Source organism: Ructibacterium gallinarum, assembly GCF_014982785.1.
Classification (GTDB): Bacteria; Bacillota; Clostridia; order Monoglobales; family Monoglobaceae; genus Ructibacterium; species Ructibacterium gallinarum.
Genome location: NZ_JADCKB010000008.1, coordinates 1 through 57,671, shown reverse-complemented (window position 1 = coordinate 57,671; position 57,671 = coordinate 1). Strand labels below are relative to the sequence as shown.

The 57,671-nt window shown below is 49.3% G+C and carries 62 protein-coding genes (1 of these 62 running past the window's edge); 60 read left to right on the top strand and 2 right to left on the bottom strand.

Annotation, left to right across the window (positions count from 1 at the left end):
* The 57 genes from INF28_RS05175 to INF28_RS04895 form a co-directional block, all read left to right on the top strand.
* Positions 1-4,974 carry the 3' portion of an S-layer homology domain-containing protein gene (locus INF28_RS05175; RefSeq protein ID WP_226392405.1) on the top strand. 1,836 nt of this gene lie to the left of the window's left edge, so only the last 4,974 of its 6,810 coding nucleotides appear in the window; its start codon lies beyond the left edge, outside the window; it ends in the stop codon at positions 4,972-4,974.
* A gap of 118 nt (positions 4,975-5,092) precedes the next feature.
* Positions 5,093-6,538 (top strand): hypothetical protein, encoded by a 1,446-nt coding sequence (locus INF28_RS05170; RefSeq protein WP_226392404.1) that lies wholly within the window; start codon positions 5,093-5,095, stop codon positions 6,536-6,538.
* A 31-nt stretch (positions 6,539-6,569) separates the two neighbouring features.
* A complete protein-coding gene (locus tag INF28_RS05165) occupies positions 6,570-7,637 on the top strand; it encodes an S-layer homology domain-containing protein (protein ID WP_226392403.1) in 1,068 nt (355 codons plus the stop codon).
* 58 nt (positions 7,638-7,695) lie between these two features.
* Positions 7,696-10,173, top strand: coding sequence for a leucine-rich repeat protein (locus INF28_RS05160; RefSeq protein WP_226392402.1), 2,478 nt, complete (start codon positions 7,696-7,698; stop codon positions 10,171-10,173).
* 113 nt (positions 10,174-10,286) lie between these two features.
* Positions 10,287-12,824 carry a leucine-rich repeat protein gene (locus tag INF28_RS05155; RefSeq protein ID WP_226392401.1) on the top strand — a complete coding sequence of 846 codons (2,538 nt, stop codon included), beginning with the start codon at positions 10,287-10,289 and terminating at the stop codon, positions 12,822-12,824.
* 313 nt (positions 12,825-13,137) lie between these two features.
* On the top strand, positions 13,138-13,524 hold the full coding sequence (locus INF28_RS05150; RefSeq protein ID WP_226392400.1) for a sigma-70 region 4 domain-containing protein: 387 nt from the start codon (positions 13,138-13,140) through the stop codon (positions 13,522-13,524).
* A 78-nt stretch (positions 13,525-13,602) separates the two neighbouring features.
* Positions 13,603-13,803 (top strand): hypothetical protein, encoded by a 201-nt coding sequence (locus INF28_RS05145; RefSeq protein ID WP_226392399.1) that lies wholly within the window; start codon positions 13,603-13,605, stop codon positions 13,801-13,803.
* Entirely contained in the window at positions 13,796-14,122 is a 327-nt protein-coding gene (locus INF28_RS05140) for an rRNA biogenesis protein rrp5 (protein ID WP_226392398.1), read from the top strand. Before INF28_RS05145 ends, INF28_RS05140 begins: the two co-directional genes overlap by 8 nt.
* Positions 14,109-15,251, top strand: a complete 1,143-nt coding sequence (locus INF28_RS05135; protein WP_226392397.1) for a DUF2800 domain-containing protein — start codon at positions 14,109-14,111, stop codon at positions 15,249-15,251. The genes INF28_RS05140 and INF28_RS05135 overlap by 14 nt, the downstream gene beginning before the upstream one ends.
* A gap of 5 nt (positions 15,252-15,256) precedes the next feature.
* Positions 15,257-15,802, top strand: coding sequence for a DUF2815 family protein (locus tag INF28_RS05130; protein ID WP_226392396.1), 546 nt, complete (start codon positions 15,257-15,259; stop codon positions 15,800-15,802).
* Positions 15,799-17,739, top strand: a complete 1,941-nt coding sequence (locus INF28_RS05125; protein WP_226392395.1) for a DNA polymerase — start codon at positions 15,799-15,801, stop codon at positions 17,737-17,739. Before INF28_RS05130 ends, INF28_RS05125 begins: the two co-directional genes overlap by 4 nt.
* A gap of 8 nt (positions 17,740-17,747) precedes the next feature.
* Positions 17,748-18,170, top strand: a complete 423-nt coding sequence (locus INF28_RS05120) for a DUF4406 domain-containing protein (RefSeq protein WP_226392394.1) — start codon at positions 17,748-17,750, stop codon at positions 18,168-18,170.
* On the top strand, positions 18,167-20,530 hold the full coding sequence (locus tag INF28_RS05115; RefSeq protein WP_226392393.1) for a virulence-associated E family protein: 2,364 nt from the start codon (positions 18,167-18,169) through the stop codon (positions 20,528-20,530). Before INF28_RS05120 ends, INF28_RS05115 begins: the two co-directional genes overlap by 4 nt.
* Before the next feature lie 227 nt (positions 20,531-20,757).
* Positions 20,758-21,039 (top strand): VRR-NUC domain-containing protein, encoded by a 282-nt coding sequence (locus tag INF28_RS05110; protein ID WP_226392392.1) that lies wholly within the window; start codon positions 20,758-20,760, stop codon positions 21,037-21,039.
* Positions 21,020-22,375, top strand: a complete 1,356-nt coding sequence (locus INF28_RS05105; protein ID WP_226392391.1) for an SNF2-related protein — start codon at positions 21,020-21,022, stop codon at positions 22,373-22,375. The genes INF28_RS05110 and INF28_RS05105 overlap by 20 nt, the downstream gene beginning before the upstream one ends.
* Positions 22,372-22,590: a hypothetical protein gene (locus INF28_RS05100; RefSeq protein WP_226392390.1), complete on the top strand. Its 219-nt coding sequence runs from the start codon at positions 22,372-22,374 to the stop codon at positions 22,588-22,590. Before INF28_RS05105 ends, INF28_RS05100 begins: the two co-directional genes overlap by 4 nt.
* Positions 22,587-22,991, top strand: a complete 405-nt coding sequence (locus tag INF28_RS05095; protein ID WP_226392389.1) for a hypothetical protein — start codon at positions 22,587-22,589, stop codon at positions 22,989-22,991. Before INF28_RS05100 ends, INF28_RS05095 begins: the two co-directional genes overlap by 4 nt.
* Positions 22,992-23,119: 128 nt before the next feature.
* Complete coding sequence (locus INF28_RS05090; RefSeq protein ID WP_226392457.1) at positions 23,120-23,500, top strand: HNH endonuclease; 381 nt, start codon at positions 23,120-23,122, stop codon at positions 23,498-23,500.
* 102 nt (positions 23,501-23,602) lie between these two features.
* Positions 23,603-24,142, top strand: a complete 540-nt coding sequence (locus INF28_RS05085) for a P27 family phage terminase small subunit (RefSeq protein ID WP_226392388.1) — start codon at positions 23,603-23,605, stop codon at positions 24,140-24,142.
* Between the two features lie 107 nt (positions 24,143-24,249).
* Entirely contained in the window at positions 24,250-25,035 is a 786-nt protein-coding gene (locus INF28_RS05080) for an S-adenosylmethionine synthetase N-terminal domain-containing protein (RefSeq protein WP_226392387.1), read from the top strand.
* The gene (locus tag INF28_RS05075; protein WP_226392386.1) at positions 25,032-26,300 is read left to right on the top strand and encodes a site-specific DNA-methyltransferase; all 1,269 of its coding nucleotides are present in this window, start codon (positions 25,032-25,034) and stop codon (positions 26,298-26,300) included. The genes INF28_RS05080 and INF28_RS05075 overlap by 4 nt, the downstream gene beginning before the upstream one ends.
* Positions 26,293-26,931, top strand: a complete 639-nt coding sequence (locus INF28_RS05070) for an HNH endonuclease (protein ID WP_226392385.1) — start codon at positions 26,293-26,295, stop codon at positions 26,929-26,931. Before INF28_RS05075 ends, INF28_RS05070 begins: the two co-directional genes overlap by 8 nt.
* Complete coding sequence (gene dcm / locus INF28_RS05065; RefSeq protein WP_226392384.1) at positions 26,915-28,741, top strand: DNA cytosine methyltransferase; 1,827 nt, start codon at positions 26,915-26,917, stop codon at positions 28,739-28,741. Before INF28_RS05070 ends, dcm begins: the two co-directional genes overlap by 17 nt.
* Before the next feature lie 97 nt (positions 28,742-28,838).
* Positions 28,839-29,111, top strand: a complete 273-nt coding sequence (locus INF28_RS05060) for a hypothetical protein (RefSeq protein ID WP_226392383.1) — start codon at positions 28,839-28,841, stop codon at positions 29,109-29,111.
* Positions 29,102-29,785 (top strand): virulence protein, encoded by a 684-nt coding sequence (locus INF28_RS05055; protein ID WP_226392382.1) that lies wholly within the window; start codon positions 29,102-29,104, stop codon positions 29,783-29,785. Before INF28_RS05060 ends, INF28_RS05055 begins: the two co-directional genes overlap by 10 nt.
* Positions 29,778-30,161 carry a DUF6809 family protein gene (locus INF28_RS05050; RefSeq protein WP_226392381.1) on the top strand — a complete coding sequence of 128 codons (384 nt, stop codon included), beginning with the start codon at positions 29,778-29,780 and terminating at the stop codon, positions 30,159-30,161. The genes INF28_RS05055 and INF28_RS05050 overlap by 8 nt, the downstream gene beginning before the upstream one ends.
* A gap of 3 nt (positions 30,162-30,164) precedes the next feature.
* Positions 30,165-30,368 carry a hypothetical protein gene (locus INF28_RS05045; RefSeq protein ID WP_226392380.1) on the top strand — a complete coding sequence of 68 codons (204 nt, stop codon included), beginning with the start codon at positions 30,165-30,167 and terminating at the stop codon, positions 30,366-30,368.
* A gap of 81 nt (positions 30,369-30,449) precedes the next feature.
* Entirely contained in the window at positions 30,450-32,051 is a 1,602-nt protein-coding gene (locus INF28_RS05040; protein WP_318961727.1) for a terminase large subunit, read from the top strand.
* 11 nt (positions 32,052-32,062) lie between these two features.
* Entirely contained in the window at positions 32,063-33,439 is a 1,377-nt protein-coding gene (locus tag INF28_RS05035; protein WP_226392378.1) for a phage portal protein, read from the top strand.
* Positions 33,324-34,139 carry a head maturation protease, ClpP-related gene (locus tag INF28_RS05030; protein WP_404815144.1) on the top strand — a complete coding sequence of 272 codons (816 nt, stop codon included), beginning with the start codon at positions 33,324-33,326 and terminating at the stop codon, positions 34,137-34,139. The genes INF28_RS05035 and INF28_RS05030 overlap by 116 nt, the downstream gene beginning before the upstream one ends.
* A gap of 17 nt (positions 34,140-34,156) precedes the next feature.
* A complete protein-coding gene (locus tag INF28_RS05025; protein WP_226392376.1) occupies positions 34,157-35,356 on the top strand; it encodes a phage major capsid protein in 1,200 nt (399 codons plus the stop codon).
* 11 nt (positions 35,357-35,367) lie between these two features.
* The gene (locus INF28_RS05020; RefSeq protein ID WP_226392375.1) at positions 35,368-35,544 is read left to right on the top strand and encodes a hypothetical protein; all 177 of its coding nucleotides are present in this window, start codon (positions 35,368-35,370) and stop codon (positions 35,542-35,544) included.
* Positions 35,531-35,788, top strand: coding sequence for a head-tail connector protein (locus tag INF28_RS05015; protein ID WP_226392374.1), 258 nt, complete (start codon positions 35,531-35,533; stop codon positions 35,786-35,788). Before INF28_RS05020 ends, INF28_RS05015 begins: the two co-directional genes overlap by 14 nt.
* Positions 35,788-36,264: a phage head closure protein gene (locus INF28_RS05010; protein ID WP_226392373.1), complete on the top strand. Its 477-nt coding sequence runs from the start codon at positions 35,788-35,790 to the stop codon at positions 36,262-36,264. Before INF28_RS05015 ends, INF28_RS05010 begins: the two co-directional genes overlap by 1 nt.
* Positions 36,257-36,718 carry an HK97 gp10 family phage protein gene (locus INF28_RS05005; protein WP_226392372.1) on the top strand — a complete coding sequence of 154 codons (462 nt, stop codon included), beginning with the start codon at positions 36,257-36,259 and terminating at the stop codon, positions 36,716-36,718. Before INF28_RS05010 ends, INF28_RS05005 begins: the two co-directional genes overlap by 8 nt.
* The gene (locus INF28_RS05000) at positions 36,715-37,170 is read left to right on the top strand and encodes a phage tail terminator family protein (RefSeq protein WP_226392371.1); all 456 of its coding nucleotides are present in this window, start codon (positions 36,715-36,717) and stop codon (positions 37,168-37,170) included. Before INF28_RS05005 ends, INF28_RS05000 begins: the two co-directional genes overlap by 4 nt.
* Positions 37,145-38,200: a phage tail sheath C-terminal domain-containing protein gene (locus INF28_RS04995; protein ID WP_226392370.1), complete on the top strand. Its 1,056-nt coding sequence runs from the start codon at positions 37,145-37,147 to the stop codon at positions 38,198-38,200. The genes INF28_RS05000 and INF28_RS04995 overlap by 26 nt, the downstream gene beginning before the upstream one ends.
* A gap of 13 nt (positions 38,201-38,213) precedes the next feature.
* On the top strand, positions 38,214-38,654 hold the full coding sequence (locus INF28_RS04990; RefSeq protein ID WP_226392369.1) for a phage tail tube protein: 441 nt from the start codon (positions 38,214-38,216) through the stop codon (positions 38,652-38,654).
* A 6-nt stretch (positions 38,655-38,660) separates the two neighbouring features.
* A complete protein-coding gene (locus INF28_RS04985; protein WP_226392368.1) occupies positions 38,661-39,038 on the top strand; it encodes a phage tail assembly chaperone in 378 nt (125 codons plus the stop codon).
* Positions 39,039-39,061: 23 nt separating this feature from the next.
* Positions 39,062-39,217, top strand: coding sequence for a hypothetical protein (locus INF28_RS04980; protein WP_226392367.1), 156 nt, complete (start codon positions 39,062-39,064; stop codon positions 39,215-39,217).
* Positions 39,210-41,237, top strand: coding sequence for a hypothetical protein (locus INF28_RS04975; RefSeq protein WP_226392366.1), 2,028 nt, complete (start codon positions 39,210-39,212; stop codon positions 41,235-41,237). Before INF28_RS04980 ends, INF28_RS04975 begins: the two co-directional genes overlap by 8 nt.
* 15 nt (positions 41,238-41,252) lie before the next feature.
* The gene (locus INF28_RS04970) at positions 41,253-41,648 is read left to right on the top strand and encodes a hypothetical protein (RefSeq protein ID WP_226392365.1); all 396 of its coding nucleotides are present in this window, start codon (positions 41,253-41,255) and stop codon (positions 41,646-41,648) included.
* Positions 41,649-41,661: 13 nt separating this feature from the next.
* On the top strand, positions 41,662-43,149 hold the full coding sequence (locus tag INF28_RS04965; RefSeq protein ID WP_226392364.1) for a CHAP domain-containing protein: 1,488 nt from the start codon (positions 41,662-41,664) through the stop codon (positions 43,147-43,149).
* Positions 43,150-43,151: 2 nt separating this feature from the next.
* Positions 43,152-43,418 carry a DUF2577 family protein gene (locus INF28_RS04960; RefSeq protein WP_177657906.1) on the top strand — a complete coding sequence of 89 codons (267 nt, stop codon included), beginning with the start codon at positions 43,152-43,154 and terminating at the stop codon, positions 43,416-43,418.
* The gene (locus tag INF28_RS04955; RefSeq protein ID WP_226392363.1) at positions 43,418-43,846 is read left to right on the top strand and encodes a DUF2634 domain-containing protein; all 429 of its coding nucleotides are present in this window, start codon (positions 43,418-43,420) and stop codon (positions 43,844-43,846) included. Before INF28_RS04960 ends, INF28_RS04955 begins: the two co-directional genes overlap by 1 nt.
* On the top strand, positions 43,809-44,846 hold the full coding sequence (locus INF28_RS04950) for a baseplate J/gp47 family protein (RefSeq protein ID WP_177657908.1): 1,038 nt from the start codon (positions 43,809-43,811) through the stop codon (positions 44,844-44,846). Before INF28_RS04955 ends, INF28_RS04950 begins: the two co-directional genes overlap by 38 nt.
* Positions 44,836-45,477, top strand: coding sequence for a putative phage tail protein (locus INF28_RS04945; RefSeq protein ID WP_177657909.1), 642 nt, complete (start codon positions 44,836-44,838; stop codon positions 45,475-45,477). The genes INF28_RS04950 and INF28_RS04945 overlap by 11 nt, the downstream gene beginning before the upstream one ends.
* Complete coding sequence (locus INF28_RS04940; protein ID WP_226392362.1) at positions 45,477-47,414, top strand: peptidase G2 autoproteolytic cleavage domain-containing protein; 1,938 nt, start codon at positions 45,477-45,479, stop codon at positions 47,412-47,414. The genes INF28_RS04945 and INF28_RS04940 overlap by 1 nt, the downstream gene beginning before the upstream one ends.
* Before the next feature lie 11 nt (positions 47,415-47,425).
* Positions 47,426-48,046, top strand: coding sequence for a hypothetical protein (locus INF28_RS04935; RefSeq protein WP_177657911.1), 621 nt, complete (start codon positions 47,426-47,428; stop codon positions 48,044-48,046).
* A gap of 8 nt (positions 48,047-48,054) precedes the next feature.
* Positions 48,055-48,912 carry a hypothetical protein gene (locus INF28_RS04930; protein ID WP_177657912.1) on the top strand — a complete coding sequence of 286 codons (858 nt, stop codon included), beginning with the start codon at positions 48,055-48,057 and terminating at the stop codon, positions 48,910-48,912.
* A gap of 5 nt (positions 48,913-48,917) precedes the next feature.
* Positions 48,918-49,346 (top strand): phage holin family protein, encoded by a 429-nt coding sequence (locus INF28_RS04925; protein ID WP_177657917.1) that lies wholly within the window; start codon positions 48,918-48,920, stop codon positions 49,344-49,346.
* The gene (locus tag INF28_RS04920) at positions 49,333-50,061 is read left to right on the top strand and encodes a peptidoglycan recognition protein family protein (RefSeq protein ID WP_177657913.1); all 729 of its coding nucleotides are present in this window, start codon (positions 49,333-49,335) and stop codon (positions 50,059-50,061) included. Before INF28_RS04925 ends, INF28_RS04920 begins: the two co-directional genes overlap by 14 nt.
* Before the next feature lie 116 nt (positions 50,062-50,177).
* Positions 50,178-50,567 carry a sigma factor-like helix-turn-helix DNA-binding protein gene (locus INF28_RS04915; protein ID WP_226392361.1) on the top strand — a complete coding sequence of 130 codons (390 nt, stop codon included), beginning with the start codon at positions 50,178-50,180 and terminating at the stop codon, positions 50,565-50,567.
* The gene (locus tag INF28_RS04910; protein ID WP_177657914.1) at positions 50,560-50,730 is read left to right on the top strand and encodes an SHOCT domain-containing protein; all 171 of its coding nucleotides are present in this window, start codon (positions 50,560-50,562) and stop codon (positions 50,728-50,730) included. The genes INF28_RS04915 and INF28_RS04910 overlap by 8 nt, the downstream gene beginning before the upstream one ends.
* Before the next feature lie 50 nt (positions 50,731-50,780).
* A complete protein-coding gene (locus INF28_RS04905) occupies positions 50,781-52,100 on the top strand; it encodes a recombinase family protein (protein WP_177657915.1) in 1,320 nt (439 codons plus the stop codon).
* Positions 52,085-53,662 (top strand): recombinase family protein, encoded by a 1,578-nt coding sequence (locus INF28_RS04900; RefSeq protein ID WP_177657916.1) that lies wholly within the window; start codon positions 52,085-52,087, stop codon positions 53,660-53,662. Before INF28_RS04905 ends, INF28_RS04900 begins: the two co-directional genes overlap by 16 nt.
* A 243-nt stretch (positions 53,663-53,905) precedes the next feature.
* Positions 53,906-54,403: a hypothetical protein gene (locus INF28_RS04895; protein ID WP_226392360.1), complete on the top strand. Its 498-nt coding sequence runs from the start codon at positions 53,906-53,908 to the stop codon at positions 54,401-54,403.
* Positions 54,404-54,416: 13 nt separating this feature from the next.
* Here INF28_RS04895 and INF28_RS04890 read toward each other — a convergent pair whose 3' ends face one another.
* Positions 54,417-55,064, bottom strand: a complete 648-nt coding sequence (locus INF28_RS04890; protein ID WP_226392359.1) for a hypothetical protein — start codon at positions 55,062-55,064, stop codon at positions 54,417-54,419.
* Between the two features lie 147 nt (positions 55,065-55,211).
* Here INF28_RS04890 and INF28_RS04885 point away from each other — a divergent pair, with 147 nt between their 5' ends.
* Positions 55,212-55,529, top strand: coding sequence for a helix-turn-helix domain-containing protein (locus INF28_RS04885; RefSeq protein WP_226392358.1), 318 nt, complete (start codon positions 55,212-55,214; stop codon positions 55,527-55,529).
* 119 nt (positions 55,530-55,648) lie between these two features.
* On the opposite strand, the gene INF28_RS04880 is transcribed toward INF28_RS04885, so the two are convergent.
* Positions 55,649-56,296, bottom strand: coding sequence for a hypothetical protein (locus INF28_RS04880; protein ID WP_226392357.1), 648 nt, complete (start codon positions 56,294-56,296; stop codon positions 55,649-55,651).
* A 213-nt stretch (positions 56,297-56,509) separates the two neighbouring features.
* Between INF28_RS04880 and INF28_RS04875 the strand changes: the two genes are divergently transcribed.
* Positions 56,510-56,842, top strand: a complete 333-nt coding sequence (locus INF28_RS04875) for a helix-turn-helix domain-containing protein (RefSeq protein ID WP_226392356.1) — start codon at positions 56,510-56,512, stop codon at positions 56,840-56,842.
* Positions 56,843-56,989: 147 nt separating this feature from the next.
* Positions 56,990-57,310 carry a helix-turn-helix transcriptional regulator gene (locus tag INF28_RS04870; RefSeq protein WP_226392355.1) on the top strand — a complete coding sequence of 107 codons (321 nt, stop codon included), beginning with the start codon at positions 56,990-56,992 and terminating at the stop codon, positions 57,308-57,310.
* The last annotated feature ends 361 nt before the right edge of the window (positions 57,311-57,671 follow it).

The following is a 57,671-nucleotide window of genomic DNA, read 5'->3' as shown; positions in this document are numbered from 1 at the left end:
ACGCTGGAAATGACAGACATGCCGGTACGCGATGTTTCCGGTACAGTCCATGTGGGCGGCAAGGCGCAGGCAAACGCTCTTGTGAGCATTACCGCCCATGTCAACGGCATCGCCAAAACCTATACCGATTACACCGATAAAGATGGTATCTACACGATTCAAGGTGTGCCAAGCGGCGGCACGGCGAATATCTCTGCTTCCTATATCATGGCAGAAACAAAAACCGAACCCCTTAACACTGCGGATACAAGCAAGGATTTCACCCTGACAGCCCGCACGGGAGTTGTGTTCCTGCCACAAAACAGCGGAAGCCTCGTTTCCGCTTCTGCGAAGCAGGGCGAAACAAATATTCCCGCCGCAGTGGAAGACAGCGATTTGATTACCTTAACAGGCGCCGCTCCAAATACAAACATAACACTGACCGTTCGATCGAAAATCGGGAGAGCAGCTATTGAGAACCTGGAACTGGATGAGAATTCCAGCGCCGTATATACCGACTCGATAACATGGGAATATTATAGCTATCCCCAATTTACACTGACCAATGTACTGGATCGTAATTTTTATGTTCTGGTATATGGACATGGCCAAAATGACAAAAAACTAATCTACACCGACTTGTATCAAGGCGATTCTTATTATCAGGGGATTCCCCTGCCTGAGGGAACATATACCTATCTGTTCCTATTGGACGACGCCTATCGGGTAATTGACCATGACGAGTTGGATACCTTGGATAAGGCGGAGAATAGCATTAACGCTTTGAAAACCAACGGCAAGGTGAGCGCGGAAGCAACGGTCGAGCTAAAAGACAGTCAATCTCCTCAGCAGACGGTGGGACAGGAACTGACCCTGCCCACAGGCAATATAAACGAGCAGATGCTGATACTGAACGCCGAAGCCAGCGGCCTGACCCTGGACGCAACGGCGACAACCGTTTCCGCCCGGGTGACCGTTGCGCCCAATAAGCCTAATACAGTAGGGAATACATTGACCGTCTATTTGGACACCAATCAGACCTCTGAGAGCGATGGAATTAGCCCGAATATTTTGGATGGCAGTGTTTACATCAATGGCAAACGCGCACAGGAGGATGTAAAGCTTTCTCCTAATCATGACATGAATGATTCCGGTTTTGGAGGAAGATATTCCGTTGAAATCCCCGACATCCGTGTATACGGCGGTTATCCGGCGGTGATTCAGTGGCAGAGCGGCCGCACGAATCTCAGTAATGTTACGGCACAGGCGGCGGTTTCTTTTGACGGCGGCACGAAGCAGTATATTGGGGAAAGCAAGATCGCTTCGCCGAGCATCTCCCTGTATGCGCCGTCGGCAACGGGCAGTGATGTTTTCTCGGTCTATGGCCAAGCGCCGAAAAATGCCGACGTCACGATTATGCTGGATGGTGAAACGGCAGCGGTGATGACAGCGAACAAAGATGGCTTTTACACTGCAAGATTGCGCTTAAACAATCCCATTGGCACGGAAGAACATTCTGTGATTGCCAAATATAAGAGCGGCGACCGGGAAGTTGTTTCGGCAACGCAAACCGTAACCTACAGCTCGACAGCCCCCTATTTGAAAACGATAGAAATTACCGATTACGTGGGTAGGAATGAGGTGTTGTGGGATAATGGCGAGGCAATGACCGGTTTTTACTGGTATATGCCGGATACGCCGGTTGTCTATACCATGACCTTTGGCAATGCGGATAAATTGAACAGCGAAAGCGTTATCGTCCATTTGCCCCGTGCCAACGGCGTGGAGCTTTTGAAAGCAAAAAAAACCCGGGACAACACATGGCAGACAGAGCCGAAACTGTGCGGAAATAATCCACCCACCGGCGCATGGGTCTCCTACGAAAAGATAATCGACCCCAACGATGGCGACCTTGCGACCATGACGGCAACGGACTTTGCACGGCTACGGGAAAAGGAAGCGGATTATGCGATTCCGGAAGATCTGGATCTGGCCGGAATCAGCCAACATGGCGTTACCTTTACCAAGGCCGAGGGCGACAAAGGCTTGACAATGGAGGTTGGAGGGTTCACCCTTACCGATACTGCTGAGACAGAAGCCGATATCGCTGATTTGCTGACGGAATTGAAAGCCTGCGAGGCGGAACAAAGTGCAGCAGGGAACGGGCACGTCGGCAATCAGGTCTATGTAGCGGTAGAGAAGGTCAATGACGTTTGGCAGTACCGCGTCATCCAGAAAGCCACCGATGGCGGCAGCAACGCCCTCTGGCTGGATACGGTGATAACTCCAAATTCCTACACCGAGCGCGTAATCAACGAGCAGACCGGTTATCTTGAGCAAACGATCTGTACATCCAATACACCGGTTACGATAACGGCGGAGGATAAGGAAGATATTGAGATTGAGCTGCTGGAAGGCTGGTATAATAACTTCGAGGAGTTTGGCGAAAAATATGAACAGGCGGTTTTGGAACATCCGCAGGCCAAGGCGGAAAATCCCAGCATGTTCCGCTTGTCTGCCGCTCCGGCAAATGAAGGAGGCGCCCCCGACCCGCAGGCGCCGGTCATTGATTATGTGACGATGTGCGGCAACGATCCAACCCTACTTTCGCTGGTGCTGATGGTTCAATGTCTTGAGCAGAACGATGTGGAATATCTTCCCAGAATTGAAACGGGCGGTAAAAAGGTGTATGGCCAGCCTGGCGATCTGTATAAACAGCTAAAGAGTGAGATCTTTTGGACATTGGGTGGTACAGAACTGAATGTAGAAATCGGTAAAGTTCTGGGGAATGCGGCGATCATGGATGTGGAAAGCAAACAGGAGCTTATCGCCAACATGAGCGATTGGGCGCGGGAGGAGATGAAAAACCAATCGGGCGATATAGGTGATATGATAAGGTTGGGGCCGACCAAGGAAGAGTACATTTATGAGCTGAAGCAGCTCTGCTATGAAGCACTGATGGATATCGATGAGCATGGTGTGGTAGACTGGGGCTGGTTCCCCTTTGACGATCGTTTCCCCGATCCCCGCAACGCCCAGAAATACGAGGAAGACTATCTATTTGAACCAGAGGATTATAAAGATTATTTTTTTGAAAACGGGAAAAAATGGGCTGATATGACGGAGGCGGAACAGCGCGAGCTGATTGAAAAGGCCAAAGGGGATCTGGGCTTGAAACCGAAAACGGCCAATACTACCACAAAGGGCGAAGCTGTTCCCGATACCAGAAAGCCCATCATTGACCCCTCCGGTTATGTCTATGCCGGCGTGGAAAGCAACCGGATTGAGGGCGTAAGCGCGACTATCTATACAGTAGACGATGCGGGCAACCGTACAATGTGGAACGCAGGTGAATTCGACCAAGTCAACCCCTATCTGACCAATGAAAACGGTCAATATGAGTGGATGGTACCCGAAGGATATTGGTCCGTTGATTTTGTGGCCAACGGCTATGAACCTTATACCACGGGTGAAAACGATGGCTCCGGCGCTGAGAAAAAAGGCGATATTTATGCAATGCCGGTTCCGCCGGTTCAGCTGGATGTCAACATCAATCTCTATGCCAGCGCCAATCCCACGGTAGATGAAGCAAACACTGTTGCCACATCAGAGGGTGTATATGTCGTATTTGACCAGTATATGGATGTTTCCACATTGACCGCAGATAAATTCAATCTGTCGGTAAATGGTAAAAAGATGGATCTTAATACGGCAGGGATGATTTCCTATCCAGATAAAGAAGCAAACGGAGACAAAAACTTTGCCCGTACCGTTGTACTGAATACGGCAATCGAAGAAGATTCGGTTGTCCTGCTGGAAGTCAAGAGCGATGTTACAAGCTACACCGGCAAACAAATGCTGCAAAATCATTTCAAGGAACAGCTTGATTTCAAAGCTTTGGAACAGGCAGCCGCGCCTACTGCAAATCCGGATAGCGGCAGTAAACTGGATGTAAATACGCCGATTGTACTGACGGCAGAAGATGGTGTAACAATATACTACACCACAGACGGCACGGAACCAACCCGCACAAGCAAATTATATACGAAATCCATCCTCATCACCTCGGATATGACCATCAAAGCCATTGCTGTGGCGGCAGGCAAAAAGGATAGCAAAGTAGCGACATTCACCTATACTTTGAAAAAAACGGAAACCTCTGACACGCCCGATACCAGACCCGGCGGCGGAGGCGGTGGCGGAACCACGCGCTACACGGTAACCTTCGATACCCAGGGCGGCAGCGGGATTGACAGCATCCGCGTAAATAGGAACGGCACGGTCACAAAACCGGCGGATCCGACCCGCGAAGGCTATACCTTTGGGGGCTGGTTTACGGATAAGGAATGCACAGAGGCATTTGACTTTGATACGAAAGTAACTAAAAACCTGACGCTGTACGCAAAATGGACGGAGGACGGCGCGCAGCCTACCCCGCCTCCTTCCGAGTGGAAAAACCCGTTTGCCGACGTAGCGGAGAGCGACTGGTTCTACGACGCGGTGCGGTACGCAAATGAAAACGGCCTGTTTGCAGGCGTGTCGGATACGGAATTTGCACCGGATACCGCCATGACCCGCGGCATGCTGGTAACGGTGCTGTGGCGCGCGGAAGGCGAACCGTCCGCAGGCGCGAGCGCCTTTGCGGACGTCCCGGCGGACGCATACTACGCCAAGGCGGTGGCGTGGGCGAACGCCAACGGCATTGTACAGGGGTATGACGCTTCTGCCTTTGGCCCGGACGACTTCATTACCCGCGAGCAGATAGCCGCCATTTTCCAGCGATATGCAGGCTTTAAGGGGATGGAAACAAGTGAATCCGGCGACCTGTCGCAGTTTGGGGATGCAGGCAAAGTTTCCGCCTGGGCGCAGGGCAATGTCTCCTGGGCAGTTGGCGTGGGGCTCATCTCCGGCAAGGGGGACGGCGTCCTTGACCCGCTGGGCAGCGCGACCCGCGCGGAAGTTGCCGCTATCCTACAACGGTTTTTGGAAAAGTAAACTGAAATGATTTTGTTCCGGCCGGAGGGCCAACCGGCCCTCCCTGCCGGGAATCCTGATACGGAAAACAAGGATATGGTTTTTAGCAAATACGATTTTATAACAAGGAGATGAGTTTATGAAAACAACAGCAAAAACACTATCCCGGCGTGTATTGGGCGCGATCCTCGCCCTGTGCATGCTGGCAGGGCTGCTGCCCATGACGGTGTTTGCCGCCGCACCGGCGCCGCTGTATGCGGACTGGGACGGTACTAAGGCGGAGTGGGTACAGCCGGCGGGGGATTATCAAAGGATTCGGTATCACATCTTTTTAGTGTCACGGACAGGAGCAAATGCAGGTCGTGTGGTTTTTGAAGACACAACCGAAAGGACCTCCTATGACCTGGGCAGCGCGATCAGCAGGAACGGCGCCGGTGACTATTTCTTCATTGTACAGTCGGAAACGGGTTCGTTATCGATCACGGCGGATCCGGACGACCCTAATGCACAGTTTACATGGAACGGCGACCTGAGCACGGAAGTGCAGAGCCGGACTCTATATAGCACCAGCGTCTCTCTTGAGGCTCCGTCAAATCTTCAATGGGACGGCAATGTGGTCGTGTGGGAATCTGTGGCAGGCGTAGAATTATATGACTTTCGCCTGTACCGAAATAAGGAGGAGCTTCTGCAGTATAGAGCAACGCTTTCCCCCCCAGACACATCAGGAGGTAAAGATCTCGCTTGGAATGGCGCTACAAATCCGTTTGGCGGAATCATGCAAAATTACGGAGGAGATTATTATTTTAAGGTGCGGTCGCTCCAGGAATCCGGATACACAGGCGACTGGGTGCAAAGCCCGGTCAGAAGTATAACGCTTACAAAAGTTAACGGGATCAATATCGAAAACGCATCGCTGGACGTAACCGTGGGCCAAGCGCCGCAGTTTAATGCAAAAGTGGCGGAGAGTGATTTATCTTATTATCATATCATCGAGGGCTGGGAAGGCAACGACGGCAAGATGATTACCAGCGATAATGCGATGAACGATAGAATCGCCAATAAAATCTTGCTATTTGAAGATGGAGTTACCTACGAATATTTTATTATCGTAACCGCGTATACCGGATATATGGTATCCGATGCTTCGCCTGTAAAATTAAACGGGAAAACGCTGGATTACAGTATCCCGGATAAGGCGGCCGACGGGGATGAAATAGCGGGGCTCCCCATCGGCGGCGGGTTCCATCAGGCCCAGCTGTTTGACCTTTACAGCGCGACCGCAGGGGCGGACGGCCCGGCGTTTGTTGAAATTCAAAATGCCGCGAAAAGCGCATCTTCCGTATCGGTAACGGCAAAGTGGGATGCGGGTGAAGCTACCCCGATTGTGTGCGCCGCGGTATATGATGCATCCGGCAGGATGGTTTCCATGGAAAAAATAGAAAACGCGCAAAGTACAGGTACGCAAGCCATTACGCTTCCTTTAAGCGGCAGCCTGAGCGGGGAACAGCTTACGGTCAAAGTGTTCCTGTGGAAGGACTTTTCTTCCCTGCAGCCGCTTGCCCCCTTTGATGAACAAACGGTTTAAACTTAGAAGCGAGTTAAAAGGAGATGAGCTCATGAAAAAGACAAGAAAAACATGGTCCCGGCGTATATGCGGCGCCTTGCTTGCCCTGTGCATGATAATGGAGCTTGCGCCAATGGCAGCGTTTGCTTCCAACATACCGTCGCCGCCGACCAATCTGCGGTTTGAAACCGTAGAAAGCGACCCGAAACAGGAAATGTATATCAAATGGGATAAGGTCGCCCCGCCGGAGGGGTATCAGTATGTGGAATATGAGATAGAACGGTATCACAATGGGCAGCCTGCTTATGAACCCGGTGTTGACCCGTTCCTGACCACCTATACCGTCATGCCCTTTAAAAAAGCGGTGAACCCGGCGGATGGCTACAGCTTCCGCGTGCGCGCAAGGGGGATCAACGTACTTGGGGATATTGACGCGTTCCCCGGCCCCACTACATATTATTTAGGGGAACCCGGCCCGTGGAGCGACTGGGCGGTATCCGACGGCAGCATCCAGGCTTCGGACGACCGGGGCTCCAACCAGCCGGATGAAAACCAGATGGTTCCGGGTGATTTTTTGGACGTCAATGAAAACGACTGGTATTACAACAGCGTAAACTACGTATTTGACAATGGGATTTTGTCCGGCGTGAGCGACAACGAGTTTGCGCCCAATGCGGACATGGACCGCGGCATGATTGTTACGGCGCTGTGGCGCATGGACGGCAGGAAGCAGGCGGAGGCGGTCATTTTCGCGGACGTAGCGGCGGACGCCTACTACGCGGGCGCTGTGGCGTGGGCGGCAGCCAACGATATTGTATCCGGCGTGAGCGACAACACCTTTGCGCCGGGCGCGGGCGTAACCCGCGAACAGATGGCGACCATTATGTACCGCTACGCCTACTCCAAGAATTTGGTTGCGAACGAGCCGTATAACTTAAACCAGTTTGGGGATAACAGCCAGATTTCCTCCTGGGCGCGCGACAGCGTAGCCTGGGCGGTCGGCGCGGGGCTCATTGCCGGCAAAGACGGGGGGATCCTCGACCCGCAGGGCGGCGCGACACGCGCGGAGGTTGCCACCGTCCTGATGCGGCTTGACGAATACCTGAAAAATGCGAACTAAAACCGGTTTTGGACTGCAATCCGGAACCCACCTGATTTAGAAAAGAGATGAAGTTATTATGCAAACAACAAAAACCATTACCAAACGCATATGGGGCGTGCTGCTTGCCCTGTGTATGCTGCTGAGCCTTATGCCCATGGCGGCGTTTGCGGCGGAGGATCCGGGCGCTGTCTTTGACTATCGCTTTGTCACCGAGGACACCATTGAAATCATGGGTTATAACGGCACGGAAACCGACCTGGTGATCCCCTCGCAAATCAACGGCTACACCGTGGTGGGGATAGGAAACCTTGATCTTCTGGGTGACGGCACCAATACGGTGGAATCCGTTGTTGTACCAGGCACCGTGAAATATATCAAAAGATTTGCCTATTACCCAAATACGGCTTATTCTGTAGGCAATCTGGAGAAGGTTACACTGCCGGAAGGTCTGGAAACTATTGGCGATGATGCGTTTGCAAGCGCCCCGGGCTTGTCGGAAATCAACCTGCCCTCCACGTTGAAATCCATCGGTGAGCGCGCTTTCAAGGACTGCAAGGTAGACAATTTTACCATCCCTGCCGGTGTAGAATATATCGGCGCCAATGCGTTCCTCGGCACCGAAATGGTATATAATCTGATGGAACGTGTGTGGGACGGCGGCGACCCCTTTATTGTCATCGGCGGAGAACTGGTATGCTATTTTGGGGACGATCCTGTGGTTACCGTACCGGATGGCGTCAGGGGCATTGCCACCGATGCCTTCTCCATTGCCCGCACTGAAAATTCTAAGGTTACCTCTGTCACGTTACCGGACAGCGTGGAATACATTGCGGAAAGCGCTTTTGGCGCGCAGTCGGAACTAACTACGGTAAACTTTGGCAGCGGCTTAAAAGAGATTGGGTTCGGAGCCTTTGGTGGCTGTACCAGCCTGAACAATGTCGTGCTGCCGGAGGGGTTGAAAAAAATCGGTGATAACGCATTTGCCGGCTGCAGCTCGCTTGACAGCATCAGCTTCCCCGGCACACTGGAAGTCCTTTATCCGGGAAGTCTTGAGAGAACACCGTATTGGGAGAACCTTCCAGGTGGTGAAAACTATCTTGGCGGCGTATTCTGCTTTAAGGAAACCGAACTGGATCCCTGGACGCCGCTCCATGTCGATGTCCGTCCCGGTACGCTGGGGATAATGGAATGGCAATCCAGCCACTATGACACTACCATGTCCCTCCCGGACGGGCTGCGCTATATCGGACCGAACGCGTTTCCCGATGGGATGTACGAATTAGATGATTTCACCCTGCCGGAAAGCGTCACCTATATTGATGATGTTCCAAACGGACACCGGGGCGTCCCCAAAAGCGCCCTGCGCGATTTGCCTGACGCCCTGACCTATATCGGCATGAATGCGTTTGAAAGCGATTATCAAATCGACATCGGCTATCTGGAAATCCCCAACGGCGTGAAGTATATCGGGCAAAAGGCTTTTGCCCATATCAATACCGGCTCATCCCAAAAAATGGACGTCCGTCTGCCGGACAGCCTGGAATATATGGACTGGGCGGCGTTTACGAATAACAACATCGGCCAGATCACCAACTGGTCCGCTGCCATCACCACATGGGAGGACTTTTTGTATGACTGCCAGATGGACGCCCTGACCCTGCCGGACACCATCCTCAATGTCCATAGACTGACGTCGAGTGCTATTCCCATCATAAACCTGAACCGGGCAAAGGTGATAGAAGGCTTTTACGGCTATGGGGGCGTTGATATATTATCTTATGGCGCCATCCAGCCGGGCAGCGGGACCATCCTGATGCCCAATGTGGAACGGGTGTTCCCCAATACCCATATCGGCGGCGCTGGCGCAGGCGTGGTGGTCATACCCAATATGGATGTTTACGTCCCCTTCAACGGCGTTGATGAAGGCTTTGATGAGCATTTGAAGGTTGTCATCTTTGATGAATCCATGCTGGAAGGGCTGCCCTCTGCGCCGTCAAGCGTCGCGCCAATGGTCGGCTCCTTTACCGATGTGCGGACGAACAACTGGTTTGCAGGCGCGGTGGAGTACGTGGTGAATAACGGCCTCTTTTCCGGCGTGTCGGACACCTCGTTCGCGCCCAATGAACCTGTTACCCGCGGTATGCTGGTGACGGTGCTGTGGCGGGCAGAGGGCGAGCCGGTCGCGGGCGCAAGCACCTTTGCAGACGTACCGGCGGATGCGTGGTACGCCAAGGCGGTGGCATGGGCGAACGTCAACGGCATTGTACAGGGCTATGACGCTTCCACCTTTGCCCCGGACGACCGGATCACCCGCGAGCAGCTTGCCGCCATTTTCCAGCGGTACGCGGGCTTTAAGGGTATGGAAACTTCCGGGCGCGGCGACCTGTCGCAGTTCGGCGACACGGGCGCGCTGTCAAACTGGGCGCAGGAGGGCGTGTCCTGGGCGGTCGGCGCAGGGCTCATCTCCGGCAAGGGGGACGGCGTCCTTGACCCGCAGGGCGCCACCACCCGCGCAGAAGCCGCGGCGATCTTGCAGCGGTTTTTGGAAAAATAAACAGGAACGATGTGTTCCGGCTGGAGGGGTATCCGCTCCTCCGGCCGGAATCCTTCAGACGGAAAACACGGGGACAGTTTTTGAAATAACAATGTATATAAGGAGATGTTCTTATGCAAACAACAAAAACCATTACCAAACGCATATGGGGCGTGCTGCTTGCCCTGTGTATGCTGCTGAGCCTTATGCCCATGGCGGCGTTTGCGGCGGAGGATCCGGGCGTTGTCTACGACTACCAATTTGTCACCGAGGACACCATTGAAATCATGGGTTATAACGGCACGGAAACCGACCTGGTGATCCCCTCGCAAATCAACGGCTACACCGTAGTGGGAATTGGGGATCTTGATCTTCTGGGTGACGACACCGATACGGTGGAAAGTGTCGTTGTACCAGACACCGTGAAGTACATTGAAACATTTGCCTATTACCCAAATACAGCTTACTATGTGAGTAGTCTGACGAAGGTTACACTGCCGGAAGGCTTGGAAACCATTGGCGATAATGCGTTTGCAAGCGCCCCGGGTTTGTCGGAAATCAACTTGCCCTCCACGTTGAAATCCATCGGTGAACGTGCTTTTATGAACTGCAACATAGACAATTTCACCATCCCAGCCGGTGTAGAATATATCGGCGCCAACGCATTCAACGAGACCTATATGGCGGTTCGTAAAGCAAACGAGGTAAGGGCTCGTGGCGGAGACCCCTTTATTGTCATTGGCGGAGAGCTGGTGAAGTATGCAGGAGATGATACTGTGGTCACCGTGCCGGACGGCGTCAGGGGCATTGCTACTGACGCTTTCTCCCCCTATGGCGGCGACGTCACCTCCATCACGCTGCCGGACAGCGTGGAATATATTGCAGACGGCGCTTTTGGCACACAGTCGGAACTAACTACGGTAAACTTTGGCAGCGGCTTAAAAGAGATTGGCTTTAGCGCCTTTTGGGGCTGCGAGAGCCTGAATAATGTTGTCCTGCCGGAAGGGCTGAAAAGGATAGAACAACTTGCATTCGCCAACTGCTCCTCACTGACCAATGTTACCTTCCCCAACACACTGGAAGTGCTCTATGCGGCCGATGAAAGTTCACGCACGGGAAGTTTTCAGAATACCCCGTATTGGGAGAACCTGCCAGGGGGCGAAAACTATCTTGGCAGCGTATTCTGCTTTAAGGAAACCGAACTGGATCCCTGGTCATCGCTCCATGTCGATGTCCGTCCCGGTACGCTGGGATTGGCGGCGTGGCAATCCAGCCGGCATTCCACTACCGTGTCCCTTCCGGACGGGCTGCGCTATATCGGACCCAACGCATTTCCTTATGGGATGCACGACCCCAAAATAACTGATTTCAGACTTCCGGAGAGCGTCACCTATATCGACCACGAGGCCGGCGTTCCCACAAGCGCAATGCTTGACTTACCGGATGCCCTGACCTATATCGGCGACTCTGCGTTTGTCGGAAGTGGCCAGGTTGATCTTACCTATCTGGAAATCCCCAACGGAGTGAAGTATATCGGACAGCATGCTTTCTCGGGCGTCCATATGACCTACGAGGTAGAGGTGGTCGATGGGGATGATGTATGGCGGCAAGATCGCTATTGGACATCAAAAATGGATGTCCGCCTGCCGGACAGCTTGGAATATATGGGCTGGGAGGCGTTTGCGGGTAACAACATTGGCCAGATCACCAACTGGCCTGCCGCCATCACCACATGGGATAACTTTTTGTCACACTGCCCGATGGATGCGCTAACCCTGCCGGATACAATTCTTAACATTCATGGTCTGACATCAGATTCCATTCCCGTCATAAACCTGAACCAGGCAAAGGTGATAGAAGGCTTTGACGGCTACAGAACTGTTGAAATATACACCTCTGACGCCATCCAGCCGGGCAGCGGAACCATCCTGATGCCCAACATGGAACGGGTGTACCCGAATACCCGTGTCGGCGGCGATGGCGCAGGTGTGGTGGCCATACCCAATATGGAGGTTTACGTCCCCTTCAACGGTGTTGATGAAGGCTTTGACGAGCATTTGAATGTTGTCATCTTTGAGCCGTCCATGCTGGAAGGGCTGCCCTCTGCGCCGTCGAGCGCCGCGCCAATGGTCGGCTCCTTTACCGATGTGCGGACAAACAACTGGTTTGCAGGCGCGGTGGAATATGTGGTGAATAACGGCCTGTTTTCCGGCGTGTCGGACACCTCGTTCGCGCCCAATGACCCGGTAACCCGCGGTATGCTGGTGACGGTGCTGTGGCGGGCCGCGGGCGAGCCTTCGTCAAGTGCAAGCGCCTTTGCAGACGTACCGGCGGATGCGTGGTACGCCAAGGCGGTGGCATGGGCGAACGCCAACGGCATTGTACAGGGCTATGACGCCTCCACCTTTGCCCCGGACGACCGTATCACCCGCGAGCAGCTTGCCGCCATTTTCCAGCGGTATGCGGGCTTTAAGGGTATGGAAACTTCCGGGCGCGGCGACCTGTCGCAGTTCGGCGACACGGGCGCGCTGTCAAACTGGGCGCAGGAGGGCGTGTCCTGGGCGGTCGGCGCGGGGCTTATCAGCGGTAAGGGCGACGGTATACTCGACCCGCAGGGCGGAGCCACCCGTGCCGAAGCCGCGGCGATACTTCAGCGGTTTTTGGAAAAGTAAACAGAAAAATTCCCGAAACGGCCTGACGTGGAATCCCTACCGACAGGGAAATCTATCGGGAGGTAATATTACACACATTTTTATACATGAAGAAAGGCTACGGGTATATGGATATATATAACTACAACAGCAGATAAAGAATTCAAAAATAAATCCTGTTTATTTTCATATTTTTTCTATGTAAACATACTTGCTGCAAGATATATAAATCTTGCGAGCGAGTATGTTTTTTTCTTTTCTCATTTTTTCTCTATTAGGGCCCCGCCTTCTCCAATTTGATTCAACCGCAATAAATCAGATTGGAGATAGAAAAGTGAAAATCAAGTACAAATTTGCAAACGAAACTGTGGAGATCGAGGTTACAGAGGAATGGGGCTCTATCCTCATTGATTTGGACAGGCAGGAATACAACAACAATCACAAGGAAACAAGACGGCACTGCCCGCTTAGCGCCTATAGCTATGAGGGTGAGGTTTTTTCGGTTGAGGATGAAAACCTCACGAAACTGATCGAGGACACCGAACCGGGCAAACTGCTTGCCGCCATCTTAAAACTGTCTCCCAAACAGCAGGAGCTTATCCGCTCCATCTACATAGACAAAATTTCAGTCAATGAGTATGCTAAAAGACACGGCGTTACCCAATCCGCCATATCACACAGGCTTGCAGCGGCAAAAAAGAATTTGAAAAAACTTATATAAAAAACCTCATATTTTACATTTCCCGTGGCCTTATGTTGAAGGACGTCAAAAACCAGCCTTCGGAAAGGACGGAAATGTATGAAACACAAACTGAAAATCAGTGTTTCCAGGGAGCCGAAATCGGGCGGCATTGTTGCCTGCAGGAATGTTTCACTGCGGGAAAGGCTGCTGACCCGGTTCCTCGGCGGGAAAGAACGGATGATGGTCATCGTCCCCGGCAGCAGCGTGGAGACGCTGTCTATCACCGAGCTTGCGGAAGGGGGCGTGATGGATGAGTAAAGTCCAGCTCCTACTTGACGTGGTACGGGATATGCGGTCGCTGGCCGACAGTATCCAGGCCGTGGCGGACGCCGTATCCAGCAGTGAAACACAAAGCCCCGCCGCACCAAAAGAGAAACCTGCCGAAACAACGGAGTCTCCCGCCATAACGATCGAGCAGGTGCGCGGGGTGTTGGCCGAGCTGTCGCAAAACGGAATGACAGCCGATGTGCGGGCGCTGCTCCAAAAGCATGGCGCGGACAAGCTCAGCGGAATCGACCCGGCAAAGTACAGCCTGCTTTTAGCCGACGCGGAGGTGCTTTCCCATGCCAAAAAGTAAGCACGCGGTGTTGTCGGCCTCATCGTCTCACCGATGGCTCAGCTGCACCCCCTCCGCCCGTCTGGAGCAAGAGTTTTCAGACAGCTGCTCGGAGGCGGCAGCAGAAGGGACAGCGGCGCACGCCCTTGCGGAGCACAAACTGAAACGGGCGCTCAAGAGACGCTCTCAAAAACCCATATCACCCTACGACTGCGATGAGATGGACGAATGCACAGACGGCTATGTCCAGTTTGTTTTGGAAACGCTGTCGGACGTAAAAAAATCCTGCGCCGACCCATTGGTCCTCATCGAACAGCGCCTGGACTTTTCGGATTTTGTCCCGGACGGTTTCGGTACGGGCGACTGCCTGATCGTCGCGGATCACACGCTCCACATTATTGACTTCAAATATGGCCGGGGCGTGCTGGTGGATGCGGAAAACAACCCGCAGATGATGCTGTATGCGCTGGGGGCGCTGCGTCTCTTCGATTCCCTCTATGACATCACGGAGGTTTCCATGAGCATCTACCAGCCCCGGCGGGAGCATTACAGCTCATGGAGCATTCCTGTTCCTGAGCTGATGACCTGGACGGAAACCACGCTCAAGCCAAAGGCTGCCCTTGCCTTCCAGGGTGAGGGCGAGTTCTGTCCCGGTGCCTGGTGTACCTTTTGCCGGGCGGCTGTCAGGTGCCGCGCAAGGGCTGAGGAAAAACTGGCTCTTGCCAAGTATGAGTTTGCGCCTCCGCCACTGCTGACCGATAAGGATATTGAGGACGTCCTTGCAAAGCTCGGCGATTTAACAAAGTGGGCGAAGGAAATAGCAGATTATGCCTTGGACGCAGCGCTGCGCCAGGGAAAGAAATGGCGCGGCTTTAAGCTGGTCGAGGGCCGATCAAACCGTAAGTTTTCAGACGAAACGGCAGTTGCGGAAGCGGCAAAGAACGCCGGATTTATCGATATTTACAAAACAAGCCTCATCACCTTAACGGAGATGGAAAAGCTGATGGGCAAAAAAGAATTTCAGAACATCCTTGGCGATTTGGTATATAAGCCGCCGGGCAAACCCACGCTTGTCCCGGAAAACGACAAGCGGCCGGAACTGCATATTTCAGATGCGAAAAACGATTTTAGAGAAAACATGGAGGATTGATAAAAATGGCAAATCAGAAAGATACCAAAGTTGTAACAGGTGTAGTCCGCCTTTCGTATGCGAACGTCTGGGAACCAAAATCAATAAACGGCAGTGCGGAAAAATACTCCGTTTCGCTGATTATCCCCAAGTCTGACAAAAAGACCATAGCTGCAATCAATGCGGCGGTTGACGCAGCAATCAAGGAAGGCGCCGGGAAGTTCGGCGGCAAAATCCCCAATAAAGCCGCCCTGAAACTGCCGCTTAGGGACGGTGACGCGGAACGCGAGGACGAGGCATATAAAGACAGCTTTTTTGTCAACGCCAACAGCACCACCCCGCCGCAGATTGTGGACAGCAGGGTGCAGCCGATCCTTGACCGCAGCGAGGTGTACAGCGGCGTATATGCCAGAGTCTCTGTCACCTTCTATGCCTTTAATTCAAATGGAAACCGCGGGATTGCCTGCGGGCTGGGCAATATCCAAAAGGTGCGGGACGGCGAACCGCTCAGCAGCAGGAGCAATGCGGAAGACGATTTTACCACATTGGATGACGACGATTTCTTGTCATGAAATACATAAATATTGACATTGAAACCTACTCCTCGGTAAACCTCGCCAAAAGCGGGGTTTACCGCTATACGGAGTCAGATGACTTTGAAATCCTGCTTTTCGGCTGCGCCATAGACGGCGGTGCAGTTCAGGTGATCGATCTTGCCTGCGGTGAGAAAATCCCAGACGATGTGCTTGCAGCACTTACTGATCCGGCAGTCCTCAAATGGGCATTCAACGCACAGTTTGAACGGGTATGTCTGTCACGGTACCTGAACTTGCCGGTAGGCGCCTATCTTGATCCTTCCTCCTGGCGCTGCACGATGGTCTGGGCCGCGACGCTGGGACTTCCGCTTTCGCTGGAGGGTGTGGGCGCCGTTCTTGGTCTTGAAAAGCAAAAACTGAAAGAGGGCAAAGACCTCATCCGGTATTTCTGCACGCCGGCCAGGCAAAAGGACGGGACGCTGTATCGGCGTCTCCCTCAAGACGATCCACTGCGCTGGTCGCGCTTTAAGGCATACAACCTGCGTGATGTGGAAACGGAAATGGGAATTCAGAAACGGCTCTCAAAATTTCCGGTACCTGAGTCCGAGTGGCAAAACTACCGGCTTGACCAGCAGATCAATGACCGAGGCGTTCTGCTTGACCTGGAATTGGTACAACAGGCCATGTCCTGCGACGCGGCATTTCAGGAAACCAATATGAAACTTGCCCGTACAATCACGGGGCTGGACAACCCCAATTCCGCTGCGCAAATGAAAGAATGGCTGCGCCAGAATGGCGTCATCACGGAGTCTCTTGCAAAGGATGCGGTGGTATCGCTTTTAGAAAATGCCGATGGCAGTACAAGGCTGGCTCTGCAGCTCCGTCAGGAGCTTGCAAAGAGCAGTGTAAAGAAATACACGGCAATGGAGAACGCTGTCTGCAAAGACAGCAGGGCGAGAGGACTCATCCAGTTTTACGGCGCCAATCGTACCGGCAGATATTCCGGCAGGTTAATCCAGGTACAAAACCTGCCGCAAAACCATCTGCCGGATTTAAAACAGGCGCGGTCGCTGATCCGGCAAGGGAATTTTGAGGCGGCGGAACTGTTGTACCCATCGGTGTCCACTATGCTGTCCGAACTGATCCGGACGGCTTTTGTCCCCAAACCCGAATGCCGGTTTTTCGTTGCCGACTTTTCCGCGATTGAAGCGCGGGTGATTGCATGGCTTGCCGGCGAACGGTGGCGGTTAAAGGTGTTTGCAGATGGCGGAGATATTTACTGCGCCTCCGCGTCCCAGATGTTTGGCGTCCCCGTTGAAAAGCACGGTTTCAACAGCCATTTAAGGCAGAAAGGGAAAATCGCGGAGCTTGCACTCGGCTACGGTGGATCCGTCGGTGCGCTGAAAGCAATGGGCGCACTGCAGATGGGACTTAGTGAATCGGAACTGAAACCGCTGGTGGACGTATGGCGGCAGGCAAACCCCAATATTGTACAGCTTTGGTGGGACGTTGACCGCGCAGTCAAAGATTGTGTGAAACAGAAAACCACGACACAGACACACGGCATGAGGTTTATGTATCAAAGTGGGATATTGTTCATAGTTCTGCCCTCCGGCAGGCGGCTGGCCTATGTAAAGCCCCGGCTGGGGGAAAACAAATTCGGCGGCGAGTCCGTCACCTATGAAGGTGTGGGCGCCGCAAAGAAATGGGAGCGCCTCGAAAGCTACGGCCCCAAGTTTGTCGAGAATATCGTCCAGGCAACGGCACGGGACATTCTCGCCGAAGCAATGCTGCGGCTTGGCTGGGCAGGATACAACATCGTTATGCACGTCCATGACGAAGTGGTGATAGAAGCGCCTGAAACGGCGCCGCTTGAAGAGATTTGCTCCATTATGGGACAGCCGCCTGCCTGGGCGAAAGGGTTACTGCTCCGCGCCGATGGCTATGTCTGCGACTTTTACAGAAAGGACTGATGAAATCTATGAGTGTAAATAAATTTAATCCAGAAGGTTATCATGACCCGACTGCCTACGAAGCCCTGGTAAAAATCGAAAAAGAGGAAAGGCGGCATCCCTACCGGCCGGTGGTATATATTTGTTCGCCATTTTCCGGCAATGTGGAACGCAACGCAGAGAACGCCCGCAGATACTGCCGTTTTGCGGTTGACAGCGGATATATTCCCATTGCGCCGCACCTGTTGTTTCCGCAGTTTCTGGATGAAACAAATCCAGACGAGCGCTGCTTAGCGATTTGCATGGACATTGCGCTGCTTGGCAAATGTACCGAGCTTTGGGTGTTCGGCGGCAATATTACCAAAGGGATGCGGATTGAAATAGAAAAGGCGAAGTGTAAACGGCAGCCGATCCGGTACTTCACTGAGGCTTGCGAGGAGGTTTCAAAATGAAGATTGCAATTGGGAACCGGCGTACCGATAAATGCTGGAAAAACAGCGACATTTCCTGGGAGGATTTTTGCCTGAAAATAAGCAGCACCCTCCGAACGACCGAGACGGTGGAAGAATACCAGAAGATGAAAAAAGGCCGGCAGGATGAGATTAAGGACGTGGGCGGCTTTGTGGGCGGGCACCTTGCCCAGGGACGGCGCAGAAACGGGAATGTCCTATGCCGCAGTATGCTGACGCTGGATATGGACTACGCTACGCGCGATGTGTGGGAGCAAATTCAATCCTTGTATGATTATAAATGCTGCGTATACTCCACCCATAAACACACCGCAGAACACCCCAGGCTCCGGCTGATCATCCCCCTTTCCCGTGAAATATCGGAAGATGAGTATCCAGCAGTCAGCAGGATGGTGGCGAAAGAAATCGGGATGGATATGTTCGACGATACAACCTACGAGCCATGCCGGCTGATGTACTGGCCCTCCACGCCTGTAAACGGTGTGTTTTTCAGTGATGTAAAGACTGGAGTCTTACTCGACCCGGACAGTTATCTTGCCCGCTATGACGATTGGCGGGACGTTAGCACCTGGCCGGTTTCGTCCAGGCAATCAGAAGTGGCAAAAAGGACGGTTTCCATGCAGGCGGACCCCCTTATAAAACCGGGCGTGATAGGCGCATTTTGCCGGGCATACGCCATCGAGGACGCCATCGAAACCTTCCTGGCAGACGTTTATGCTCCAAGTGCCGTTACAGGCCGGTTTGATTATATCCCTGCGGATTCTTCTGCCGGGTTGGTGCTGTATGACGGCCGGTTTGCATACAGCCACCACGCCACCGATCCTGCCTGTGGAAAGCTGCTCAACGCCTTTGACCTGGTACGGATTCATAAGTTCCGCGACCTTGACGAACAATGTCCGGCGAACACGCCTGCGGCAAAGCTGCCGTCCTTTAAGGCAATGGGCGATTTTGCTGTAAAAGACGAAAAAGTGAAGGCCGTACTTGCAGCGGACAGGATGGCACGGGCCGAGACGGAATTTTGCGGGGAGAACTGGCAGGCCGCGCTGGATATTGACAAAACAGGGAAAATCAAAGATACGCTGACGAATATCAGTATCATTCTAAAATATGATGAAAATCTGAAAAATATCGTGTATAACCAGTTTAAAAATATGCTGGACGTGGTGGGCGCGCTCCCCTGGAAACAAGTAAAGCCTGGATGGAGCGACACGGATCTTGCCTGTGCAAAGATGTATTTTGAAAGGATGTACGGCATCTGGTCGCCTACAAAGTTTAAGGACGCCCTGCTTGCCGTAGCCTCCGCAGAACGGCTGTACCATCCGGTAAAGGACTACCTGTCCGCCTTGAAATGGGACGGTGTAAAACGGGTGGATACGTTGCTGGTTGACTACCTGGGCGCAGAGGATACGCCATACGTCCGTGCTGTCACCCGAAAAACGCTGGTGGCCGCAGTCGCCCGGATATTCAAGCCCGGCACGAAGTTTGACTCCATCCTTGTGCTAAACGGCAAACAGGGCATCGGCAAGTCTACGCTTTTTGCGCGGCTCGGCAGGCAATGGTTTTCCGATTCGCTGTCCATTTCGGACATGAAAGACAAGACTGCCTCCGAAAAGCTGCAGGGGTATTGGATACTGGAAATCAGCGAGCTCAACGGCATGAAAAAGGTGGATGTGGAAACCATTAAATCCTTTATTTCACGCACCGACGATAAATACAGGCAGGCATACGGCGTTTCAGTGGAAAGCCATCCGCGCTCCTGCATCATTATTGGAACGACCAACAGCGACGGCGGTTTTTTGCGCGATATCACAGGGAACCGTCGTTTCTTTCCCGTGCGTGTCTCCGGGCAGGGAAAATACAAACCGTGGGAGCTTACGCAGGTTGACCAGATATGGGCGGAAGCAGTCGAGTACTATAACCGCGGCGAAGAGCTCTTTTTAAAGGACGATGCCGCGTCCCAGGCATACGCTATGCAGCGCGACGCGATGGAGACCGACGACCGGGAAGGTTTGGTGGATGAATACCTAAATACCCTGCTGCCGGAGGAATGGCCGAAAATGGACTTGTTTGAACGGCGCAGTTTCCTGAACGGCTCTGAGTTTGGAGAGAGCCGGCGGACCGGGACGCAGCCGCGGGAGCGCGTGTGCGCAATGGAAATCTGGTGCGAGTGCTTTGGCAAAAACCGCGAGGCCATTCGGAAAAGTGACTCTTATGAAATCGAAGGGATTTTATACAAGCTGGGCGGCTGGGAGCGTTATTCAGAAAATGCATCCGGCAAACTGCGGATTCCCGGTTATGGAATCCAAAAAGCCTATGTGCGTGTTGCCGATGAGAAACAATGAACAGTTAAAATGCGTTGCGCAAGGTTTCTCAAAAAACCATCGTCAACAGCTTTTGGAAACACCCCAAGCCCCGGCGGCGGCAGCGTTCGAGGGTTCCTTGTTTCTTATGTTTCTCATTTCTATATTGAAGTAATGAAAATAAGAGAAAAGAATATACACAAACGCATATATACGCGCGTAAGAGTTTTACCCCTTTTGGAAACAGCAATCGGAAACAGGAGTTTATTATGAGAGAAAAACAGATAGAAAGCAAGTTAAAAAAAGCAGTCGAGTCCAAAGGCGGCCTCTGCCTGAAATTTGTCTCCCCGGCCTTTAGCGGTGTACCTGACCGCATCATACTTTTGCCAGACGGTAAAATGGCGTTTGCAGAACTGAAAGCGCCTGGGCAACAGCTGCGGCCATTGCAGGAACACAGAAAGCGGATGTTGGAGCGTCTCGGCTTTCTGGTTTATGTGATTGACTGCGCGGAACAGATTGGGGGGATATTAAGTGAAATACAATCCACATGAATACCAGACCTTTGTCACGGATTTTATTAAGACGCACCCTGTGTCCGCCGTCCTATTGGATATGGGGCTTGGCAAGACGGCCATTACTCTTACCGCCATCTTCGACCTTTGCCTTGATTCTTTCGAGGTAGCAAAGGTGCTGGTGATTGCGCCGCTGCGAGTCGCGCGGGACACATGGAGTGCGGAAATCCAAAAATGGGATCACCTAAAAGGCCTTACATATTCCATTGCGGTCGGGACAGAAACCGAGCGAATAGCGGCGCTTCAAAAACCTGCCAGCGTGTACATCATAAACCGTGAGAATGTACAGTGGCTTGTGGAGTCCAGCGGCCTGCCTTTCGATTATGATATGGTGGTTATCGATGAGCTGTCATCGTTTAAGAGCCACCAGGCAAAGCGGTTCAAAAGCCTTATGAAGGTTCGCCCTACAGTTAAACGCATTGTAGGGCTCACGGGTACCCCCTCCGCCAATGGACTTATGGATTTATGGGCGCAGTTTCGGATCCTGGACATGGGCAAACGTCTCGGCAGATTTATCACGCATTATCGGGACGAATTCTTTGTGCCGGACAAACGCAGCGGGCAGGTAGTTTTTTCTTACAAACCTAAAGATGGTGCAGATGAGGAGATTTACAGACGTATTTCAGACATTACCATTTCGATGAAAAGTGCCGACTACCTTCCTATGCCGGAATGTGTGACAAACGAGGTGAAAGTCCGGCTGTCCGAAAAGGAATGGAACATCTACAGCAAATTAAAGAAAGACCTCGTCCTCCAGATTGGCGGCAGGGAGATTGACGCCGGGAACGCTGCGGCATTGTCAAACAAGCTGTGTCAGATGGCGAACGGCGCGGTATATGACACGGATAAAAACATAATCGGCATCCATGACAGAAAACTGGACGCGCTGGAGGATTTGATAGAACAGGCAAACGGCAAACCGGTGCTGGTAGCGTATTGGTTCCGGCATGACCTTGAAAGGATCCGGAAACGGTTTGCTGTCCGGGAACTTCGGAGTTCCGTGGATATGGCAGACTGGAACAGCGGCAAAATCCCCGTTGCAGTTATCCATCCTGCCTCTGCCGGGCACGGGCTGAACCTGCAAGGCGGCGGCTCGACCCTGATTTGGTTTGGGCTGACCTGGAGCCTGGAACTATATCAGCAGACCAATGCCAGGCTGCTCCGGCAAGGACAAACTTCCGATACAGTGGTGATACACCATATCATTGCTGACGGTACGATTGATTTGCTTATATTAAAAGCGCTGCAAGTAAAAGAAACGTCTCAGAATAAATTGATAGATGCAGTAAAGTCGCAGATTGGAGGTGCTGCATGAGCGGATATGAATTGCTGGCAAATGCGATTATAGAACAGGCGGCAAAGGATTACAGGAATTTGCTTTATGCCTTGAAAATAAATAAAAACAATCGGTCAGCAAGGGCAAACAAAACCCACTTAGAAAAATTTTTTCATTCGGAGTGGTACCGGACGCTGTCCAACGTAAACGGTGCCATGCTGATTGCCAAACTGAAGGAGGAATGCGGAATATGACGGCAAAAGAATACTTATCCCAGGCATACCGGCTTGACCAGCGAATCAACAGCAAGCTGGAGCAAATCCGAACATTGAATGAACTAGCGGCAAAAACGACGTCTACGATTTCGGATATGCCGAAAAGCCCAAGCATGTCACAGTCAAAAATGGCTGATACCGTTGTAAAAATAGCAGATTTGAAAAACCAGATTGCCGAAGATATGGATAGGCTGATAGACATCAAGGTTCAGATTGCACACACGATCAAGGCCGTGGATCATGTGGAACTGCAGCTTTTATTAGAGCTTCGATATTTGTGCTATCATACCTGGGAGCAGATTGCAATTGAAATGAACTGCACCGTCCGCAATGTCCAACTACTGCATGGCAAGGCTTTAGAAAGAATAAAATTTATTTAAAAATTTCATGCTTTTTCACTATTTTTCACCCTGGCTGTTATGTTACTATATACTCAGCAAAGAATAAAATGTTTGCCTCGGCAGTAATTGCCGGGGCTTTCTTTATGCACGAAAGCGAGGTGACGTGTGTGCCATATAAACCTAAGCGGCCGTGTTCCCACCCCGGTTGTCCAAGGCTAACAGATGGGCGATTCTGCGAGGAACACGCCAAGGCAGAAAACAAACGATACGAGAAGTACGACAGAGACCCTGCGGCCAAGCGCAGGTACGGACGAACATGGAAGCGCATCCGTGACAGACACATAGCGCAGTACCCATTGTGTGAGATGTGCAGACAAAGCGGCAAGGTTACCCCCGCCGAGGAAGTACACCACATCAAACCGCTCTCACAAGGCGGGACACACGATGAGAACAATCTCATGAGTCTTTGCAAGGAGTGCCATTCTAAGATTACTGCGTGCGAGGGCGGCAGATGGACGCCGAAGCACAGACGGCAGGGGCGGTCTTAATCTCTGCAACCGCATCCCGTTTGAACGGGCGCCCCCCTTCGTGCGCAAAAATTTGTATTCAAACAGGGTATTAACCCCCGGTCAGAATTGAGGTGATTTTTTATGGCGAAGGACGGTACGGCAAGAGGCGGAGCAAGGCCGGGAACGGGACCGAAACGCAAGGCTCTGACAGAGAAAATCTCTGCAGGCAAGTCGGCCACGATTATCGGACTGCCTGATGCACCTGCCCTTGAAGGCGTGGATATGCCACCCGTCAAGGAATATATGAAAGCGAAGCAGAAAAATGGTACAGACCTTTGTGCCGAGGAGGTTTTTGAAGAAACATGGGAGTGGCTGAAGAAGGTCGGCTGTACCGATTATGTAAATACGCAGCTTATCAATCAGTATGCCATGAGCGTGGCAAGACAGATACAATGCGAGCAGTGTATTTCTGAGTATGGGTTCTTAGCGAAGCATCCGACCACAGGGAATGCTATCGCAAGCCCGTATGTTTCTATGCTCCAGCAGTTCACTAAGCAGGTCAACCAGTCATGGTACCAGATTTATCAGATTGTGAGAGAGAACGCTTCGGTGGAATACACAGGAGCAACACCACAGGACGATTTGATGGAGCGGCTGCTCACCGCCCGGAAAGGAAAATAGGGGTACCCCAAAAAGTTCAAAGACTTTTTGGGGAGAGGACGAACACCGGAATAAATGAGATTTCGCCTTTAGGCGGAAACGAATGATATGGAGGTTGTGAGGACGATATGTTTGAGAAAGTAAATCCGAGCCACCCGGATAAGGTGGCGGACAGAATTGCGGGAGCCATTGTCGATCTGGCTTATACCGCAGAGGAAAATCCCAAGATCGCTGTGGAAGTTCTGCTCGGACACGGCAAGTGTCAAATCATCATAGAAACCACGGCGCTTTTGGCGAAACCTCAAATTGTAAGCATCGTACATCGTATTGCCGGCAGGCTGGATACAGATATTGTTATTGCCCCACAAGATAGGCTCCTGACAGACAATCAGGCAAATGGACTGCGCTGCGGCGATAACGGTATTTTCAAAGGCATGCCGCTGACTGACGAGCAAATGCAGCTGTCGAAAATTGCTCATGATATTTATGAATTGTATCCCTATGATGGGAAATACATTATAGACGGCGACAGGCTGATTATTTGTCAAAGCAACGCAATGACAAAAGATTTAAAACGCCTTTACTCAAATGCGGAAATCAATCCCCTCGGATATTGGACGGGCGGAACAAACGTTGACACGGGTGCGGCGAACCGTAAGCTCGGCTCCGACATGGCCGATTCCGTCACGGGCGGCGGGCTGCACGGCAAAGATTTATCCAAAGCGGATGTGTCGGTCAATATCTATGCGTTTCTAAAAGCGCAAAGAACAGACATGCCTGTGGAGCTTGCCTGTGCCATTGGGGATAAGACTGTGGACGGCATTCCTTACGGGGAGATCGTGGAAACCGCACGTAGATACATTAAGCGGCTTGGCGGCTTTGAAAAATTTGCAGAATGGGGGCTGGTGCGATGAAAACAACAACCGAGATGCAGCTTGTCCCGATTGCCAAGCTGGTGCCCTATGTGAACAATGCACGCACCCATTCCCCGGAGCAGATCACCAAACTGCGCTCGTCCCTTCGGGAGTTCGGCTTTATCAATCCCGTCATCATAGACCGGGATTTCAATGTGATCGCCGGACATGGCAGAATCCTGGCGGCTAAGGAGGAAGGCATCAAAGAAGTACCCTGTGTGTTTGCCGACCATCTCACCGAGGCGCAGAAAAAAGCTTACATCATTGCGGACAACCGCATGGCGATGGATGCCGGATGGGACGAGGAACTTCTGCGGGTGGAGATCGAGTCTTTGCAGGGCATGGACTTTGATCCCTTGCTCACGGGGTTTGACGAGAAGGAGCTGGCTACGCTGTTTGGCGCAGATGATGATGCGCAAGAAGATGATTTCGATGTAGACGCCGAATTAGAAAAACCCTGTTTTTCTAAAGCGGGAGACATCTGGAAACTCGGAAAACATACGGTTATATGCGGAGATTCCACTGATCCGGAAACTTTTCAGGCTCTCCTTGGAGATACAAAAGTAAATCTGGTCTGCACGGACGCTCCGTATTTTGTTAACCTGGAAAATCAATCCGGGAGAATCGCGAACGACAATCTGGAAGATACCCAGGCTTACGAGTTTCTGATGAAGGCGTTTACAAACTTTAAGGATGCTATGGCTCTGGATGCTTCCATCTACGAGTTCTATGCCACGATGAAGGCGCGCGTGTTTTACGATGCCTTTGAGGACGCTGGATTCAAGGTTGGCGCCGGACTGATCTGGAAAAAGCCGAGAGCGCCGCTTATGCGCACCGACTGGAAGTTCAATATGGAACCGATCATCTTCGGCTGGCGTAAGGATGGAAAACACAAGTGGTATGGAGATCAGAAACAGAAAGCTGTCTTTGAATTTGACGGGATCAAAAATTCCAAAGAGGACGGGTATGGGCATCCCTCCAGCAAACCTGTTCCCCTCATTGCGTATCTGATACAGCAAAGCACACAGGTGAATGGAATTGTGCTTGATGGATTTTTGGGATCTGCGTCTACGCTGATTGCCTGCGACCAAATCGGCAGACTCTGTTATGGTGTGGAACTGGAACCGAAGTTTGTGGATGTAGCTGTCAGGCGGTATTTGAGCCTACACAATGAAAGCGCGGACGATGTGCTGCTCATCCGCGGCGGTAAAGAGTATACCTACGAACAGGCTCTTGATATGATGGAGGTGACTGACGATGAGTAATGTAAAATATACATTTTCAAAAGATGGTCAGACAGCATATGGAGAAATGCCGGATGGCTCTGTTTTTATGATTGATTCGGATAGGCTTCCAGAGGTATCTGATATAAATTTTTACTTGTGTCGTAAGGGATACGGGCAGGAGTATCCAATGGATTGCAATGGGCGCGCACTTCATTCTCACTTATTTCCACATAGGGATGGATATGAAGTTGACCATATCAATCTGAACACGCTGGATAATCGCAGACGGAATATCCGCTATTGCACACATCAGCAGAATCAGATAAATCAGCCTCTCCAGAAAAATAACACCTCCGGTGTCTCTGGTGTCAGTTGGTATCCACCAAGACACAAATTCAGAGCAAGAATAAAGATAGGGCAACATGAGATTCATCTTGGTTATTATGAAACTTTCTTGGAAGCTGTGCAGGCACGTAATGTAGGAATGAAGTGTATGTTTGGCGAGTATGGCCGCTATAACGATGCCCCTCCTGCTCCGAAATGGATACGAAAATTTGTAATTGATAAGTGTAGACGCTTTGCAGAACTATCGGTTTGCAGAGCGTTTTTGTTTCCTGAATCGTGTAGTGGCAAAGACGAGGAGGTTGCATCAGATGGAACAACAGAATAAACCTTTGACCCTCGGCAGCCTGTTTGACGGCTCCGGCGGTTTCCCTCTGGGCGGTCTGCTCTCCGGCATCACCCCTGTGTGGGCTTCGGAAGTTGAGCCTTTCCCAATCAGGGTTACGACAAAAAGAATGCCCTGGCTAAAACACTATGGCAACGTTTCAAAGATGGATGGCGGGAAAACCGAGCCGGTGGATATCATCACCTTCGGTTCGCCCTGTCAGGATATGAGCATCGCGGGCCGACGGGAGGGCTTGGACGGCTCCCGTTCCAGCCTTTTCTATGAAGCCGTCCGAATCGTAAAAGAAATGAGGTGTGCAACCAATGGCAAATATCCAAAGTACATCGTCTGGGAAAACGTCCCCGGAGCATTCAGCTCCAACAAGGGCGCGGACTTCCAGTCCGTCCTCGAAGAGGTCTGCTCGGTCAAAGGATACAAAATTCATTCTGCTCGACCTGAAAGGTGGCCAAAAGCCGGAGAGATCGTGGCAGACGATTTCAGTCTCGCATGGCGGGTATTTGACGCGCAATACTGGGGAGTTCCCCAACGCAGAAAACGCATCTACCTTGTCGCAGATTTTGCAGGCGGGAGTGCCGGAAAAATACTATTTGAGTCCGAAGGCGTGTCTGGGTATACTCCGCAGGGCTTCCGTGCGTGGCAAGGAGCTGCCGGAACTTTTGTGGAAGGCGCTGGAACGGCAGGCCGCGTCTGCTTAAACGATCAGGGTGGCAGCCGCATGGATGTGATGGAGGACGTGACAGCAACGCTCCGTGCGGAAAACCACGGGCATCCGCCCTGTGTGATGAGTTCCGCCGGCTTCTGCACCGAGCATTCTGCAAAGGCAGGGGGAATTGGATATGAGGAGGAAACCTCACCTACGCTCCGTGCCGGTACGGTGCCGGCGGCAGTCTATGAGAACCATAGCCAGGACACCAGATACACCGGTCCGCTGGAGACAGCTCCCACGGTCAACGCCACCTACGGTATGGGCGGCAATAATCAGCCCTTCGTGGTGGAGACACCCAAGACGCTGAAGATACGCTCCGGCTGTGATGGCGGCGGCAAGGGCGCGTTGATCCAGGATAATAAATCTGCCACGCTGGGCTGTAACAATGACCAGACGGTGTTTGTACCGAAGGTTTACGGCATCTGCTCCAAACAGAGTCATTCCATGTTGTCGGACAATCCCCACAGCGGCTTTTATGAAGCGGAAACTTCCAGATGCCTTGATGCCAATGGCGGCAACCCCTCCTGCAACCAGGGAGGTATGGCTGTGTTAGCCCTGCAGGGTTCCATGATCGGCAGGGCTGACAAGAATGGTCCACAAGGCAGCGGCGTGAACGAAGATGTATCTTTTACGCTGGATGCCGCCGACCGCCACGCAGTGGCTTACTGTATGACCGCTGGCTCTTACACCCAAACGCTTAAGGAGCGATCTCCAACCCTGATGGCGAGGGATTACAAAGACCCGCCTGTCGTGAACGAGACCGAGCCGGAGTATATCGTCCGCAGACTGACACCTACCGAATGTGCAAGGTTGCAGGGATTCCCGGATTGGTGGTGCGCTGGGCTTGAAACTGATGAGCCGTCTGAGGATGAGATCGAGTTCTGGACAGAGGTGTTTGAGACACACCGCTCTGTCATGGGGACTGCATCCAAGCCGAAAACCCGCAATCAGATTATCAAATGGCTGAAAGACCCGCATTCGGATGCCGCCGAGTATAAGATGTGGGGCAACGGCGTAGCTCTGCCCTGCGTATTTTTTGTGCTTGCCGGCATTGCGTGGGCCGCTGAAAATCCCGACAAATCCTAACCGTATTTTTTGTGTAGAATATACCTGTAAAAGCACTTGCTATCTGTACGGTTTAGAGGTAATATGTGCCTACACAAAATCGAAAGGAGCAATTGAAATGCAAGAGAAAGATTTTGAATCGGCGATTAATGAGTTTGTCGGGGTAAGAATCAACGCATATGAATTTGACGAAGACGATGCAGTTACCGAAGCCTTCCGGGAATTTTACAGCCACCTGGAACGGGTAAAAGACTTTGATAAAAAGGAATATAATGATTTCGGCGACAGCTGCATCCTGCTGGCGGGCGAACTGAAAAACCGGTATTACCGCGCCGGGTTTTCTGATGCAGTTACATTTCTTATAGGCTGGAGGGACAAGGAATGGAAATAAGATATCATGTAACCGGCTTGCAGCGGAAACGGCTGGTACAGCTCATTTCAGAGATTACAGGATGCAAACCGGAATATCTCGGCGCTCCGAGTTTTGCTTACCGGGTGGATTACTTCACCATTGACAAAAACGGCGCTGTATCCTTTGACGACCGCGCAGACAGCGAAGAAATTGAAAACTTGATTGAACGGCTATCAGAGGAAGGCTTCGCCGCAGGAAGCGCAGAGTCGGACAATGAAACCAACGTTTGTATTTCCATGCCGCGCAGCCTGTTCACTGACAGCGCCCTTGAAAACCTGCATCACTTGCTGAAAGCAAAAGGAACTCTAATCAAAAAGGCGCTGGGAGTGAGCAAACTGTCTATCGATGTCGATAGCGGCAAAATCAGTTTTCCTTGGTTTGACGCCTATCGCACACCGGAGGAACTCAAGGCCTGCAACCATTTTATCTGTAAGCTGTGCGAGATGGCAAGAAATCAAAAACGAATTACGGCCAAGGAAAAAGCAGTCGATAATGAACGGTATGCCTTCCGCTGCTTCCTCCTCCGCTTAGGATTTATCGGCGCGGAATACAAAGAAGAACGCAAAATCCTGCTGCGGAACCTGGCAGGAAACAGTGCATTTAAAAAACCTGCAAAGACCACGCACAAAGATGAGGTGGCGGCGTATGAGTGATATTCTTTACGATTTATATTTTGGCAAAATCACGCCCTGGGAAAAGAAAGTAACCGACCCATTCGTAAAAGAAGCGGTCGAAAAAACACAAAAAGCGCGTAAGAAACTTGATGAACAGCTGCCGGAACAATTAAAGCCGCTTTTGGAGGCCTTCTGTTTAGCTGAGTCAGATATGCACGGCCGGGCGCTGTATGCAGAATATCTTGACGGCTTTAAGACAGGAATACGGTTGATGTCAGCCGTGTTTGAAAGGGGTCAAGCGGAGCTTGAATACCGTCCGCTTACTATGTCAGAACTTGCCTGCAAGGGTATACGAATTTTAAATTTGATAAAATGTTTCTGGAACAGGCGCTTGCCGATACGAAAGAAGGGATAGAATATGAAAGAGAATTATATAACTGAAAAAATATGCCCCAAATGCGGCCAAGCCTACCGTGAGCCGCCGGCGCTTTCCAGAGAGGACAATGAAACCCTTATTTGCCCGGACTGCGGGACACGGGAAGCGCTCCAAAGTCTCGGTGTAGAGCCGTCTGAACAAGAGAAAATCCTTGATACCATTCATCGCAGTGCACACATGGTATGATGGGAAAATAGGGCCGCAAGGCCTTGTTTTCCTTACACAGCCGTGAGGTTTTTTATTGTGCTTTACAGGGGGTGTTTTCAGATAAAAAAATTAAAAAAGTATAAGCCGACAAAATTTATGGCGCCGGGATCCTGCTATAACCAACCGGCTGCCGATTACGCCGTGAATTTTATAGAGTGTCTCTGCCACACCAAAGGCACATGGGCAGGGAAACCATTTGAACTGATTGACTGGCAGGAAAGAATCATCCGCGATATATTCGGTATACTGAAACCGAATGGTTACCGGCAGTTTAATACAGCATATGTGGAAATCCCAAAGAAGATGGGCAAATCGGAGCTTGCGGCTGCGGTTGCCCTTTTGCTTTGCTGCGGCGACGGTGAGGAACGTGCCGAGGTCTACGGCTGCGCCGCCGACCGCCAGCAGGCGTCCATCGTTTTCGAGGTGGCAGCTGACATGGTACGGATGTGCCCGGCGCTTTCCAAACGGGTAAAAATCCTTGCCGCTGCAAAGCGGATTGTTTACGCGCCGACCAACAGCTTCTATCAGGTGCTGTCGGCTGAAGCATATTCCAAGCACGGATTTAACATTCATGGTGTAGTGTTTGACGAGCTCCATACCCAGCCGAACAGAAAGCTGTTTGACGTTATGACGAAAGGCTCCGGTGACGCAAGGATGCAGCCTCTTTACTTTCTGATCACCACCGCCGGTACCGATACGCATTCTATCTGCTATGAGACACACCAAAAAGCAAAGGACATATTAGAGGGAAGAAAAATCGACCCCACCTTCTACCCAGTCATATACGGGGCGGATGAAGGCGACGACTGGACAGACCCACAGGTATGGAAAAAAGCAAATCCGTCCCTTGGGATTACTGTGGGTATAGACAAGGTGAAAGCCGCCTGTGAATCGGCAAAACAGAACCCTGCCGAAGAGAATACCTTCCGACAGCTTCGCTTGAACCAGTGGGTGAAACAGACTGTGCGCTGGATGCCGATGGATAAATGGGATAAATGCTCGTTTAAAGTATCCGAGGATGATTTGAAAGGCCGTGTCTGCTACGGAGGGCTGGACTTATCCTCCACAACAGATATCACGGCGTTTGTCCTTGTTTTCCCACCGCTTGATGAAACCGATAAATATTCTGTGCTTCCGTATTTTTGGATACCGGAAGACAACCTTTCCCTTCGTGTCCGCCGGGATCATGTTCCCTACGATGTGTGGGAAAAGCAAGGCTTTCTTTTTACTACAGAAGGCAACGTAGTGCATTATGGGTACATAGAAAAGTTCATCGAGTCCCTCGGCGAACGGTTCAATATCCGTGAAATCGCCTTTGACCGCTGGGGCGCTGTGCAGATGGTGCAGAACCTTGAGGGCATGGGATTTACCGTTGTACCGTTCGGACAGGGCTTTAAGGATATGTCGCCGCCTACCAAAGAACTGATGAAATTGATACTGGAAGAAAAGGTCGCACACAGCGGGCATCCTGTTTTGCGCTGGATGATGGACAACATCTATGTGCGAACTGACCCTGCCGGAAACATCAAGCCAGACAAGGAAAAATCCACAGAAAAGATTGACGGTGCGGTTGCCATGATCATGGCGCTTGACAGGGCGATTCGCTGTGGGAATGACAATACAGAAAGCATTTATGACGAACGCGGGATATTGTTTATTTAGGAGGAGTTATTATGGGAATTCTATCAGGCCTGTTCCGCTCAAGGGATAAGCCGAAAAATGCAACCGCAGGTTCAGGTTACAGCTTTTTCTTTGGAGGCACTACCTCCGGCAAGGCGGTCAATGAGCGTTCGGCCATGCAAATGACTGCGGTGTATTCCTGCATACGTATCCTTGCCGAGGCGATAGCTGGATTGCCGCTTCACCTGTACAAATATGGGGACAATGACAGCAAGGAGAAAGCCGTGACACATCCGCTATACAAGCTGCTCCACGACGAGCCAAATCCTGAAATGACGTCATTCATATTCCGGGAAACATTAATGACACACCTGCTTTTGTGGGGCAACGCCTACGCGCAGATTGTCCGAAACGGCAAAGGCGAGGTGCTCGGTTTGTATCCATTGATGCCGAATAAAATGTCGGTAGACCGGGACACCGATGGCAGGCTGTGGTATACATACACCCGCTCGACAGATGAAGCGCCTACCATGAAAGGCAGCACGGTAAAGCTGCACCCATACGATGTGCTGCACATACCGGGTTTAGGGTTTGACGGGCTGGTGGGATACTCCCCGATTGCAATGGCCAAGAACGCCATCGGGATGGGAATTGCCTGTGAGGAATACGGGGCCAGATTTTTTGCCAACGGCGCGGCTCCGGGCGGCGTTTTGGAACATCCGGGAACAGTGAAAGACCCGCAGAAAATACGGGATAGCTGGAACAGCGTATATCGAGGGACGGGAAATGCCCATAAAGTAGCAGTCCTTGAAGAAGGGATGAAATATACACCCATTGGCATTTCGCCGGAACAGGCGCAGTTTTTAGAAACAAGAAAATTTCAGATTAACGAGATCGCCCGAATTTTCAGGGTACCGCCGCATATGGTGGGCGACCTTGAGAAATCGAGCTTTTCTAATATAGAGCAGCAGTCGCTGGAATTTGTAAAATACACCTTAGAACCCTGGGTGATCCGCTGGGAGCAGTCCATTATGCGGGCGCTTTTAACCGAAGATGAAAAAAAGACGTATTTTGCAAAGTTTAATTTGGAAGGGTTGCTTCGCGGCGACTATCAAAGCCGCATGAACGGATATGCCATTGCACGGCAGAACGGCTGGATGAGCGCCAATGACATCCGCAGGCTGGAAAACCTTGATCAAATCCCAAAAGAGGACGGCGGCGACCTTTATCTGATTAACGGCAATATGCTCCCGCTTGCCAGCGCGGGCGCATTTGCTAAGGAAACACAAAATCTAAATGAAATGGAGGAATCCGATGAGGAAGTTTTGGAAGTGGAAAAACAGGACGGTAACCAACCAGGAGACGGGGCAGGAACAGATGGAACGGACACTGTTCCTAAACGGCACCATCGCAGAGGAAACCTGGTTTGACGATGACATTACCCCGGCACTGTTTAAAGACGAATTGATGTCAGAAAGCGGCAGGGTGACCGTGTGGATCAATTCACCGGGCGGCGACTGTGTTGCGGCTGCTCAAATCTACAATATGCTGAAGGACTACAAAGACAGTGTCACCGTAAAAATCGACGGCATTGCGGCAAGCGCAGCAAGCGTGATCGCTATGGCAGGCGACGAGGTGCTGATGTCCCCCGTTTCCATGCTGATGATACACAATCCGGCAACCGCAGCGTTCGGCGACAGTGCGGAAATGCAAAAAGCCATCGATATGCTGTCCGGTGTAAAGGACTCCATCATCAACGCCTATGAGGTTAAGACGGGACTGTCTCGTGCAAAGCTGTCACACCTAATGGACGCCGAAACCTGGATGGACGCGAATAAAGCATTGGAACTCGGCTTTGCCGATGATATCCTTTTCAGAAATGCCCAGAAACAGGAGCCAGATGAAGAGGACTCGGACGAAAACGAGCCGGATAAGGAAGAAAATTTGCCGTTTAAGAAAGAAAGCGCGGTATTGTTTTCCCGCAGGGCAGTCGCCAATTCCCTAATTAATAAGCTGGCAACACATACAAAGAGCAAAGACGCTCCGTCATCGGCTGTACCCCCTCAAGCAGAGGGACGCAGCATAGACGAGCTATATAACCAGTTAAATATTATTAAACACCATATTTAGGAGGAGGTATTTTAACTATGACCATTTTAGAACTTCGTGAAAAAAGAAGCAAGGCGTGGGAAGCGGCTAAGGCTTTCCTTGATTCCCACAGAACCGAAAAAGGCATTTTGACCGCAGAAGATGATGCGGCTTACACGAAAATGGAGCAGGAAATTGAAGACTTAGGGCGGGAAATCGCCCGTATGGAACGGCGCGAAGCACTGGATGCGGAACTGAATAAGCCTGTAAACACACCTATCACCGGGAAGCCCATGCCCGCTGCCGGCGATGAAAAGAAAGGCCGCGCGTCTGACGAATACAAACGCAATTTCTGGAACGCCATGCGCATGACGGGCGATCCGCACATCATCCGCAACGCACTGCAGGAAGGCACCGATTCGGAAGGCGGATATCTGGTGCCGGATGAATTTGAACGTACCCTGGTAAAGGCCTTGGAGGAAGAGAACATCTTCCGTAAGCTGGCAAAGATCATTCAGACGTCAAGCGGCGACCGTAAAATCCCTGTAGTGACTACACACGGCAGCGCCGCATGGCTGGATGAGGAAGAACAGCTGACCGAAAGCGACGAGGTTTTCGGACAGACCTCCCTTTCGGCACATAAGCTGGGTACTTTTATCAAGGTCTCGGACGAGTTATTAAACGACAGCGTGTTCGATCTTGAGTCATATATCTCTACTGAATTTGCCCGACGCATCGGTTCCAAGGAAGAGGAAGCGTTCTTTACCGGCGATGGCAGCGGCAAGCCGACAGGAATTTTCGCGGCGTCCGGCGGTGCGGATGTAGGGGTTACTTCTGCGGCAGCGGCGGCGCTGACGGCTGATGAACTGATCGACCTCTTCTACTCCCTCCGCTCGCCTTACCGTAAAAAAGCCGTATGGGTAATGAACGATTCCACTGTAAAAGCCATCCGCAAGTTAAAAGACGGCAACGGCCAGTATCTGTGGCAGCCTGCGCTTACCGCCGGGACGCCGGATACCATCTTAAACCGGCCGGTATACACCTCTTCCTATGTGCCGGCAATCGCGGCAGGGGCCAAGACCATTGCCTTCGGTGACTTTGGTTACTATTGGATTGCCGACCGTCAGGGCAGGAGCTTTAAAAGGCTCAACGAACTGTTTGCGACCACCGGCCAGGTGGGCTTTATGGCAACGCAGCGTGTGGATGGCAAGCTGATTCTTTCAGAGGCTATCAAAGTACTTCAGCAGAAAGCCTCGTAAGGTGATGTACTATGAAGATTAAAATATTGAAAGGTTGTAGCGGTCTGTTCTTCTCCTTCTGTCAGGGAGAAACTGCGGAGGTTTCAGCCCAGCTTGGGAAAGACCTGGTCGGCGGCGGTCTTGCTGAAGAAATCAAGACGGTCTCGGCCAAGACGAAAGCAGGTGTGAAGGAAAATGTTGAGTCTTGATACTGTGAAGGAATTTTTAAGAATTGACCATAACGAGGAGGACGGATACCTTTCCGTCCTCCTGCTGCTTGCAAAGGAACTGTGCGAGAATTATCTGCGCATTTCCCCGTTGGATGATGAAAAAGAATGTATCCGGCAGGCGCAGCTGCTTGTTATCTCGCATTTTTACGAACGACGTGACGGTACGCCTGTCCCGTCGGCTGTGTATCGATTGCTTGACGCATATAGGAACGAGGTGTTTTGATGGATTTTTCAAAATTAAGGCACAGGGTTATCTTCCTCCATCCCGGCGATTTAAGAAAGAACAGCATGGGTGAAACAGTGCCGGGATATATTCCGTTTAAACCGTCCATGCCGTCATCTAACGATGTGTATCTGACACACGATACGGATGGAAGTGCTGTCTTAAAGCGCCGTGACGGAAAGGCATATTCTTCCCTCGACGCACTGCACGATTACTCCGTTGCGGCGTTTGTGTCGCCCATGAGCGGACGTGAATATGAGGAAAGCCAAAAGCTGAGAGCGGAAACCACATATAAGATTGTAACCCGTTTCTTTCCGGGGATTACGCCGCAGATGCGGATTTTATACGACAGCCGTGAGTTTGAAATCGTATCGGTGCTTGATATGAACGAACAGCATACCGAACTGCAGATTGTGGCGGCGGAAAAGGGACGTAAAACAGCGCAGAACACGGAAGTTGGTGACGGCGATGGCTGACGACGGAACCTTCGGGTTTGAGGAGCTGCAGAAAGCGTTTAACCGAATCGAACAGAAATACCCAAACAAAACGGACGCCATGCTGATGGCGATGGCGCGGGTTGCGGCAAACCGGACAAAAAGCAAAACGCCGGTGGGTAAAACCAAGAAGCTAAAATCCACCTGGCGTACAAAGAAGCCGAAGGTGTACGGCAAAGCGCGGGTTGCCCGTATGCAGTCGGCGTCAAGATATGCTCATCTGGTTGAGGACGGGCATGAGATTGTAACCGGCGGCCGGGCGACAGTCTGGGGCAGAAAACTGAACGTTCTGCAGCGCGGCATACGCGGCGTAAAGGTAAAAGGCAGGACACAGGGGGCAAAAATGATAGAAAAATCGATGGACGAGATAGAAAGCACCTTTGATAAATCAGCCGAAAAGCTGCTGGACGATTTAACGCGGGAGGTGGAGCTGTGATTACTCTTCAAGATATCCAGGCTGCGGTGGGAAGTGTGCTGCAGCAAAACGGCTACTCTGTTATCGCTGCTGAGGTTCAGGAGGGGTTTGAAAGGCCGGCGTGTTTTGTGGAGGTACTGCCGGTTAGTGTAACGCTTGAAAACCAATTCACGGAAATTGTGACGAACAGTGTGGAAATCACCTATCATCCGGCAATCGAAACCAAAGAAGAGCTGATTGAAACCGCCGGAAAGCTGAAGCGGCTGTTCCTCTATACACCATTACAGGTACAGGACAGGTTCCTGTCCGTCAACGAAATAACCTTTGATGCAGACAAATCCACGCTTATCGCCTACTTTGAGCTGGAATATCTGCAGGAAACAGAAGCTGCGGAAGAAACACTTCCGAAAATGGAAAATTTACAAGAAAGGGTGGCAACACAAAGTTATGGGACTTCCTCAAATACTGATTGAATTTAAGACGCTTGCAGAAACGCTTGTGACACGGAGCGCCCGCGGGATTGTCGCGGTTATCTTAAAGGACGACAGCAATGCAGCGCAGACGCAGATTTATACCAAAGAAAGCGAGATCACCAAAAGCCATTACACAACGGCGAACCTGGGTTTTCTTTCCCTCATTTTCAAGGGTGCTCCCACCAGGGTGATTGTAGAACGGATTCCGACCGCAGGAGACATCGCGCCGACCCTGGAACGGCTGAAAAACAAGAAATGGAACTACCTCACCATGCCGGTTCCCGGTGAGACGGATGTAAGCACAATTGTAGATTTTATCACTGAGCAGCGGGATGTATACCATAAAACCTTTAAAGCGGTGCTCCCGACAGTAGCGGCAAACCATGAGGGGATTATTGACTTTGAAACCGCCGATATCAAGGTGGGGACAAAGACATATACCGCCGCTGAGTACTGCCCGAGGATCGCAGGGCTTCTTGCGGGGCTTCCCTTAAACCGAAGCGCCACCTATTATCCCCTGCCGGAGGTTGAGAGCATTACTGAGAGCGAAACGCCGGACGCGGATGTGGACAACGGAAAACTGATTCTCATTAACGACGGAACAAAAATCAAGATCGCAAGGGGTGTCAATTCCCTGACAACAACCTCTGACAGCAAAGGGGATGATTTTAAGAAAATAAAGATTATGGAAGCTGTGGACATGATCCGCGACGATATCCGTACAACCTTTGAAAACGAGTTTGTGGGACAGATGGAAAACTCCTATGATAACAAGATTTTGTTTATCGCGGCAGTCAATAAATATTTTTCCGATCTTGCAGGCCAGGGCGTGCTGTATGATAGGTTCGACAATAAGGCGGACATTGATATCGAAGCTACCCGTGCCTGGCTTGCTAAGCAAAAAGATGTTTCTGATTGGGATGATGAACAGATCAAAACCGCTAACACGGACACGAATGTGTTTGTAAAGGCAAACATCCAGGTGCAGGACGCAATTGAAGATTTGAACTTCCAAATCTATATGGAATGAGAGGTGATGAAATATGGCAGTAAAACCGACAGCGCCGAGAGTGATGAACGGCAAATGGGGTATGGTGTATTTAAACGGGGAACCTGTCTGGGAAACCGACTCCTATGAAGCAAAGGTGAAAATCGAGCGGGAGGATGTGGATTTTGTCATGCAGATGGCAAAGGACTCCAAAATGACAGGGCTGACCGGTGAATGGAGTATGAAGATTAAGAAAGTTTTTTCACGGGGCGCACAGTTGCTGGCTGATAAAGTCAAAAAGGGACAGGACGTGCGAGTCCAGATCATATCAAAGCTGGACGACCCGGACGCATACGGCAGCGAGCGTTTGGTTGTGGAAAACGCATGGTTTAACGAACTGACGCTTCAGAAATTTGAGAACGCAAAAATGGTTGACGAGGAATACAGCGGCGGGTTTACCGACTTCTATTTCCCCGATCTTGTGAAAGTGAGGTAACAGGCTATGAATAAACACACAAAAATCACCCTGCAGGAGCTTATCCGCAGGAAGGAGCAAATGCTGGAGAGTAAAGCAAAACCCAAAACCGGAACGCTGTACATCAAGTCATTAGACGGTACCATAACCATTGAAGGCCCAACGGCGTCTATGGCGAAGGAGTCACAGGACATGGAGAACGGTGATGCGTACATTGTATATTCCTGTGTTGCTGACCCTTGTCTGAAATCCAAGGAACTGCAGGAGGCATTCGGCTGCGCAGACCCGATGGAGATTGTGGATATGGTGTTCGAACCGGGCGAAATTCCTCTGATTGCGGTGGAATGCCTGAAGCTGGCGGGCTATATTGACGGCGTTAAAGCGGTGGACGAACTAAAAAACTAATCAAAAGTGACGGAGAGCTTGCCATGCTCTGTCACTTTCTAAACCGAGGAATAACACCTGATAAAGTGATAAATCTTCCTTACGGTGAAAAGTTGTTTTACAAAGCGGCTTATGAAATATACTGCGAGGACGAGTATGAAAAAATAAAGGCATTGACGGGCGGTGATGGCAATGGCTAAAAAGAACATTGGCGCGACCCTGTCCATTAAGGACGGGAACTTCACCACCGGGATCAAGAATGCCGTCACCGGGCTGAAAAATCTTAAAAATCACACCACCAATGCTACGGGCAGCCTGAAAAAGTTTGGCACACAGAGTAAATCCACAGGCGATACGCTCTCAGGACTCGCAAAAAAGGTGACCGGTGTTGTTGCGGCTTATGCCGGATTTAGTCAAGTGAAAAATTTTATGACAGACTGTGTCACAGGCGTACTGGAATTGGAGCGGGCAAACGAGCGTCTCGGCACTCTTATGATGAATGTCAAAGGCACCACCCAGGCGCAGGTCGACGAAATCATCAAATACGGCGATGCACTCGAACTGGTCACCACAATCGAAGGAGACGCAACAGTGGTCGGAGCATCACAGCTTGCCACCTTCCAATTACAAGGCGATACCATCAAAACACTGCTTCCCGCTTTGCAGGACTTAGCGGTTTCCTCATATGGCGTATCTGTTTCACAGGAACAGATGCAATCGATGGCAAACCTGCTCGGTAAAGTTATGACCGGCTCCACGAGCGCCCTCACCCGTTACGGCGTTATCATGGACGAAAACCAGAAAAAAATTCTGCAGACCGGAACAGAAAGTGAACGTGCCGCTATACTGGTTGAGGTGCTTGGCCAGAACTTCGGTGGTCTCGCCGAATCAATGGCCAAAACGCCGGAAGGCCGTATTGTACAATTGAGAAATGCCTGGGGCAGCGTTAAGGATATTGTCGGTTACGGTGTGCTTCCGGCAATTACATCGGTCGTTACCTTTTTGGCATCTAAAATCCCTGCCGCACAGGCGGTTATGACAAAGGCTGTTGATGCCGTAAAGGTTCCGTTTATTTGGATAAAAGATAATGTTCTGCCGCCTTTGGTTACTGCATTTCAAAACGTATGGAACTACGGCGTTTCCGCGTTTAACAATATCAAAAGTGCAGTGGAACAGAACGAGAGTAAGTTTGCAAGCGTCGGGACACTTTTAACAGGCGTCCGGGACGCTCTTTTTAATGCGTTTGAGTTCTGTAAGCCCGCTCTTAACTGGGTAAAGGATACCGGGCTTCCGCTTGTGGTGTCCGGCCTTGGTGGTGTACTGCAGATTGCATCTGGAGTGCTTAACTTCTTTGTAAATAATTGGGGCGCAATAGCTCCTATTATTACAGGTATTGCTGGTGCTATCCTGATTTACAAAGGTGCGGTTATGGCAATCCAAGTCGCACAGAAGGCTTGGAATGCCGTACAGTTAATTTGTACTGCTGCGCAGTGGGCTTGGAATGTGGCGCTGTCGGCTAACCCTATCGGCATTATCATTGTGGCAATTGGTGCATTGATTGCTATCGGCGTCGCGCTTTGGATGAATTGGGATAATGTTTGCGCATGGTGTAAGCAGGCATTTCAAGCAGTCGGTGACTTCTTTGTATCCGTAGGCAACTCGATCGCTTCCTTCTTTGTCGGTCTGTGGACTGGCATCAAAGATACGGCTGTTTCTGTATGGCAGGGCATTACCGGCTTTCTTTCGGGAGCGTGGAACACCATTGCTTCTGCTGCCACCTCTGTATTTACCGGTATCGGCAACGCCGTAAAAAATGTCTGGAACGGGATTGTGAACGCGATAAAGGGCGCAATCAACAAAATCATCTCTGGCATCAATTCCATGATACGGGGCGCGGTGAATGGGATCAACGGGCTGATCAACGGTATTAACAAGGTGACCGGCGCTGTTGGCATTCCGGCAATTCCTACCTTTACCGCCCCGCAGATTCCCATGCTGGCACAGGGTGGCTTGATCAGGACAGCCGGCTCGGTTATTGTCGGCGAAAAAGGGCCGGAGCTTTTAAACCTTCCGCAGGGTGCAAAAGTAACGCCGATAGATAAATCCTCAAAGAGGACAGACAACCATTTTATTATCAACATCTATGCAGATGGGAAATCAACGGAAGATATCATAAATGACCTGGTTCCAAAGCTGAAGCTGGCTTTGACAAATCTGTAAAGGGGGCATGGAAAGATGGATATCTACTTAAGCGTAAATAACCGGGAACAGATATTGAAGCTGCCCGTGCTTCCTGCAGAATTCACCGTTTCAAAGCCGCACGCAAACGAGGTGTTTGAGACAGTCACGCAGGGGCAGTTAAAGCTCATCGGAAGGCCCTCACTAAAGAGCATATCATGGAGCAGCTTTTTCCCCGTCCGGGACTATCCCTTCCTGCGCGACCGCAGCGATACGGCATTCGGGTATCTCTATACCATTGACACCTGGATGCTGCAGAAACTGCCGATTCGCTTAATCATTACGCAAACGCCAATCAATATGGCCTGCTGCGTGGATGATTTTTCTTATACCATCAAAAAGGACGGGGACATGAACTACAGCATCACTCTGTCTGAGGTGAAACTGATATAAAGGGGGCGGCGGGATGAGCGCACAGCAGATTGTCAGCATTGCCGAACAGCAGCTTGGGATCAGCGGCAGGCCAAACAAGTTTACTCAGTGGTATGGCGCAATCGGCGGCACGACCTCCTATGCATGGTGTGTCGTTTTTATCGGCTGGTGTTTCTCTCAGGCGGGGCTTAGCCTTTTTCCGCGAACGGCAAGCGTAGTCTGCGTCTTGGATTATGCAAAAGAAAACGGATATTTCAAGTCGAAAGGCAGCTACACGCCAAAAGCCGGGGACATTATGATCCAGCAGTCAGGCGGCGCAAGCCATGTGGGGATTGTAACCGGCGCGGGAAACAACTGTTTTTATACCATAGAGGGAAACTGCAGTAACTCGGTTAAAAAGGTGACGCGGTATTATGACGGGAAGCTGACAGGCTTTTTTGTGCCACCATATGCCGAAAACACAGCAGCCGCGCCGGTTACCGACAACGACCGGGAACTGCCCAAAGACCCGGTGCTGTATGACAGCTTCGGGACGGGCGGAAATACGGTTAACGAAGGCTTCTCCCAAAGCCGGGAAGAAACCCATGCGTTTTATGCAGGCGGCAATGATATAACAAAGTATGTCGGTAATCTGTCATGGCAGAATACCATAGACGAGCTTGCCACAACCGTCAGCTTTGAAGTGGCAAAATCAGATACCAAGTACATAAACCTTTATACGCCTAAGCCGGGAGATATCATCAATCTATATACCAATGTTGAAATTCTGCGCGGCATTATTGTTTCGGTAGATGACGGGTCGGAGTTTGTAAACAAATACACCGCCTGTGATTTCGGGTGGTATTTGAATAAATCCACCGAAACCTATCAGTTTAATAAAATGGCGGCGTACAAGGCGATACGGAAAATCTGCGAGGATTCCAATATACCGATAGACAATATTCCCATGCTTGAAATGGAAATAACAAAGATTTATGCGGATAAGGTCTTATCGGATATCATTCGTGATATTTTGTCACAATGTGAAGGTACATATAACTTTGACGTAACCCCTGCTGGACTTCGGATTTATACCATTGGCAGTCTTTATGCCTATCCGGAGTTTCGCATTACGCCGAACACAAGGCTGATATATTCCCCCACACTGAGAGGGAATGTATCGCATACTCTCAGTATTGAGGAAATGAAAAACAGCGTCAAGGTAATTTCTGAAAAGGACAGTGCCTACACCGTTCAGACGGTCTTAAAGGATGAGGACAGTATATATCAATACGGCTTTTTGCAGGAGGTTGTAAAGATTGACGCTGAAAAGGAAAACGCACAGGCCGTGGCAGAAAACAAGCTGTCGGAACTTTCAAAAGCTGCTGAAACCTTTTCCATTGAAATGATAGAGGCCCTGAACAGCTACACCCGTGCAGGAGCTGTCATTACAATTGATGACGTTAATTATCTCATCGAAGGCTCCGATCACAGCATCAAAAATGGCGTGCATTATGTGAAACTGGATTTAAGAAGGTGGTAGTTATGAATGGCATAACAGAACTTGCAAAGCTGCTGAAAGAACGGAATAACCAAACGGAGTATTCACCGGTATTTGGAAAGATTATCGGACTGCCGGATACCAAAATCCAAGTAAATGAAAAAATCATTTTAACAGAGGAATATCTTGTATCTTGCACTGCATACAAACAGCAGGACGATGAAGGCAATTATATCAATTTGAATAAGACCGCTGTCCTCCTCCCTTACAGTGCAGATCAGAAATATATCATGATTGGGGTGCTGCTTTGATGTTTCCGAAAACGGACACAGTTTTAACACGGGTGGAAACACCCGCTCAAACCGGTACAAGAAGCTATTTATTTGACTTTAACAAAGGGGATTTTGTCGTCCGGGACGGTAAACTTGTAGAGTGCGATGGGATGGACGCGCTGAAGGTGTGGATTGAAAAAATCCTGAAAACAGAAAAAGGCCGATACCGGATTTATGACGGTACGGGTTATGGCTGCCAGCTGGAAGACTTGATTATCGGCAATACCTATACCTTGGAATTTACAGAAGCGGAGCTAAAGCGAGAGGTTGAGGAAGCAATTTTGAAAAACCCGCTCGTAATCTCCGTTTCCAATTTCACACTGACAAAAACTGCAAATGCGCTCACGATACAAATAGAGGTGAAGACAAATGACACAGCAGGAGATATTATCACGGTTACTATCTGAAGTATCAGACGAGTTCGACAAATCAGCCGGCTCGTTTTTTTATGACGCACAAAAACCGGTGGCAATGGAACTGGAGGGCATTTATGCAGACATGGAAAGTATACTCAAAAACGGTTTTGCTTTGACTGCTTCCGGGACATATTTGGACAGCAAGGTGGCGGAACAAGGATTAACACGCAAGGGCGCTGTGAGCGCCACGGTTTTGCTCACCATCAAGGGATCACCCGGTGCAAAAGTTTCCGTCGGTGACAAAGCGGCATCCGACGCGCTTGTCTTTTCCATCATGGAAAATGCGGTGCTTGACAGCAGCGGCTTGGCGGTTGTTCAGGCGCAATGCGATGCTTTTGGTAAGATTGGCAATGTTCCAATCGGCGCGGTCAACCGCTTTCCCGTCACGCTGCCGGGGTTGGTATCTGTTACCAACGAGGAGGCGGCGTCCGGCGGGTTTGACGAGGAAACCGATGATGAACTGAGAGAGAGGTATTTTGAAAAGGTGTCCCTTCCGGCAACGAGCGGCAGCAAATACCATTATGTGATGTGGGCAAAGGAAGTCAGCGGCGTGGGAGACGCAAAGTGCCTTCCGCTCTGGAACGGGAACGGGACGGTCAAGGTTGTGATCATCAACGCAGACAAGGGCGCGGCAAGCAGCGAACTCATTAGCGCTGTCAAGCAGCACATCGAGGAAAGCCGTCCCATCGGCGCGGAAGTGACGGTCGAGAGCGCCGTGCCGCTGGTGGTTAACGTATCTGTTTCGCTGGTGCTTGCAAACGGTGTTGATACGCAAACCGCAAAGGAAAAAATATCCGAGTCCATTGCCAAATACATCAAGAAAAACGCCTTTGCCAACGCATATATTTCCTACGCGCAGATTGGCGGATGCATTTTAGACTGCAGCGAGGTACTCGATTACAGCAACCTGAAAATCAATGGCGGTATGGAAAATATTGAAATTGCCGAAACACAGGTCCCGGCATTGGGGGTGGTTACGATTGAAGAATAAACTGCCCGCATATTATCGGAAGTCCAAAGTCATGCAGGAACTCATGCAAAGCTTAGAACTGGAAATGGAACGTTTACGGTCGGCTGTGCAGCTGACAGGAAATCAGTTTTTTGTCCTGCTGGCAGACAAAAACTTAAGCGAGCACGAAGAGGATGTGGGACTCAACCCTGACTTGTCAACCGACTTTGAGTCACGACGCAGCCGCGTACTGTCAAGGCTGCGCGGAACAGGCACGGTCACCAAAACCATGATAAAAAATGTGGCGGCATCCTTTGTCAACGGTGAAATTGAAATTACCGAATACCCATCCCAGTATTTGTTTTCGGTGGCCTTTACCTCCAAACAGGGTATTCCGTACAATTTAGCGGATATACAGAACATGATTGAAGAAATTAAGCCGGCACATCTGGCGGTGGAATATATCTTTACCTATCGGCTGTGGCAGGATGTAAAAAATGAACTTGCAAATTGGAGCGAGGTGCAGACCTACAGCTGGGAAGGGCTTTTGACATTTCAGGTAAAAAACAATATCAACATCATTGACGGCGTCCCGTACTACTGCCCGGATGATAACGGAAACAGCGTGGTGGTATGGAATGAATCAAAAGCATACGCGAGGAGGAATGCATAATGGCAGAAATTCACCCAAACGATATCGGGCTTGCCACTTTCGCTGATGTGGGAGATGTAAGCGGCCTGAAAACCAAGGCAAAAACCTTGGTAGGCGCAGTGAACGAACTGTGCGGTGAAGAGTATGGAGCCAATAAAATAATAGGTGTGCAGCTGTATATTGATGGTGAAAACAATGTTATCATCGGTGAAAACAATGTTGTGCATGGGAATGATAATTTAATCATTGGCTCAAATAATGTCATAAATGGCAGCGGACATAATTTGATTCAAAGCGGGAAAAACATTTATGCCGCATTTGATATCAGTTTTGAAAGTATTGATTTAGATACCGGAAGAATTTACTACTATATGTATTCCGGTGACTCACAGCAACTCCCGTTTGCCGCCGGCGATAAGGTTGCGCTGACTGTATACATAAGCTGGACAAACTCGGATTATACGGATTATATATCGGTCGAAACAGAACGAAAAATTTATGAGATTCAAGAAGTGAATACAAGCGGAAATTACATTACTTTTACGGATTTTGATATTTCCCCGGAGCCGCCGGATGATATCCATACAAAGTTAGATTACTACTATGTTTCTACACTTATCCCGCTGAATGAATCGTACATACTGGACAATGCGTTAAAAAATGCGGTTTGTATGGGAAATTCCGCAACAGGCTCTAAAAGTGTGACAGTAAACAACGGCACTGCGTCAGGATACAGCAGCTTTGCCGCAAACAGCGGTTCAGCATCCGGGTCATCTTCAGCGGCATTTAATTTAGGAAAGTCGGAGGGGACGTATTCCTTTGCCGCCAATTCTAGCATGGCAAAAATGGAACGCTCGGCCGCATTTAACAGTGCATACTGCTATGCACCGTATTCCTTCGCCGCCGGATATTACAGCAGAGTATTTGGACGCGCCTTAAAATGTGAATCTCTTGATACAACTGCCAAAAAGCTCACACTGGAGAGCGGTCAGAATGTATCAAGCATTACAGGCAAAAAAATATTTATCAGATGCTATAACACCAATAACACTTTTCTGCTGCGTGAAGCGACGATTGCTTCGGTCAGCGGAAATGTGCTGACCCTAACAGACGTTTCATTTATTTCCGGATCATACGCTGAAAAGCTGCTGCCGGATAAGCTGGCTTATGTAGCGGACACTTCAACGACCTATGGAACCAGCAATTTCGCCGGCGGATATTACAGTGTTGCAGCATCCAAATATTCACTCGGATATGGGCGGTATGTATCTGCTTCTCATGAGAATTCGGTGATTTTTGGGAAGTACGGCGTTACGGACAGCGCAAATTCCCTTGCGCTCGCAAACGGTACGTCTGTCCAAAGCCAGGGGCTTGCGTTTAAGGTATTATCCAGCGGCGCAGTCCATGCGGACGCCGCATATACCACGCCCTGCGCGGACTATGCAGAGTTTTTTGAATGGGCGGATGGAAATCCGGACGGTGAGGACAGAGCCGGGTATTTCGTAAAACTTAATGGGGATAAAATTGTGAAATGCGGCGGGTTTGACACACCGCTTGGTGTTGTTTCTGCCGCACCCGCCATCATTGGCGACAGCGGCGAGCTGCACTGGCACGGGAAATTTGCAACGGATGATTTCGGCCGCGTACAGTACCATGACGTCACAGTCCCGGCAGAGCTTGACGAGGACGGGAATATAATCGCAGAAGAACACATAGAGCGTCAGCCTGTTTTAAATCCGGAATGGGATAATACTACCGAGTATGTCCCGAGAAAAGACAGAAAAGAATGGGCGGCTGTCGGCGTGCTTGGAAAATTGGTCGTCTATGACGACGGTACATTACAAAGCGGTGATTTATGCCGCTGCGGTGAAAACGGAACTGCGGTAAAGTCAGTTAAAAACGGGTATCCTGTTCTCAAACGAATCTCGGACGATAAAGTCCTGATATGGCTGAAATGAGGTGATTGTAAATGCCAAAAGCAACAATGAATTATGGTTTAAAGAAGCCGCTGTACTCTGAAAATGCCGACATAGCCGTGATTAATGAGGGACTTGATATGCTGGACGAAGCGCTGACGCCGTCTGTTTCATCAGCATCCTCGCCGACAAGCTCTTCTGCTAAAGGAAAGCTGGAGGTAGTGCTGGGCTGGCTTGCCAACCGCATCAAGGCTATAACCGGGAAATCCTCCTGGCAGGCAGCTCCGGCAGTTACTTTGGAGGAATGCAATGAACATATTCAAAACGGGACACACCGGAATGCCACCACATCAATAAGCGGGTTTATGAGTTCCTCCGACAAATCCAAACTGGACAACGCCACAAGCTCCTATACGGCAAGCAGACTTATGCTCCGCGACAGCTACGGCCGTGCGAAGGTGCAGTCCCCGTCCTCTTCCTACGATATTGCAAACAAGACCTATGTAGACAGCAATTTTGTCAGGAAGAACGCGGCGACAACCATGACCGCCAGGCTGACCGCGCAGTCCAACACATCATATACCACAAAGCAGGTACGAAACATTGTATTCTGGACAAGCGGAACAACACCCCCGGCTACAAGCTACGGAGATGTTGTAATCAAAACATTCTGAGGTGACTTATGGCAAATGTAAAGTTTCAATATGACTACCCCTACTGCGGACAGAACGAAAAGGCACGGTACGGCGCACAGTGGGCGGAATCATCTACTACCTTAAATGGGTGTACCACTTATGCAATGGTGTTTAATAACACTGTCCCCGGCTGCAGGCATATCAAGGTAGAAATAGAGATTGAAAACACCGGTTCCGGGACGGTGCTGGGGCGCAGCTGGGATTTTAAAATCCGCAAATCCAGCGGCAGCTGGTCGGATTTAAAGGTCTTTACCATGCCCGACGATGGCATATATACAGTGGACTGCGATGTTTCCGGCTATGATATTACCCAGATTGCCTGCGTACCCTCTTCCAACCCCGGTTCCAGCCGGACATGGAACAGCTGGTTTTCTGTCGAGCAGCTGACGATTACTGAAAGCGTGCCGCTTGAGGAGCTTTCAACCGGAACGTTCATGTACGGTATTTTCCCAAACCGTGCCGGGGTATCTCAGGAAATCACCGAAGTGTTTGCAAACGTGGGAGGGGTTTTGCAGCCTGTAACAGATGTGCTGGTTAATATCGGCGGAACATTAACTTCCGTTCCTCCGGTACATTCCGCCCATTTAAAAACTACTTCCGAGAAAATGACGCTGTATGGGTTCACGCCGTCAGACAGCGGAACGTATAAAATATGCCAAAAGAAACTATCCGGTGACCATGAAATCCGTCTGTACAGCGAGGATTTTGAAGAATTGTCCGACGGATATTTTTACAGTAAAAGTGTTTCCCTGACGGCAGGGACGCTTTATTATATTACGGTTACACACTATTATAACGAAACAGATGAAAGCGAAAGCGATCTGCAAATTTATAAGGAGGCATGATTTTGATGAAAGGATTATGGAGTACCATTCAGGTTATATTCAGCTTAGTCGGAGGCTGGCTCGGCTGGTTCCTCGGCGGATGCGACGGGCTTTTATACGCGCTGATCGCATTTGTTGTTTTAGACTATGTCACGGGGCTTATGTGTGCTGTTAGTGACAAGACGCTGTCCAGCGAGGTCGGCTTCAAGGGAATCTGCCGTAAGGTGCTGATTTTCTTTTTGGTAGGCATCGGAAATATTTTAGACGCAAATGTAATTGGCAACGGCAGTATTTTAAGGACAGCCGTTGTTTTTTTCTACCTCTCCAACGAAGGCGTATCCATTTTAGAAAACGCCGCACACTTAGGCTTGCCGGTACCGCAGAAAATGAAAGAGGTGCTGGAGCAGCTACACAACCGCGGAAAGAAAGAGGATGGTAAAAATGAAGGTGAATAAAACACAGATTGCATACAACAGGACAAGACGGGCGCAGCGACCGCAGTACATAGTCATTCATGATACGGGGAATCCCGGCAGGGGCGCAAATGCGGACTCGCATTTCCGTTATTTCAACGGCGGGAACAGAAACTCCAGCGCGGATTTTTTTGTGGATGACACGCAGATACTGCAGGTCAACAACTATTTGTCTTATTATACTTGGCACTGCGGTGACGGCAAAGGTAGATATGGTATCACCAACGCCAACTCACTGGGGATTGAGATCTGTATCAACAGCGACGGTGATTACGATAAAGCCTTTGACAATGCGGTATGGCTTGCCAAAAAACTGATGACGGAGCTTGCTATCCCTATAAACAGTGTTGTCCGTCACTACGATGCCAGCCGCAAAAACTGTCCAGCTTCCATGAGTAACAACAACTGGGCGCTGTGGAGCAAATTTAAAAAGAGACTAACTGAGGAGGATATTGATATGGAAAAACTAAATGCAATCGAAAAGGACGTGGCACAGCTGAAAACAGACGTTTCCGCGCTGAAAAACAAAATGATTTATGCTTGGGTTGACGATAACATGCCGGACTGGGCGAAACCTACCATTACAAAGCTTATGCGCAAGGGTTACCTAAAGGGTGACGAGGAAGGCAAGCTGAATCTGGATGACAATATGCTCCGGATGCTTGTCATTAACGACCGCGCCGGCCTTTACGACTAATCTTAAAAATATGCCTGTGAGGATTTTTCCCTGCAGGCATTATTTTTTTGCAAAGAACCTCATATTTTCATGATTCCGTGGCCTTATTATGAAACAACATTTATGAAAGTGAGGCTATGAGATTGAAAGAACAGGAAAAACAAAAAGTGTTAACACTATACTGCCAGGGACTCGGATACAGACGAATTGCCGTCATTACAGGGATTTCCCCTAACACGATAAAGTCCTATTGTCAGCGGCATCTTGCTAAGAATGCAAAAGCGTGTAAACAGTGCGGACGTGCGGTCCGGCAAATGCCGCACAGAAAAGAAAAACAGTTTTGCTCTGATCGGTGCAGGATGAAGTGGTGGAACGCGCATCCTTCAGCAGGAAACCGCAAAGCCTATTATTCCCTTATCTGCAAATACTGCGGGCGGGAATTTGAAAGCTACGGAAATAATAAGAGAAAATTTTGTTCCAGACATTGTTATGACCTTTCCCGCAAAGGGGTGACGGGCAATGCATGACGGATACTATGCAAGGGTCTGCGAATATAAACAGATTATGCTGCTGGCAAAAGCCATGCTGCGTCAGGGGATTATTTCGGCAAAAGACTACGCTCAAATTGATAAAATAATTGCCCGAAAAAAAGGCATAAATTCGTGCAGTTTATACCGGGAAATTCCTTGATATATCAAAGGGTTAGAGGTAATATGACATACTGGAAAGGAGGTATGACAATGCAAAGAGACATTAAAAAATTGGACGTTAAAATCCCGTCTTTGCCAAAGGCAAAACAGGTTGCCGCCTATGCGCGCGTATCCAGTGAAAAGGACGCTATGCTCCATTCACTTTCCGCACAAATCAGTTATTACAGCCAGATGATTCAGTCGCATAACGGCTGGATTTATCGCGGTGTTTATTCGGATGAGGCAAAGACAGGTACTAAGGAATCGCGGCAGGGGTTTCAAGATTTACTTGCTGAATGCCGGGCCGGGAGAATTGATATGGTTATTACAAAATCCATATCCCGATTTGCACGGAACACGGTTACACTGCTGGAAACGGTCAGGGAACTGAAAGCTATGGGTGTGGATGTATTTTTCGAGGAGCAAAATATTCATTCCATTAGCACGGAAGGCGAATTTCTGCTTACACTGCTCGCTTCCTACGCCCAGGAGGAAAGCCTGTCGGCGAGTGAAAATCAGAAATGGCAGATTCGGAAAGCCTTTGAAAAGGGGGAACTGGTAAACATTCGGTTTATGTATGGGTTCCATGTTGAAAAGGGCTCCATGCTCCCACACCCGAAACAGGCGACTATTGTCGATGAGCTTTATGACCGGCTGCTTGCCTATGAAAGCTGCAGCAGCATAGCAAAAGACCTGGAGAGAAGAGGGATACGCGGCGTTTTGGGCGGTAAATGGACAGCAACGCGCGTGATTGAAATTATAAAAAATGAAAAAAATGTGGGAGATTCCCTTGGTCAGAAAAAATACCGCAACAACCATCTGGATAAGAAACTTGTCAAGAACCGGGGAGAGTTGCCAATGTACTATGCCGAGGGTACACATACCGGTATCGTGGACAGCGAGAAGTTTGAAAAAGCGCAACGCATTCTTGAGGAGCGAAAACGGAACCGAAAGCCTGCTAAGCCCATCACCCATTCTGTTTTTACCAGCCTTATTTACTGCCCGCATTGTGGAAAGAATTACAGAAAGGTGACTACAAACGGTTCTGTCGGCTGGAATTGCCCTACATATATTTCGGATGGGAAAGATGTTTGCTTTGGAAAGAAAATACCTGATGATACCCTCTCCAAAGTCACGGCAGAAGTTTTGCAAATGGCGGCATTCGATCCGCAAGCGGTTTCAGAACAGATTCGGAGAATCATCGTTCCACAGCCTAATCATCTGGTTTTTGAATTTAAGAATGGGCGCCATATAGAAAAAGTGTGGGCTGACCGTTCCAGAAAGGATAGCTGGACACCGGAAATGAAAGAAGCGGCCCGCCAAAAAGCATTAAAAAGACATAGAGGTGAAAGCGTATGGCAAGAAAAGTAACCGTAATACCGCCGAGCATACAGCCCTGGACAGGAGCGGCGCTTCATGCGGCAGCACGGAAAAAAGTGGCTGCCTATGCCCGCGTCTCTACTGACAGCAAAGAACAAAAAACCAGTTACGCTGCGCAAGTGGAACATTACACAAAATATATCCAGTCCAAGCCAGAATGGGAATTTGTAAAAGTCTATACGGACGAGGGTATTACTGCCGTAAATACAAAGCGCCGTGATGGTTTTAAAGATATGGTCAAAGACGCTTTGGATGGAAAAATAGACCTTATTGTCACAAAGTCTGTCAGCAGGTTTGCGCGCAACACCGTGGACAGCCTGGTTACTGTGCGCAAGCTAAAAGCACATGGCGTCGAGATTTATTTTGAAAAGGAAAACATCTATACGCTCGATAGCAAGGGTGAACTTTTGATCACGATTATGTCCAGTATCGCCCAGGAGGAAAGCCGTTCTATTTCCGAGAATGTTACTTGGGGGCAAAGAAAACGGTTTGCAGACGGAAAAATAAGCCTTGCTTACAAAAACTTCCTTGGATTTGAAAAAGGAAAAGATAACCTGCCTAAAATTGTAGATGAACAGGCAAAAGTCGCACGCAGGCTTTATTCCCTGTTTATGCGAGGCAAAACGCCGTACCTAATAGCGCAGATTTTTACCAGTGAAGGAATCCCAACGCCTGCTGGGAAAACAGTGTGGCATCCAAGCACTGTTCTGAGTATTTTAACAAACGAAAAATACAAAGGGGATGCACGGCTCCAGAAAACCTTTACAGTGGATTTTTTAACCAAGAAAAAGAAATTAAACGAGGGTGAGGTTCCTCAATACTATATCGAAAACAGCCATGAACCAATTATAAACCCTATCGAGTTTGATTGGGTTCAGGCGGAAATTGCGCGGAGAAAAAAGCTCGGAAAGAATTACAGCGGAAAAAGCGTGTTGTCAGCAAAGCTCATCTGTGCGGATTGCGGTTCGTTTTTTGGTCCTAAAGTATGGCAGTCCAATACCAAATACCGCAAAACAATCTGGCAGTGCAACGGTAAATTTAAGGAACCGCACAAATGCAGTACACCTCACGTTACAGAGGATGAAATAAAGCAAAAGTTTTTATGGGCGTATAATATGCTTGTGTTTGAGAAAGATACCCTTTTGGAAAATTGCAGGGTCATGCAGGACGCTATTTGCGATTGCACCGATTTAAACACAAAGCTGGATCGCTTGTATCGAGAGCTGGAGGTCCTGACTGAATTGGTTAGAAAATGCGTCAACGAGAATGCTCAAGTAGCATTAAATCAAACAGAGTACCTAAAACGTTACAATGGTTATGTAGAAGATTATGAACAGCTAAAGAGTAAAATAGAAGTTTTGGAAAAAGAGAAAACGGAGAGAAAAGAAAAGGCGGATTTTATCGGCGGGTTCATGTTTGAGGTCAGCGAATTTGGCAACGCCATAGAGGTGTTTGACGAGCAGCTCTGGATGATGGCTGTTCATCAGGTGATTGTCCACCCTGACGGCAAGTTGACCTTCCAATTCTGGAATGGAGAAAAGCTTGAGATATAAAAAAATGCCCATGAGTCTTATGCTACAGCTCATGGACATTTTGCTGTCTTTATGTGAGGTGTATTTTGAGTAAATGGGGCGCAAAATTATCAAATAAGGTGCCGTTTATTATAATTAACGTGCTTTGCCACGTCGGAACGGACTATGCTCCGTTCCGATTTTTCTTTATAAAGAAAAATCAGTCACGCGCTCCGTCGTTCCTCCTCCTTCCCAAAAAAATGCCGGCGCCTACCCGGCCATTTTTTGGGAGCCCTGCGCCCGAAGAACCCGGGCGCCAAAGCGCAAAAATTTCATTTCCATGCCGTCCGGGAGAGGCATGACGGAACCGGGTTCGGCGCATTATTCAAAATGAAATTTTTGTGCAGATATATCGCCGAAATGGACTGCGCTATTTGCGCTTTGCCCAGAAGCGTAAACGCTTCACCACTGCCGAACAAGTTTGAGGAAAAATGTCATTTCAGCCCGAAGCCGCAGGTTGGGCGAAAAATAAGTGCCCGTCCGCTTTTGCGGGAGCCCTGTGAAATCATGGCCTTTGCTCCGTTCTTCCTTTTTCGTGAAAAAGTACGTTCACGTCAGCTATTGGCTTGCAAGCGCGCTCATGTGGTTCACTGCCGCTTTTTCACGAATATGCGCCTGCGGCGCGGTGGTATCTATATTGTTCGCGAAAGCCGCGTTGAAGCAAAATTTTTCTTTGTCAGGGCAGGGCGTCTGTGTTTGAAAAATCTCCGCGCCTGCCCGTGACAGAATCTGCAGATTATTTTTGGGTCAGCATATCATAGCGTTTTTTAGAAGAAAAGCATATTTTAAAATAATAATCCCATATGGCCTCTTTTTCCTCTTCGTTTTCTGCCTTTTTCTGCAACTCGTTGATAAGGGCAAGCACCTTTTCATGATAAAACATTTCATATGTATGCCGTGCCTTTGCCTGCGTCAGACGCAGTTCCTTTGCAATCGCCGCAAAGGACGCTTTTTCTTTGTCCCGCAGTTCGATGACGCGATCCACTGTTTTTTTGCTCAGCTTGGATTTATATGGGGGCAGGTTTTTGATGAACTGTGCCGGCATACCGGGCTCCCCGTCTCGATATGCAGTCAAAATATCTTGATATTTCTTTTCCAAATATGCGCAGGCATATATCCAGTCTTGATAGCATTCATAAGCGCTGTGATATAAATTTTTCATTTGAGAAAAATCTTCACCTTCAGCCACTGCCGCAATGTGATTGATGTACAGATGTATTTGTTTTAGTTTCACTTTATAGTATAAATGAATTACTCTTGAAGCAGATATATCAAACTCTTTTGCAATCTTGGCAAAGGAACTGCCGTGCTGATCCCGAATCAGCATAATTTCATAGGCACGCTTGTCCTGTTTGATTACGTCATACGGAATATCTTTTAACATATTGACCTCTCCTTTTTTAATTATACTAATACAAATATCTCATGTTAGTAAATTATACCGCTTATTTTATGAATATGCAAGTATAATCGGTAATTTAATCGTTATAATTACCGATTAAATGAGCATACAATAAAAAAGGGTGATAACATGTATGAAAAATTTATACGTGACAGGATTTCTGAATTAAGGCTCAAAAAAGGTGTTTCAGAATATAAAATGAGTACCGATATGGGGCACAGCAAAAGCTATATACAAAGCATAACCTCCGGCAGGTCACTGCCTTCTCTTGGTGAATTTTTATTTATGTGCGAATATTTTGAAATAACGCCGAAAGAATTTTTTGATGATGAGATCAAAGAGCCGATGCTTGTTCAAAAGGCCATGGATGGTATTAAAAATATGGATGAAAAGGATTTAAATATTTTGATTACATTGATTGACCGGCTCAATGAAAAAGAACAGTAATTTTGCGTTGTATTTATAAAGTTTGCAAACCATTCCTTTTGCAGTAATTATTTGCGCTGTCAGGGCAGGGCGTCTGTGTTTGAAAAATCTCCGCGCCTGCCCGTGACAGAATCTGCAGATTATTTTTGGGTCAGCATATCATAGCGTTTTTTAGAAGAAAAGCATATTTTAAAATAATAATCCCATATGGCTTCCTTTTCCTCTTCGTTTTCTGCCTTTTTCTGTAACTCGTTGATCAGGGCAAGCACCTTTTTGTGATAAAACATTTCATATGTATGCCGTGCCTTTGCCTGGGTCAGGTGCAACTCCTTTGCGATTGCTGTAAAGGAAGCTTTTTTCTTGTCCCGCAGTTCGATGACGCGATCCACTGTTTTTTTGCTCAGCTTGGATTTATATGGGGGCAGGTTTTTGATGAACTGTGCCGGCATACCGGGCTCCCCGTCTCGATATGCAGTCAAAATATCTTGATATTTCTTTTCCAAATATGCGCAGGCATATATCCAGTCTTGATAGCATTCATAAGCGCTGTGATATACATTTTTAATTTGAGAAAAACTTTCATCTTCAGCCACTGCCGCAATGTGATTGATGTATAGGTGTATTTGTTTCAGTTTTACTTTGTTGTATATTTGTACTGTTCTTGAAACAGATATATCAAACTCTTTTGCGATATTGGCAAATGTATTGCCGTGCTGATCCCGAAGCAACAGGATCTCATAGGCACGCTTGTCCTGTTTGATTACGTCATATGGAATATCTTTTAACATATCAATCTCTCCCTTTCATTCATGAATTATCCATACTTGCATTTTTCATAATCTTAATGCGACGAATGTTTGTATAATTTTCTTAATAAGATAATATTATATTCTTAAAAAGATTTTGTCAAGATATTTTATCGCATTAAGAGAATATCAACATTCTCTCAAAAAGAAATGATATGATTTGCTTATCTTTAAAAGATAAGGATGGTGTCTTATATGGATTTTGCAACGAGATTATACGAACTAAGAGAAAACGCGAACCTAAAACAAACAGAGCTTGCTGAAAAGGTTGCACTAAAATCAAGTGCTATTTCTAAGTATGAAAAAGGATTAACACAACCAAGCATAGATACGTTAATCAAATTTGCTGAACTTTTCCATGTGAGTACCGACTATTTGCTTGGTATATCCAGCATACCTAATCCTTATACCACAGAAAATTTTACCCCAAAAGAAGCGGATATCATTTTAAGATTTCGTCGTTTATCGAAAGAAAACCAAATTCGTATTGATGAAAGAATCAATGCACTGTTAGATAATCAGAAGTGAAGTGAGAACACCGGTCTAGGCTGTTATTGACTTGTCCTCTAAAAGAGGCATTGAATTTTATTATTGCATTATGCGCCCAGTCATTTATAAAAAGGTAAAACTTTGTTATTTTAATTTGCGATAAAATTTATTTGAGAGGGTGGTAAAATGTTGCGCTTAAAAGAATTAAGAGAACAGAGAGGTCTAAATCAAGAAGGATTGGCTCAAAAACTTAACGTTTCTCAATCTACAATCAGCGCATATGAAACAGGCGAAAGAGTGCCGGATTTCAATGCTGCAATTAAAATAGCAAATTTTTTTCATGTTTCACTTGACTATTTAGCGGGTTTATCTAACGTAAAATTGCAAATAATGGAAAGCGATTTATCCCCGGATGAGTTGGAGCATTTACACATTTACAGGCAGTTAGGTGATACGGACAAAGAAAAGATAAAAGCATATATTGACGGTTTGCAAAGCAGAGATTAACAAATACTATGCTTTTTAACAAAATGTGTAAGGTTTTGTAGAACTATAATGTTTAGAAGAGTTATTTGATTGACAAGCCAAGCTTTAAAAATTTTCTAAATATTCTAATATTATCTAATATTAATTAATAAAAACACGTCCAGACTCGGACGTGTCAGACTGTAGAAAAACTCCTGCTCTCGTCTGAAAACAGGGGTTTTTCTATAGTATAAACCCACGTTTTTGCGTGGGTTACAGCCTGTCGAAAAAGCTCAGCAAAAGCTGGGCTTTTTGTTTGTTATGTGGTAAAATAAGGTTGGGTGATAAAAATGCTAAGAACAAACAAGAAAGAACGAAATCAAGTAGAAATATTTTCAATAGA

Bases quoted from the DNA above. Each gene is read 5' to 3' on its own strand.
- INF28_RS05170 (WP_226392404.1), top strand. From the start codon at position 5,093: ATGAAAACAACAGCAAAAACACTATCCCGGCGTGTATTGGGCGCGATC.
- INF28_RS05165 (WP_226392403.1), top strand. From the start codon at position 6,570: ATGAAAAAGACAAGAAAAACATGGTCCCGGCGTATATGCGGCGCCTTG.
- INF28_RS05160 (WP_226392402.1), top strand. From the start codon at position 7,696: ATGCAAACAACAAAAACCATTACCAAACGCATATGGGGCGTGCTGCTT.
- INF28_RS05155 (WP_226392401.1), top strand. From the start codon at position 10,287: ATGCAAACAACAAAAACCATTACCAAACGCATATGGGGCGTGCTGCTT.
- INF28_RS05145 (WP_226392399.1), top strand. From the start codon at position 13,603: ATGAAACACAAACTGAAAATCAGTGTTTCCAGGGAGCCGAAATCGGGC.
- INF28_RS05140 (WP_226392398.1), top strand. From the start codon at position 13,796: ATGAGTAAAGTCCAGCTCCTACTTGACGTGGTACGGGATATGCGGTCG.
- INF28_RS05135 (WP_226392397.1), top strand. From the start codon at position 14,109: ATGCCAAAAAGTAAGCACGCGGTGTTGTCGGCCTCATCGTCTCACCGA.
- INF28_RS05130 (WP_226392396.1), top strand. From the start codon at position 15,257: ATGGCAAATCAGAAAGATACCAAAGTTGTAACAGGTGTAGTCCGCCTT.
- INF28_RS05125 (WP_226392395.1), top strand. From the start codon at position 15,799: ATGAAATACATAAATATTGACATTGAAACCTACTCCTCGGTAAACCTC.
- INF28_RS05120 (WP_226392394.1), top strand. From the start codon at position 17,748: ATGAGTGTAAATAAATTTAATCCAGAAGGTTATCATGACCCGACTGCC.
- INF28_RS05115 (WP_226392393.1), top strand. From the start codon at position 18,167: ATGAAGATTGCAATTGGGAACCGGCGTACCGATAAATGCTGGAAAAAC.
- INF28_RS05110 (WP_226392392.1), top strand. From the start codon at position 20,758: ATGAGAGAAAAACAGATAGAAAGCAAGTTAAAAAAAGCAGTCGAGTCC.
- INF28_RS05100 (WP_226392390.1), top strand. From the start codon at position 22,372: ATGAGCGGATATGAATTGCTGGCAAATGCGATTATAGAACAGGCGGCA.
- INF28_RS05095 (WP_226392389.1), top strand. From the start codon at position 22,587: ATGACGGCAAAAGAATACTTATCCCAGGCATACCGGCTTGACCAGCGA.
- INF28_RS05085 (WP_226392388.1), top strand. From the start codon at position 23,603: ATGGCGAAGGACGGTACGGCAAGAGGCGGAGCAAGGCCGGGAACGGGA.
- INF28_RS05080 (WP_226392387.1), top strand. From the start codon at position 24,250: ATGTTTGAGAAAGTAAATCCGAGCCACCCGGATAAGGTGGCGGACAGA.
- INF28_RS05075 (WP_226392386.1), top strand. From the start codon at position 25,032: ATGAAAACAACAACCGAGATGCAGCTTGTCCCGATTGCCAAGCTGGTG.
- INF28_RS05070 (WP_226392385.1), top strand. From the start codon at position 26,293: ATGAGTAATGTAAAATATACATTTTCAAAAGATGGTCAGACAGCATAT.
- dcm (WP_226392384.1), top strand. From the start codon at position 26,915: ATGGAACAACAGAATAAACCTTTGACCCTCGGCAGCCTGTTTGACGGC.
- INF28_RS05060 (WP_226392383.1), top strand. From the start codon at position 28,839: ATGCAAGAGAAAGATTTTGAATCGGCGATTAATGAGTTTGTCGGGGTA.
- INF28_RS05055 (WP_226392382.1), top strand. From the start codon at position 29,102: ATGGAAATAAGATATCATGTAACCGGCTTGCAGCGGAAACGGCTGGTA.
- INF28_RS05050 (WP_226392381.1), top strand. From the start codon at position 29,778: ATGAGTGATATTCTTTACGATTTATATTTTGGCAAAATCACGCCCTGG.
- INF28_RS05045 (WP_226392380.1), top strand. From the start codon at position 30,165: ATGAAAGAGAATTATATAACTGAAAAAATATGCCCCAAATGCGGCCAA.
- INF28_RS05035 (WP_226392378.1), top strand. From the start codon at position 32,063: ATGGGAATTCTATCAGGCCTGTTCCGCTCAAGGGATAAGCCGAAAAAT.
- INF28_RS05030 (WP_404815144.1), top strand. From the start codon at position 33,324: ATGAGGAAGTTTTGGAAGTGGAAAAACAGGACGGTAACCAACCAGGAG.
- INF28_RS05025 (WP_226392376.1), top strand. From the start codon at position 34,157: ATGACCATTTTAGAACTTCGTGAAAAAAGAAGCAAGGCGTGGGAAGCG.
- INF28_RS05020 (WP_226392375.1), top strand. From the start codon at position 35,368: ATGAAGATTAAAATATTGAAAGGTTGTAGCGGTCTGTTCTTCTCCTTC.
- INF28_RS05015 (WP_226392374.1), top strand. From the start codon at position 35,531: ATGTTGAGTCTTGATACTGTGAAGGAATTTTTAAGAATTGACCATAAC.
- INF28_RS05010 (WP_226392373.1), top strand. From the start codon at position 35,788: ATGGATTTTTCAAAATTAAGGCACAGGGTTATCTTCCTCCATCCCGGC.
- INF28_RS05005 (WP_226392372.1), top strand. From the start codon at position 36,257: ATGGCTGACGACGGAACCTTCGGGTTTGAGGAGCTGCAGAAAGCGTTT.
- INF28_RS04995 (WP_226392370.1), top strand. From the start codon at position 37,145: ATGGGACTTCCTCAAATACTGATTGAATTTAAGACGCTTGCAGAAACG.
- INF28_RS04990 (WP_226392369.1), top strand. From the start codon at position 38,214: ATGGCAGTAAAACCGACAGCGCCGAGAGTGATGAACGGCAAATGGGGT.
- INF28_RS04985 (WP_226392368.1), top strand. From the start codon at position 38,661: ATGAATAAACACACAAAAATCACCCTGCAGGAGCTTATCCGCAGGAAG.
- INF28_RS04980 (WP_226392367.1), top strand. From the start codon at position 39,062: ATGCTCTGTCACTTTCTAAACCGAGGAATAACACCTGATAAAGTGATA.
- INF28_RS04975 (WP_226392366.1), top strand. From the start codon at position 39,210: ATGGCTAAAAAGAACATTGGCGCGACCCTGTCCATTAAGGACGGGAAC.
- INF28_RS04970 (WP_226392365.1), top strand. From the start codon at position 41,253: ATGGATATCTACTTAAGCGTAAATAACCGGGAACAGATATTGAAGCTG.
- INF28_RS04965 (WP_226392364.1), top strand. From the start codon at position 41,662: ATGAGCGCACAGCAGATTGTCAGCATTGCCGAACAGCAGCTTGGGATC.
- INF28_RS04960 (WP_177657906.1), top strand. From the start codon at position 43,152: ATGAATGGCATAACAGAACTTGCAAAGCTGCTGAAAGAACGGAATAAC.
- INF28_RS04955 (WP_226392363.1), top strand. From the start codon at position 43,418: ATGTTTCCGAAAACGGACACAGTTTTAACACGGGTGGAAACACCCGCT.
- INF28_RS04950 (WP_177657908.1), top strand. From the start codon at position 43,809: ATGACACAGCAGGAGATATTATCACGGTTACTATCTGAAGTATCAGAC.
- INF28_RS04940 (WP_226392362.1), top strand. From the start codon at position 45,477: ATGGCAGAAATTCACCCAAACGATATCGGGCTTGCCACTTTCGCTGAT.
- INF28_RS04935 (WP_177657911.1), top strand. From the start codon at position 47,426: ATGCCAAAAGCAACAATGAATTATGGTTTAAAGAAGCCGCTGTACTCT.
- INF28_RS04930 (WP_177657912.1), top strand. From the start codon at position 48,055: ATGGCAAATGTAAAGTTTCAATATGACTACCCCTACTGCGGACAGAAC.
- INF28_RS04925 (WP_177657917.1), top strand. From the start codon at position 48,918: ATGAAAGGATTATGGAGTACCATTCAGGTTATATTCAGCTTAGTCGGA.
- INF28_RS04920 (WP_177657913.1), top strand. From the start codon at position 49,333: ATGAAGGTGAATAAAACACAGATTGCATACAACAGGACAAGACGGGCG.
- INF28_RS04915 (WP_226392361.1), top strand. From the start codon at position 50,178: ATGAGATTGAAAGAACAGGAAAAACAAAAAGTGTTAACACTATACTGC.
- INF28_RS04910 (WP_177657914.1), top strand. From the start codon at position 50,560: ATGCATGACGGATACTATGCAAGGGTCTGCGAATATAAACAGATTATG.
- INF28_RS04905 (WP_177657915.1), top strand. From the start codon at position 50,781: ATGCAAAGAGACATTAAAAAATTGGACGTTAAAATCCCGTCTTTGCCA.
- INF28_RS04900 (WP_177657916.1), top strand. From the start codon at position 52,085: ATGGCAAGAAAAGTAACCGTAATACCGCCGAGCATACAGCCCTGGACA.
- INF28_RS04890 (WP_226392359.1), bottom strand. From the start codon at position 55,064: ATGTTAAAAGATATTCCGTATGACGTAATCAAACAGGACAAGCGTGCC.
- INF28_RS04885 (WP_226392358.1), top strand. From the start codon at position 55,212: ATGTATGAAAAATTTATACGTGACAGGATTTCTGAATTAAGGCTCAAA.
- INF28_RS04880 (WP_226392357.1), bottom strand. From the start codon at position 56,296: ATGTTAAAAGATATTCCATATGACGTAATCAAACAGGACAAGCGTGCC.
- INF28_RS04875 (WP_226392356.1), top strand. From the start codon at position 56,510: ATGGATTTTGCAACGAGATTATACGAACTAAGAGAAAACGCGAACCTA.
- INF28_RS04870 (WP_226392355.1), top strand. From the start codon at position 56,990: ATGTTGCGCTTAAAAGAATTAAGAGAACAGAGAGGTCTAAATCAAGAA.